51 protein-coding genes, 1 tRNA gene, 1 pseudogene and 1 riboswitch (1 of these 54 cut by a window edge) are annotated in these 56,026 nt (G+C 69.0%); of the genes and pseudogenes, 26 read left to right on the top strand and 27 right to left on the bottom strand.

The features are described from left to right. The 5 genes from AB0B28_RS05010 to AB0B28_RS04990 all read right to left on the bottom strand — a co-directional run. On the bottom strand, nt 1-209 hold the 5' end (the start) of the coding sequence (locus AB0B28_RS05010) for a LacI family DNA-binding transcriptional regulator (RefSeq protein WP_360116657.1). 868 nt of this gene lie to the left of the window's left edge; only the first 209 of its 1,077 coding nucleotides appear in the window; it begins with the start codon at nt 207-209; its stop codon lies off the left edge, out of view. Between the two features lie 31 nt (nt 210-240). Then, a complete protein-coding gene (locus tag AB0B28_RS05005) occupies nt 241-1,662 on the bottom strand; it encodes a GH1 family beta-glucosidase (RefSeq protein ID WP_360116654.1) in 1,422 nt (473 codons plus the stop codon). After that, complete coding sequence (locus AB0B28_RS05000; protein WP_360116651.1) at nt 1,662-2,588, bottom strand: carbohydrate ABC transporter permease; 927 nt, start codon at nt 2,586-2,588, stop codon at nt 1,662-1,664. The genes AB0B28_RS05005 and AB0B28_RS05000 overlap by 1 nt, the downstream gene beginning before the upstream one ends. Continuing rightward, nucleotides 2,585-3,526, bottom strand: coding sequence for a sugar ABC transporter permease (locus AB0B28_RS04995; RefSeq protein WP_360116648.1), 942 nt, complete (start codon nt 3,524-3,526; stop codon nt 2,585-2,587). Before AB0B28_RS04995 ends, AB0B28_RS05000 begins: the two co-directional genes overlap by 4 nt. Before the next feature lie 344 nt (nt 3,527-3,870). Continuing rightward, on the bottom strand, nt 3,871-5,208 hold the full coding sequence (locus AB0B28_RS04990; RefSeq protein WP_360116645.1) for an extracellular solute-binding protein: 1,338 nt from the start codon (nt 5,206-5,208) through the stop codon (nt 3,871-3,873). Between the two features lie 512 nt (nt 5,209-5,720). Here AB0B28_RS04990 and AB0B28_RS04985 point away from each other — a divergent pair. Further along, the gene (locus AB0B28_RS04985) at nt 5,721-8,333 is read left to right on the top strand and encodes a glycoside hydrolase family 48 protein (RefSeq protein WP_360116642.1); all 2,613 of its coding nucleotides are present in this window, start codon (nt 5,721-5,723) and stop codon (nt 8,331-8,333) included. 235 nt (nt 8,334-8,568) lie between these two features. Here AB0B28_RS04985 and AB0B28_RS04980 read toward each other — a convergent pair whose 3' ends face one another. Further along, the gene (locus tag AB0B28_RS04980; protein WP_360116639.1) at nt 8,569-9,105 is read right to left on the bottom strand and encodes a DUF1349 domain-containing protein; all 537 of its coding nucleotides are present in this window, start codon (nt 9,103-9,105) and stop codon (nt 8,569-8,571) included. 453 nt (nt 9,106-9,558) lie between these two features. On the opposite strand from AB0B28_RS04980, the gene AB0B28_RS04975 reads away from it, so the two are divergent. The 9 genes from AB0B28_RS04975 to AB0B28_RS04935 all read left to right on the top strand — a co-directional run bounded on the left by AB0B28_RS04975 (nt 9,559) and on the right by AB0B28_RS04935 (nt 20,402). Further along, the gene (locus tag AB0B28_RS04975; RefSeq protein ID WP_360116636.1) at nt 9,559-9,999 is read left to right on the top strand and encodes a hypothetical protein; all 441 of its coding nucleotides are present in this window, start codon (nt 9,559-9,561) and stop codon (nt 9,997-9,999) included. A gap of 202 nt (nt 10,000-10,201) precedes the next feature. Next, a complete protein-coding gene (gene dnaK, locus AB0B28_RS04970) occupies nt 10,202-12,037 on the top strand; it encodes a molecular chaperone DnaK (protein ID WP_360116633.1) in 1,836 nt (611 codons plus the stop codon). Beyond that, a complete protein-coding gene (grpE, locus tag AB0B28_RS04965) occupies nt 12,034-12,789 on the top strand; it encodes a nucleotide exchange factor GrpE (RefSeq protein WP_360116630.1) in 756 nt (251 codons plus the stop codon). The genes dnaK and grpE overlap by 4 nt, the downstream gene beginning before the upstream one ends. A 72-nt stretch (nt 12,790-12,861) precedes the next feature. Next, on the top strand, nt 12,862-14,007 hold the full coding sequence (dnaJ, locus tag AB0B28_RS04960; protein ID WP_360116627.1) for a molecular chaperone DnaJ: 1,146 nt from the start codon (nt 12,862-12,864) through the stop codon (nt 14,005-14,007). Nucleotides 14,008-14,062: 55 nt separating this feature from the next. Next, nucleotides 14,063-14,467: a helix-turn-helix transcriptional regulator gene (locus AB0B28_RS04955; RefSeq protein ID WP_360116624.1), complete on the top strand. Its 405-nt coding sequence runs from the start codon at nt 14,063-14,065 to the stop codon at nt 14,465-14,467. A 122-nt stretch (nt 14,468-14,589) separates the two neighbouring features. Continuing rightward, complete coding sequence (locus tag AB0B28_RS04950; RefSeq protein WP_360116621.1) at nt 14,590-15,957, top strand: hemolysin family protein; 1,368 nt, start codon at nt 14,590-14,592, stop codon at nt 15,955-15,957. Next, nucleotides 15,954-16,973 carry a hemolysin family protein gene (locus AB0B28_RS04945; RefSeq protein WP_360116618.1) on the top strand — a complete coding sequence of 340 codons (1,020 nt, stop codon included), beginning with the start codon at nt 15,954-15,956 and terminating at the stop codon, nt 16,971-16,973. The genes AB0B28_RS04950 and AB0B28_RS04945 overlap by 4 nt, the downstream gene beginning before the upstream one ends. Before the next feature lie 159 nt (nt 16,974-17,132). Beyond that, complete coding sequence (locus AB0B28_RS04940; protein ID WP_360116615.1) at nt 17,133-18,488, top strand: cell division protein DivIVA; 1,356 nt, start codon at nt 17,133-17,135, stop codon at nt 18,486-18,488. 297 nt (nt 18,489-18,785) lie between these two features. After that, nucleotides 18,786-20,402 (top strand): beta-N-acetylhexosaminidase, encoded by a 1,617-nt coding sequence (locus AB0B28_RS04935; RefSeq protein ID WP_360116613.1) that lies wholly within the window; start codon nt 18,786-18,788, stop codon nt 20,400-20,402. 149 nt (nt 20,403-20,551) lie between these two features. On the opposite strand, the gene AB0B28_RS04930 is transcribed toward AB0B28_RS04935, so the two are convergent. Continuing rightward, nucleotides 20,552-21,499: an NlpC/P60 family protein gene (locus tag AB0B28_RS04930; protein ID WP_360116610.1), complete on the bottom strand. Its 948-nt coding sequence runs from the start codon at nt 21,497-21,499 to the stop codon at nt 20,552-20,554. Nucleotides 21,500-21,507: 8 nt separating this feature from the next. Further along, nucleotides 21,508-21,660, bottom strand: a riboswitch (cyclic di-AMP (ydaO/yuaA leader). 243 nt (nt 21,661-21,903) lie between these two features. On the opposite strand from AB0B28_RS04930, the gene AB0B28_RS04925 reads away from it, so the two are divergent. From AB0B28_RS04925 to AB0B28_RS04910, 4 genes are all read left to right on the top strand, one after another. After that, nucleotides 21,904-22,290, top strand: coding sequence for a metal-sensitive transcriptional regulator (locus AB0B28_RS04925; RefSeq protein ID WP_360116607.1), 387 nt, complete (start codon nt 21,904-21,906; stop codon nt 22,288-22,290). A 12-nt stretch (nt 22,291-22,302) separates the two neighbouring features. After that, nucleotides 22,303-22,524 carry a heavy metal-associated domain-containing protein gene (locus AB0B28_RS04920; RefSeq protein ID WP_360116604.1) on the top strand — a complete coding sequence of 74 codons (222 nt, stop codon included), beginning with the start codon at nt 22,303-22,305 and terminating at the stop codon, nt 22,522-22,524. Nucleotides 22,525-22,609: 85 nt separating this feature from the next. Continuing rightward, on the top strand, nt 22,610-22,810 hold the full coding sequence (locus tag AB0B28_RS04915) for a hypothetical protein (protein WP_360116601.1): 201 nt from the start codon (nt 22,610-22,612) through the stop codon (nt 22,808-22,810). A 47-nt stretch (nt 22,811-22,857) separates the two neighbouring features. Next, nucleotides 22,858-23,085, top strand: coding sequence for a hypothetical protein (locus AB0B28_RS04910; protein ID WP_360116598.1), 228 nt, complete (start codon nt 22,858-22,860; stop codon nt 23,083-23,085). A gap of 296 nt (nt 23,086-23,381) precedes the next feature. On the opposite strand, the gene AB0B28_RS04905 is transcribed toward AB0B28_RS04910, so the two are convergent. From AB0B28_RS04905 to AB0B28_RS04875, 7 genes are all read right to left on the bottom strand, one after another. Beyond that, on the bottom strand, nt 23,382-24,923 hold the full coding sequence (locus AB0B28_RS04905) for a DUF222 domain-containing protein (protein WP_360116595.1): 1,542 nt from the start codon (nt 24,921-24,923) through the stop codon (nt 23,382-23,384). Nucleotides 24,924-24,973: 50 nt separating this feature from the next. Continuing rightward, on the bottom strand, nt 24,974-26,503 hold the full coding sequence (locus AB0B28_RS04900) for an ISAs1 family transposase (RefSeq protein WP_360116592.1): 1,530 nt from the start codon (nt 26,501-26,503) through the stop codon (nt 24,974-24,976). Between the two features lie 181 nt (nt 26,504-26,684). Further along, nucleotides 26,685-26,885, bottom strand: a complete 201-nt coding sequence (locus AB0B28_RS04895; RefSeq protein ID WP_360116589.1) for a hypothetical protein — start codon at nt 26,883-26,885, stop codon at nt 26,685-26,687. A 248-nt stretch (nt 26,886-27,133) separates the two neighbouring features. Beyond that, nucleotides 27,134-27,598: a hypothetical protein gene (locus AB0B28_RS04890; RefSeq protein WP_360116586.1), complete on the bottom strand. Its 465-nt coding sequence runs from the start codon at nt 27,596-27,598 to the stop codon at nt 27,134-27,136. Nucleotides 27,599-28,149: 551 nt separating this feature from the next. Continuing rightward, a complete protein-coding gene (locus AB0B28_RS04885; protein ID WP_360116583.1) occupies nt 28,150-29,040 on the bottom strand; it encodes a sugar ABC transporter permease in 891 nt (296 codons plus the stop codon). Further along, entirely contained in the window at nt 29,037-30,584 is a 1,548-nt protein-coding gene (locus AB0B28_RS04880) for an ABC transporter permease subunit (RefSeq protein WP_360116580.1), read from the bottom strand. Before AB0B28_RS04880 ends, AB0B28_RS04885 begins: the two co-directional genes overlap by 4 nt. A 36-nt stretch (nt 30,585-30,620) precedes the next feature. Beyond that, complete coding sequence (locus AB0B28_RS04875; RefSeq protein ID WP_360116577.1) at nt 30,621-31,856, bottom strand: maltose ABC transporter substrate-binding protein; 1,236 nt, start codon at nt 31,854-31,856, stop codon at nt 30,621-30,623. A gap of 151 nt (nt 31,857-32,007) precedes the next feature. On the opposite strand from AB0B28_RS04875, the gene AB0B28_RS04870 reads away from it, so the two are divergent. Both AB0B28_RS04870 and AB0B28_RS04865 read left to right on the top strand, forming a co-directional pair. Then, nucleotides 32,008-33,006 carry a LacI family DNA-binding transcriptional regulator gene (locus AB0B28_RS04870; protein WP_360116574.1) on the top strand — a complete coding sequence of 333 codons (999 nt, stop codon included), beginning with the start codon at nt 32,008-32,010 and terminating at the stop codon, nt 33,004-33,006. Nucleotides 33,007-33,021: 15 nt separating this feature from the next. Beyond that, nucleotides 33,022-34,575, top strand: coding sequence for a glycoside hydrolase family 13 protein (locus AB0B28_RS04865; protein WP_360116571.1), 1,554 nt, complete (start codon nt 33,022-33,024; stop codon nt 34,573-34,575). A gap of 56 nt (nt 34,576-34,631) precedes the next feature. On the opposite strand, the gene AB0B28_RS04860 is transcribed toward AB0B28_RS04865, so the two are convergent. Continuing rightward, entirely contained in the window at nt 34,632-35,192 is a 561-nt protein-coding gene (locus AB0B28_RS04860) for a Uma2 family endonuclease (protein ID WP_360116568.1), read from the bottom strand. 147 nt (nt 35,193-35,339) lie between these two features. Beyond that, on the bottom strand, nt 35,340-36,362 hold the full coding sequence (fbaA, locus tag AB0B28_RS04855; RefSeq protein ID WP_360116565.1) for a class II fructose-bisphosphate aldolase: 1,023 nt from the start codon (nt 36,360-36,362) through the stop codon (nt 35,340-35,342). Between the two features lie 185 nt (nt 36,363-36,547). On the opposite strand from fbaA, the gene AB0B28_RS04850 reads away from it, so the two are divergent. Next, the gene (locus tag AB0B28_RS04850; protein ID WP_360116562.1) at nt 36,548-36,757 is read left to right on the top strand and encodes a hypothetical protein; all 210 of its coding nucleotides are present in this window, start codon (nt 36,548-36,550) and stop codon (nt 36,755-36,757) included. A 46-nt stretch (nt 36,758-36,803) separates the two neighbouring features. On the opposite strand, the gene AB0B28_RS04845 is transcribed toward AB0B28_RS04850, so the two are convergent. Then, nucleotides 36,804-38,897, bottom strand: coding sequence for a S9 family peptidase (locus AB0B28_RS04845; RefSeq protein WP_360116559.1), 2,094 nt, complete (start codon nt 38,895-38,897; stop codon nt 36,804-36,806). Between the two features lie 150 nt (nt 38,898-39,047). On the opposite strand from AB0B28_RS04845, the gene AB0B28_RS04840 reads away from it, so the two are divergent. Further along, the gene (locus AB0B28_RS04840) at nt 39,048-39,890 is read left to right on the top strand and encodes an ATP-binding cassette domain-containing protein (protein ID WP_360116556.1); all 843 of its coding nucleotides are present in this window, start codon (nt 39,048-39,050) and stop codon (nt 39,888-39,890) included. Further along, entirely contained in the window at nt 39,887-41,773 is a 1,887-nt protein-coding gene (locus AB0B28_RS04835; RefSeq protein WP_360116553.1) for a YhgE/Pip domain-containing protein, read from the top strand. Before AB0B28_RS04840 ends, AB0B28_RS04835 begins: the two co-directional genes overlap by 4 nt. Nucleotide 41,774: 1 nt before the next feature. Here AB0B28_RS04835 and AB0B28_RS04830 read toward each other — a convergent pair whose 3' ends face one another. After that, on the bottom strand, nt 41,775-42,527 hold the full coding sequence (locus AB0B28_RS04830; RefSeq protein WP_360116550.1) for a TetR/AcrR family transcriptional regulator C-terminal domain-containing protein: 753 nt from the start codon (nt 42,525-42,527) through the stop codon (nt 41,775-41,777). 82 nt (nt 42,528-42,609) lie between these two features. Between AB0B28_RS04830 and AB0B28_RS04825 the strand changes: the two are divergent. Next, nucleotides 42,610-42,981: pseudogene (locus AB0B28_RS04825) on the top strand (VOC family protein); the annotation flags it as partial. Nucleotides 42,982-43,308: 327 nt separating this feature from the next. Here the strand turns inward: AB0B28_RS04825 and AB0B28_RS04820 are convergent. Next, nucleotides 43,309-44,556: a glycoside hydrolase family 27 protein gene (locus tag AB0B28_RS04820; protein WP_360116547.1), complete on the bottom strand. Its 1,248-nt coding sequence runs from the start codon at nt 44,554-44,556 to the stop codon at nt 43,309-43,311. Nucleotides 44,557-44,772: 216 nt separating this feature from the next. Here AB0B28_RS04820 and AB0B28_RS04815 point away from each other — a divergent pair. Then, nucleotides 44,773-44,846, top strand: a tRNA-Phe gene (locus AB0B28_RS04815). Between the two features lie 44 nt (nt 44,847-44,890). Here the strand turns inward: AB0B28_RS04815 and AB0B28_RS04810 are convergent. Beyond that, nucleotides 44,891-45,424 carry a M15 family metallopeptidase gene (locus AB0B28_RS04810; protein ID WP_360116544.1) on the bottom strand — a complete coding sequence of 178 codons (534 nt, stop codon included), beginning with the start codon at nt 45,422-45,424 and terminating at the stop codon, nt 44,891-44,893. Nucleotides 45,425-45,511: 87 nt separating this feature from the next. On the opposite strand from AB0B28_RS04810, the gene AB0B28_RS04805 reads away from it, so the two are divergent. Continuing rightward, the gene (locus AB0B28_RS04805) at nt 45,512-46,186 is read left to right on the top strand and encodes a response regulator transcription factor (RefSeq protein ID WP_360116541.1); all 675 of its coding nucleotides are present in this window, start codon (nt 45,512-45,514) and stop codon (nt 46,184-46,186) included. Then, a complete protein-coding gene (locus tag AB0B28_RS04800; RefSeq protein WP_360116538.1) occupies nt 46,179-47,300 on the top strand; it encodes a HAMP domain-containing sensor histidine kinase in 1,122 nt (373 codons plus the stop codon). Before AB0B28_RS04805 ends, AB0B28_RS04800 begins: the two co-directional genes overlap by 8 nt. On the opposite strand, the gene vanX is transcribed toward AB0B28_RS04800, so the two are convergent. Genes vanX through AB0B28_RS04785 form a run of 3 tightly spaced genes read right to left on the bottom strand, consistent with a single transcriptional unit; the run spans nt 47,297 to nt 49,891 of the window. After that, entirely contained in the window at nt 47,297-47,899 is a 603-nt protein-coding gene (gene vanX / locus AB0B28_RS04795; protein ID WP_360116535.1) for a D-Ala-D-Ala dipeptidase VanX, read from the bottom strand. The two genes, AB0B28_RS04800 and vanX, sit on opposite strands and share 4 nt — an antisense overlap. After that, the gene (gene vanA, locus AB0B28_RS04790; protein WP_360116532.1) at nt 47,896-48,936 is read right to left on the bottom strand and encodes a D-alanine--(R)-lactate ligase; all 1,041 of its coding nucleotides are present in this window, start codon (nt 48,934-48,936) and stop codon (nt 47,896-47,898) included. The genes vanX and vanA overlap by 4 nt, the downstream gene beginning before the upstream one ends. Further along, nucleotides 48,929-49,891 carry a D-isomer specific 2-hydroxyacid dehydrogenase family protein gene (locus tag AB0B28_RS04785; protein WP_360116529.1) on the bottom strand — a complete coding sequence of 321 codons (963 nt, stop codon included), beginning with the start codon at nt 49,889-49,891 and terminating at the stop codon, nt 48,929-48,931. The genes vanA and AB0B28_RS04785 overlap by 8 nt, the downstream gene beginning before the upstream one ends. Nucleotides 49,892-50,009: 118 nt before the next feature. Between AB0B28_RS04785 and murF the strand changes: the two genes are divergently transcribed. Then, the gene (murF, locus tag AB0B28_RS04780) at nt 50,010-51,350 is read left to right on the top strand and encodes a UDP-N-acetylmuramoyl-tripeptide--D-alanyl-D-alanine ligase (RefSeq protein ID WP_360116526.1); all 1,341 of its coding nucleotides are present in this window, start codon (nt 50,010-50,012) and stop codon (nt 51,348-51,350) included. A 110-nt stretch (nt 51,351-51,460) separates the two neighbouring features. Beyond that, on the top strand, nt 51,461-51,868 hold the full coding sequence (locus AB0B28_RS04775; RefSeq protein ID WP_360116523.1) for a hypothetical protein: 408 nt from the start codon (nt 51,461-51,463) through the stop codon (nt 51,866-51,868). 13 nt (nt 51,869-51,881) lie between these two features. Here the strand turns inward: AB0B28_RS04775 and AB0B28_RS04770 are convergent, their stop codons facing one another. From AB0B28_RS04770 to AB0B28_RS04755, 4 genes are read right to left on the bottom strand one after another with little or no spacing between them, the layout of a single operon-like run. After that, nucleotides 51,882-52,874 carry a MerR family transcriptional regulator gene (locus AB0B28_RS04770; RefSeq protein WP_360116520.1) on the bottom strand — a complete coding sequence of 331 codons (993 nt, stop codon included), beginning with the start codon at nt 52,872-52,874 and terminating at the stop codon, nt 51,882-51,884. Continuing rightward, the gene (locus tag AB0B28_RS04765; protein ID WP_360116517.1) at nt 52,874-53,509 is read right to left on the bottom strand and encodes a HEAT repeat domain-containing protein; all 636 of its coding nucleotides are present in this window, start codon (nt 53,507-53,509) and stop codon (nt 52,874-52,876) included. The genes AB0B28_RS04770 and AB0B28_RS04765 overlap by 1 nt, the downstream gene beginning before the upstream one ends. Nucleotides 53,510-53,556: 47 nt before the next feature. Then, a complete protein-coding gene (locus tag AB0B28_RS04760; protein WP_360116514.1) occupies nt 53,557-54,108 on the bottom strand; it encodes a DinB family protein in 552 nt (183 codons plus the stop codon). Nucleotides 54,109-54,162: 54 nt separating this feature from the next. Then, nucleotides 54,163-54,744: a DUF1707 domain-containing protein gene (locus AB0B28_RS04755; RefSeq protein WP_360116511.1), complete on the bottom strand. Its 582-nt coding sequence runs from the start codon at nt 54,742-54,744 to the stop codon at nt 54,163-54,165. Between the two features lie 157 nt (nt 54,745-54,901). Here AB0B28_RS04755 and AB0B28_RS04750 point away from each other — a divergent pair, with 157 nt between their 5' ends. Further along, complete coding sequence (locus AB0B28_RS04750; RefSeq protein WP_360116508.1) at nt 54,902-55,936, top strand: LacI family DNA-binding transcriptional regulator; 1,035 nt, start codon at nt 54,902-54,904, stop codon at nt 55,934-55,936. The last annotated feature ends 90 nt before the right edge of the window (nt 55,937-56,026 follow it).

Raw genomic sequence — 56,026 nt, 5'->3', positions numbered from 1 at the left:
ACGTACCCCAGCTCCTTGATCGCGGCCAGGACCGCCGCACGGGTGTCCTCGGCGACCTTCGGGGAGCCGTTGATGACGCGAGAGACCGTGCCCCGGCCGACGCCCGCGTGGCGCGCGACGGTGTCGAGCGTGGGGCGTCCGCCTGAGCGCCTGCGGCCCGCGCGCTCGGCGGCGCCGTCGCCCGCCGTCTCGGTTCGGGTCTCGGTCATCGTGCATCACCTCGGGCTTCGTCGCGTGGAACTATTCTGCCTCACGATTCGAACGCGCGCGTCGCACCAGGTCGCCGTACCAGAGCCCGGAGTCCTTGACGGTGCGCTCGCCGGTCTCGAAGTCGACGTACACCAGGCCGAAGCGCTTGGTGTAGCCCCAGGCCCACTCGAAGTTGTCGGCCAGCGACCAGGCGAAGTAGCCCACCAGCGGCACCCCGGCCGCGACCGCGTCGGCGCACGCGCCCAGGTGGCTCTGCACGTATTCGAGCCGGTCGAGGTCGTGGACCCGCCCGCCTTCGAGCTTGTCCTGGAACGCCGCCCCGTTCTCAGTCACGGCCACGGCGACCTCCGGGTAGTTCGCGTGCAGGCGCTTCAAGGTCTCGGTCAGGCCCTGCGGCTCGATCTCCCAGCCCATGTCGGTGACCGGCAGCCCGGCGGGCACGAACCCGATGTGCTCGTTGGCCGGCCAGGCCGAGCCCGCGCCGGTCGGGGCCGCCGACGCCGAGGTCGCGCCGCCGTTGCCGGTGACGTTGAAGCGGCTGTAGTAGTTCACCGAGAGCACCTCGACGGGCGCGTGGATCGTCTCCATGTCGCCTTCGAGCACGAACGAGAAGTCGGTGACGGCCTTGAAGTCTTCGACCACGTCCTCGGGGTAGGCCCCGCGCAGCGCCGCGTCGGTGAACCACCGGTTCTGGACGCCGTCGACGCGGCGGGCCGCGTCGAGGTCGCCGGGGTCGGCGCTGGCGGCGTGGACGGGGTAGAAGTTGAGCCCGATGCTCACGGTCGCCTCGGGGTCGGCGGCCTTGACCGCGCGCGCGGCCAGGCCGTGCCCGAGCATGAGGTGGTGGGCCGCGGCGATCGAGGAGGCCGGTTCGCGCCGCCCGGGCGCGTGCTCGCCCGAGGCGTAGCCCAGGAACGCCGAGCACCACGGTTCGTTGACGGTGATCCAATGCTTGACGCGGTCGCCGAGCGCCTCGTGCGCTATGCGCGCGAACTCGCCGAATCGCAGCGCGGTGGCCCGCTCGGGCCACCCGCCCGCGTCTTCGAGGGCCTGCGGGAGGTCCCAGTGGTAGAGGGTGATCCAGGGGGTGATGCCCTCGGCGAGCAGGGCGTCGACGAGGTCCGAGTAGTACTTCAGGCCCGCGTCGTTGACGCGGCCGTCGCCGTCGGGGCAGATCCGGGGCCACGACAGGGAGAACCGGTAGCTGTTGAGGCCGAGGGACTTGATCAGGGCCACGTCGCCGGCGATGTTGCGGTAGGAGTCGATCGCGGTGTCGCCGTTGGAGCCGTCGACCACCCGGCCCGGCTCGTTCACGAAACTGTCCCAGATCGACTTCCCGCGCCCGTCGGCGCCGGTCGAGCCCTCGACCTGGTAGGACGAGGTCGCCGCGCCCCATGCGAACGCGGCTGGGAATCGGGACGCCAGGGCGTCCCCTTCGTTTGGTGTGCTCATCACTTGCCGGAACCTTCCATGATGCCGTGGACGATCTGTCGCCCGAACACGACGAACAGGATCGCTATGGGAATGATCGAGATCAGGGTGCAGGTGAAGACCAGCGACATGTCCGCGGAGAACATGGCGGTCGAGGCCTGGCGGATCGCGAGCTGGATCGTGGGGTTCTGGTCGCTCAGCACCATGAACGGCCACAGGAACTCGTTCCAGTTCAGCATGAAGGTGAGCAGGCCGAGCACGACCATGGCCGGACGCAGCGCGGGCAGCACGATCCGCCACCAGATCCCGAAGGTGCTCGCGCCGTCGATGCGGGCGGCCTCGATGATCTCGTCGGGCACGGCCTGCTGGCAGTACTGGCGCATCAGGAAGATCCCGAACCCGTTGACCAGGAACGGCAGGATCACCGCTTGCAGGGTGTCGAGCCATTCGAGCTCGACCATGATCATGTACAGCGGCACGATGCCCAGCTGCTGGAGCGGCACCATCATGGAGAACAGGACGGTGCCCATGAGGATCTTGGAGCCGCGGAACTTCAGCTTGGCGAACGCGAACCCGCCGAGGGTCGAGATGAGCACGACCGAGAGCGTGACGGTCCCGGTGATGATGAACGAGTTGCGCAGCCCCAGCAGCAGGTCGGCTTCGGGGTGGGAGAACACGGCCCGGACGTGCTCGCCGAGGTTGCCGCCCGGCAGGAGCGCGGGCGGGAAGCCCGAGGCGTCGCTGGTGGTCCTGGAGGCGATGACGAGCATCCAGTACAGCGGGAACACCGACAACAGGGCCACGAAGCCGAGGCCGATGCGGGTCATCATGGTGGGCGCGAAGACCCCGTCGGTCTCGTGGCCCTTGTGCCGCTTCTTGCGAGGCGGCTTGGCTTTGGCGGCCTCAGGAGCCGGCGCGGTGGGGCGCGGGGCGGTGGCGGTGCTCATTTGTTCCCCTGGATGCGGTTGACGACGAGGAAGTTGATGGCCGCGACGACCCCGATGACCAGGAACAGCAGCCAGCCGGCGGCCGCGGCGATCCCGAAGTTGCCGTGGGTGCGCAGGATGTCGACCAGGACCATCGTGGTGGTCTGGAACTGGCCGTTCGAGCCGCCGCCGAGCTGCCCGGCGCCGGGCGCGAACATGAGCGGTTCGGCGAACAGCGTCATGCCGCCGACCGAGGAGACGAACACGGTGAAGATCAGGATGGGCTTGAGCTGGGGGACGGTGATCTTCCAGAACTGCTGGCGCGAGGAGGCGCCGTCGACGGTCGCGGCCTCGTAGAGGTTCTTGGGGATGGTCTGCATGGCGGCCAGGAAGATCAGCGCGTTGTAGCCCATCCAGCGCCAGTCCACCATGGACGAGATCGCGAACCAGGACTGGAGCCTGCCGCCCTGCCAGTTGACGCCTTCGAGGCCCATGAGCTCGAGCGCGCCGTTGACCATGCCGTACTCGTTGCCCCAGATGCGGGCGAAGATGACGCCGACGGCGATCACGGAGGTGACGATCGGCGCGAGGATGAGCATCCGCCACAGCAGCGGGCGCCTCAGGCGCTTGTTGAGCGCGTTGGCGACCATCAGGGCGCACACGATCTGCGGGACGGTGGCCATGACGAACATGCCGAGCGTGTTGACCACCGACCAGTTGAACCGGTCGTACGTGGTCAGCAGGAACGTGTAGTTGTCGAGGCCGACGAACGTGCGCTCGGGATTGCCGATCTTCCACTGGTGCATCGACGCGTACAGCGTGTAGCCCAAGGGGATGAGCCCGAAGACGGAGAAGAGGATGAAGTACGGGGACACGAGCGCGTAGGGCGCGGCCTTGACGTCGAATCGTGTCAACCGCTCGCGCCAGCTCAGTCGCGGTGCGGTGTTCTGGGTGGTCATGGGGCCTTCCTTGCGGGTAAGCGGCTCGCGAGCGCTGCCGGGACGGTGGCCGCCGGGCCGCCTGCGGGACTCGTGCGGACCGCCTGCGCCGAGGCTCCGGGTCCGCTGTGGACTTCGAGAGGGAGCCGGCCCGCCGCGGGTTGGGGCGCGGCGGGCCGACACGACGCGGCCGGAGGACCCGGGTCCTGGGGAGGTGCGCCGAACGAATGCCGGTGGTCGTTCGGCGCCGTGTCCTCACGGCGGCGCTGGATCCCGGCCCCGGTCCCCGGTCCGCAAGCACCGCTTGCGAACCGGGGACCGGCACTGCCGGATCGTCGGCCCGGGTCAGGCCCGGGCCGGTGGCGCTACAGGCCGGCGCCGGCCAGCTGGATCGCGTCCTCAGCGGCGGACTGGATGGCGCTGCGAGCGTCCTCCAGCGGCACCGAGCCGTCCACGATCCCGTTGATGGTCGTCTCGACCGCGCCCTTCACCGGCGGGTGGAAGTACGAGTACTCCAGGGCCTGGAAGGACTGGATCGAGGCGCTGAGGATCTGCCCGGTCGGGGCCCCGCTGAAGTACTCGCTGGAGGAGTCGGCGACGCGGGGGTCGGCCTGCGCGGCGGGCGAGGACGGGAAGTTGCCGACCGCCTCGAAGACCCGGATCTGCTGCTCGGGCTCGGTCAGCCAGGAGGCCAGCGCGGCGGCTTCCTCGGTGTGCTTGCCCGCGGCCGGGACTGCCAGGAACGAGCCGCCCCAGTTGCCGGCCACGCCGGGCGCGGCGGCCATGTCCCACTTGCCGGCGTTGTCCTCACCCGAGTTGGGCTCGATGACCGCGGTGGCCATCCAGCCCGGGCACGGGGTGACCGCGTAGCCGCCCTCGGCCATCGCGGCGAACCACTCCTCGCCCCAGGTCGGGAAGTTGCCGATCGCGCCCATCTCGGTGAGTTCGAGGACGAGGTCGAGCGATGCGGTCGCGGCCGCGGAGTCGAGGGTGAGGTTCCCGTCGTTGTCGACGTACATCTCGCCGTCGCCGGTGCCCGCGAACTGGCTCAAGAGCACGTTCTGGAGCTGGGTGCCGTTGTCGAGGAACGCGGTGCCGGTGTCGGCGTCGACGTACTGCTGGGCGAGGGCCTTGAAGCCGTCCCAGTCGGCCCAGGCCGCGGCGACCGAGTCGCGGTCGGCCGGGAGCCCGGCGGCCTCGAACAGGTCGGCGCGGTAGCACATGGCCATGCCGCCGATGTCGGTGCCCAGGCCCACGAGCTTGTCGTCGGGGGTGTGGCCGAGGTTCCAGGTGTTCTCGGTGTAGTCGGCCGAGCGGCTCTCGTACGCGCTCAGGTCGTACCACAGGTCGCCGTTCTGGAACAGCTGCGGCGTGGCCTGCTCGTCCATGGCCACGACGTCGCCGAAGCCCGATCCGGCGTCGAGCGCGGTCTCCAGGGCGGGGCGGTAGGCGTCGTCGAAGCCCACGCCGTCGCCTTCGAAGACCACGTCGATGTTCTCGTTCGCGGCCTCGTACTCGGCCTCGAAACCGGCCTGGACGTAGCCGAAGGTGTTGAACGTGGAGACGGTGAGGACGATCTTGCCGTCCTTGTTCAGGCCGTCGTCGCCGTCGTCACCGCCCGAGCAGGCGGAGGTGAGCGCGAGCGCTCCGGCGGCGGCGGCCGCGAGTGCCACCCTGCCGTGCTGTCGTTTGAGGAGATGCATCGTTGCCGGTTCCTTCCAGGCGCCTGGTCGGCGCCACGTGTGTGCAGAGGGGTTGCGAGGGATGGTGTTGGTGCGCAAGGGGGTTCGGATGCGGGCCGCCGTAAGTGCGCGGCGGCCCGCGGACTGAAACCGCCGAGGCGATCGCCCTTGGGAGCGATACCAGTAGCGTACGGGAGCGTGTTCCACGATGCAAGCCCGGATGTGAAGGTCGTTACTCGCTTGTTACCGCCCTCATCGGACGCTGGGAATCGAAGATCGCGGATCTATAACTATGACCTCGCGGGTACAAGCCGTTGAACTGGGAGAACGCCGCTAGCCCGCGATCCTTCCGCGTCGAAACGATTAAATTCAGAGTTGTCAATGTATTGACATTTCGGGACGCATCTTGGGAGCATGACTTGGGAGCGCTTCCGCTTCGTGGTCCGTTTCGTTCCACTCGTGCGATTCGGCAAGCGAGTACCCGGCATGAGCGCTCCCACGAAACCGGACATACCACTCTCAGGAGCAGCCAAATGGATCTCGACAATCTGGCCCCGCCGCGGCCCAGGCGCCGATGGCGCCGGACCGCGGCGGTGACGCTGCCGGTGGCCCTCGTGGGCACCTTCGCGGCGGTGGCCGCACCCCAGGCCTTCGCCGCGCAGTACTGCGGCGGGGTCGACTACAACGTCGTCTCGACCTGGGGCGGCGGCTTCCAGGCCAACGTCGTCCTCACCGGCGGCGACGCCGGACTGAGCGGCTGGGACATCGAATGGGACTTCCCCTCGGGCACCCAGGTCACCAGCGCGTGGAACGTGGACTGGAGCCAGAGCGGGGCCCGCTTCTCCGGCTCTGACGTGGGCTGGAACGGCTCGATCTCCTCGGGCCAGTCCCGGGAGGTCTTCGGCTTCATCGCTTCGGGCTCGGCCACCGCGCCGACCGGGATCACCGTCAACGGCGAGTCCTGCGACGGCTCCGAGGAGCCGGTCGAGGCCGCCCTCACCGTCTCGCGCGCGAACGTCGTGGTCGACGCGGGCGCCACCGCCTCGGTCGACGTCGGGTTCTCCTCGGCGATCGAATCGGCCACCACCGTCACCACCACCCGCACCTCGGGTTCGACCGACATCACCGTCTCGGCCGGTGACTCGCTCGCGTTCGCCGCCGGCGACTCGGCCGCCCGCCCGGTCGTCTTCAGCGCCGCCGAGGGCGCCGAGCCGGGCGCTTCGGCCACCTTCACGGTCGCCGCTCCCGGCTTCGACTCGCTCGACGTGGCCGTCACGGTCGCCGACCTGGGCGAGGTCACGCTGAACGAGGAGCGCTTCCTCACCCTGTACGACCAGCTCACCGGCTCCGACTCGCCGTATCTGCACGAGACGGGCGTCCCCTACCACTCGGTGGAGGAGCTCATCGTCGAGGCGCCGGACTACGGCCACGAGACCACGTCGGAGGCCTTGAGCTACCTGATGTGGCTCGAAGCGGCCTACGGCCAGGTCACCGGTGACTGGAGCGGGTACAACAACGCCTGGGACGTGACCGAGCAGTACGCGATCCCGGACCTGAACCCGACCAACTACGACCCGAGCTCCCCGGCCTCGTACGCCCCGGAGTCCGACTCGGTCACCGACTACCCGACGCAGATCGACTTCGACGCCCCGGTCGGCGTCGACCCGCTGGGGGCCGAGCTGCGCTCGACCTACGGCTCGAACCAGATCTACGGCATGCACTGGATCCTGGACGTGGACAACGCCTACGGCTTCGGCGAGTGCGGCGACGGGACCACCGAGCCCGCCTACATGAACACGTTCCAGCGCGGCTCGCAGGAGTCGACGTGGGAGACGGTCGCGCACCCCTCGTGCGAGACCTTCGACTTCGGCGGCCCGAACGGCTTCCTGGACCTGTTCGTGGGTGACGAGCAGTACTCGCAGCAGCAGCGGTACACCAACGCCCCCGACGCCGACGCGCGCGCCGTGCAGGTCGCGTGGATGGCGCAGCAGTGGGCCGAGGAGCAGGGCCAGGCGTCGGCGATCTCCGGGTCGCTCGACAACGCGTCCAAGATGGGCGACTTCCTGCGGTACGCGATGGCCGACAAGTACTTCAAGCAGATCGCCGGCGACTGCATCGGCATCGAGAACTGCGCCAACGGCACCGGCAAGGACTCGTTCCACTACCTCATGAGCTGGTACTACTCGTGGGGCGCGGGGATCAACGGCGACTGGTCGTACCGCATCGGCGGTTCCGGTGTCCACCAGGGCTACCAGAACGTCATGGCCGCCTACGCGCTCTCCGAGGGCGGCCTGGCGCCGGACTCGCCGACCGCGGCGGCCGACTGGGCGCAGAGCCTGGACGCGCAGCTGGACTTCCTGGAATGGCTCCAGGTCCCGGCCGGCGCGCAGGGCGCGGGCGCGATCGCGGGCGGCGCGACGAACAACTGGGGCGGCAACTACGGCACCCCGACGTCGTCGGCCGAGCACGAGGGCCTGTACTACGACGAGCAGCCCGTCTGGCACGACCCGCCGTCGAACCGCTGGTTCGGCTTCCAGGCCTGGGGCATGGACCGCACGGCCCAGCTCTGCCTGGAGACCGGCGACGCCCGTGCGTGCGACATCCTCGACGCCTGGGTCGACTGGGCGCTGTCCGAGAGCGAGATCACCGCGACCGGTTACAGCATCCCCGGTGACCTGGACTGGAGCGGCGAGCCCGGAGCGGGCCTGTCCGTCTCGGTGAGCTCGATGTCCGAGGACCCGGGTGTGGCGGGCGCGTTCGCGAAGATCCTGTCCTACCACGCGGCGGCCACCGGCGACACCGTCTCGCAAGAGGCGGCGTCGAACCTGCTGGACGTCCTGTGGGAGACCAACGACGGCATCGGCGTGACCCAGCCCGAGCAGCGCGCGGACTACTGCCGCTTCGGCGACGAGGTCTACATCCCGCAGGGCTGGACCGGCACCATGCCCAACGGCGACGTGTTGGAGAACGGGGTCACGTTCATCGAGACCCGGTCCTTCATGACCGAGTTCGACGGCTGGGACCAGGTCCAGGCCTACATCGACGGCGGTTGCACGGGCCCCGCGCCCGAGTTCAACTACCACCGGTACTGGCATCAGGTCGAGGTCGCCACGGCCTTCCAGACCTACGCGACGCTGTTCGAGTAGGAGCCTCCCGCGGCTCCCGGTCCGGCGCTTGATACGCCGGGAGGCGCGCGTCATGGAGAAAAGGCGCGGCCGGATGCTTTCGCATCCGGCCGCGCCGCTCGCGTTCTGGTGCCGCTCGTCGCTGAGCACACAGGTCGAATCCGCCCCGGCTGCGCCGGCCCACCGGCCTCGACCTCTATGCTCAGCGCTCTCCGGACCCCTTCGGCCGGGGCGCTGAACTTCCTTGCCGCACTTGCTACTCGACGTCGATGTCGAGGTCTTGCGCCGCGTCCCAGAAGGTCTCGGAGACCGGGTGGGGGCTGGCGATGCCCGCCAGAGCTGGCACGCCGCCGGGCAGATAGGTCGAGGCGATGGTGGTGTAGTCCAGGCCGTCCTCGGCGTGGGCGACGGACACGGTCCCGCCGGAGCGGATGAGCCGCAGCCAGATCTCGTCGGACTCGGTGTCGACAGGGGAGAGCGACCAGTCGGTGTGGCCGCGGGTGGTGACGGTGCTGACCAGGTGCTGCCCGCCGAGGTACTCGGCGCCGGTCTTGACCCAGTGGTCCTCGTCGACGCGGATGGTCAGCGAGGCTTCGGCGTGCTGGAGGCGGTGCTCGGGCCGGAACCGCATGGCGATCTCGCCGTCGCCGCGAAGCTCCAGCCCGTAGATGTAGACGTGGTCGCGCTGGGGGTCGGCCCCGGCGCTGCGGGTGAGGGTGGTCTTCGTTTCGAAGTAGGGCGTGATCAATCCACCGTCAACCGTCCATTGTACTTCTTCTGAAGGAGACTGCATGAACCAATGATGCCACACACGAAAAACGCGTCTTCTGACAAAACGGTCATCGTAACCCAAAGTTAATCGACTCTTCGGGTTAGTTACAAGGTTGAAACCCCAGCTCAACACCCTTCTGGTGCAAAGAGTGCGGTCTCGGTAACTCTGCTGTGAGAACGCAGCGCCAAACCTCAGGGGCCCCAGAAGTATTGCCCCTCAAGCCTTTACGGCCCAGTCTCCGAATCCCACGCTACCCCGCCCCCGCCATGACGAACAGTGGAAGCGCGCCTGAATTGCGGGCGAATCCTCGGCGACCGCCCGCCGCGCGTCGTCCACCCGTTCGATCGCGCGCGGTTTGGGCGGGTGTCGTCTAGGGTGCCCAGGGTGGGTGGCCGTGTCCTTCGGGGCGTTCGACCGTTAAACCGGAGGGAAGCGTACGGAGGGCACGGAAGTGAAGGCGAATGAGGAGATAGCGTGAGCATGCAGCATTCAGCGAGGCCGGCGTCGAATGACGTCGACGCGCCCGAAGGGGGGCGTGGGCTGCCGCGCCAGGATCGCAGTGCCCCGCCGCGCCGGTCGCGGCACACCGCCGACCCGGTCGCCGAGGCCGCCGCCGAGCAGGCCTCGATGGTCGTCCCCATCCCCGCCCGCGCCAGGCGCGCCCACCGCGAGGAGCCCTCCAAGCTGTTCTCCGTGGAGCAGCCCCCGCCGCTGGAGGCGCCCGCCGGGATCACCGAGATCACCGGGTGGGCCCTGGCCTCGGCGATGTGGCGCGACCACCTGCCCGAGCAGCTGCTCGGCATCGACTGCGCCTCGTGCAAGCAGGCCTGGCCGTGCGACACCTGGAAGATCGCCGACGACCTGCTCACCGAGTGCTGCGAGTTCGCGGGCGAAGTCCCCGCCGGAGTCCGCTAGGATCGGACAGAGTTGAGTCGACCCGACTCAACTTTAGTGTGGTTCGTCACAATCGCCGAGTTCTCCTTGACAGTCGGGAACACCCGACAGAACATTGAGTCTATCCGGCTCAACTTGGTTCGGGGTTCCCGCCCGGCCGCTTGAGGCAGAAAGTCATCTCCGCTATCTGGAGACCTCTGTTCGACTACGTCAGGAGATCAACATGGCACGTGCGGTCGGTATCGACCTCGGCACGACGAACTCCGTGGTCAGCGTCCTCGAAGGCGGGGAGGCCACGGTCATCACCAATGCCGAGGGGGCGAGGACCACCCCGTCCATCGTGGCCTTCGCCAAGAACGGCGAAGTGCTGGTCGGCGAAGTGGCCAAGCGCCAGGCGGTCACCAACCCCGACCGCACCATCCGTTCGGTCAAGCGCCACATGGGCACCGACTGGACCGTCGACATCGACGGCAAGTCGTACACCGCGCAGGAGATCAGCGCGCGCATCCTCATGAAGCTCAAGCGCGACGCCGAGGCCTACCTGGGCGAGAACGTGACCGACGCGGTCGTCACCGTCCCGGCCTACTTCTCCGACGCGCAGCGCACCGCCACGAAGGAGGCCGGTGAGATCGCCGGGCTCAACGTCCTGCGCGTCATCAACGAGCCCACCTCGGCCGCGCTGTCCTACGGCCTCGACAAGGGCGAGGAAGAGCAGACCATTCTGGTCTTCGACCTCGGCGGCGGCACCTTCGACGTGTCCCTGCTGGAGATCGCCGACGGCGTGATCCAGGTCAAGGCCACCTCGGGCGACAACCACCTCGGTGGTGACGACTGGGACGAGCGGGTCATCCAGCACCTGGTCAAGACCTTCAACGGCCAGTACGGCGTGGACCTGTCCAAGGACAAGATGGCCATGCAGCGCCTCAAGGAGGCCGCCGAGAAGGCCAAGATCGAGCTGTCGTCGGCGACCCAGACCTCGATCAACCTGCCCTACATCACCGCGGGCCCCGACGGCCCCCTGCACCTGGACGTGTCGCTCTCGCGCGCCGAGTTCGAGCAGATGACCTCCGACCTCCTCGACCGCTGCAAGAAGCCGTTCGAGCAGGCCGTCAAGGACGCCGGGATCAACGTCTCCGAGATCGACCACGTGCTGCTGGTGGGCGGCTCGACCCGCATGCCCGCCGTGTCCGACCTGGTCAAGCGCCTCATCGGGCGTGACGCGCACAAGGGCGTCAACCCTGACGAGGTCGTCGCGATCGGCGCCACCCTCCAGGCCGGAGTCCTCAAGGGCGAGGTCAAGGACGTGCTGCTCCTCGACGTCACCCCGCTGAGCCTGGGCATCGAGACCAAGGGCGGGATCTTCACCAAGCTCATCGAGCGCAACACCACGATCCCGACCAAGCGCTCCGAGGTCTTCACCACCGCTGACGACAACCAGCCCTCGGTGCTCATCCAGGTCTTCCAGGGCGAGCGGGAGATCGCGGCCTACAACAAGAAGCTCGGCACCTTCGAGCTCACCGGCCTGCCCCCGGCGCCCCGCGGCGTCCCGCAGGTCGAGGTCACCTTCGACATCGACGCCAACGGCATCGTGAACGTCTCGGCGAAGGACTCCGCCACCGGCAAGGCCCAGTCCATGACCATCTCGGGCGGCTCCAGCCTCGGCAAGGACGACATCCAGCGGATGATGTCCGAGGCCGAGGAGCACGCCGAGGAGGACCGGCAGCGCAAGGAGGAGGCCGAGACCCGCAACATGGGCGAGTCCCTGGTCTACCAGACCGAGAAGCTGCTCGCCGAGTCCGGCGACAAGGTCCCCGAGGAGCTCAAGGGCCGCATGAACGAGGCCACCGCCACCCTCAAGGGCGCTCTGGGCGGCAGCGACATCGAGGCCATCAAGAACGCCACCGAGGAGCTGTCCAAGGTCAGCCAGGAGGCCGGCCAGGCGATGTACGCGGCCGCGCAGTCCGATCAGGCCACCCCGCCGCCGGCCGGCGGCGAGGCCCCCGGCGCCGACGACGTCGTCGACGCCGAGATCGTCGACGAGGACAAGGACCAGAAGTGAGCGAGGGCGCGGGCCAAGAGGAGCAGCACCCGCCGGAGCCGGAAGGCTCGGGCGGGGACGGCGACGACGAGTTGACCGTCGACGACATCCTGGGCGCCGCTTCCGATGACGGCCAGGCCGCCGACGACGCGGTCACCGTCCTCCAGGCGACGCTCGAGGAGCGGACCCGAGACCTGCAACGCATCACCGCGGAGTTCCAGAACTACCGCAAGCGCGTCGAGCGCGACAAGGCCCGCTCCGGTGAGCTGGCCACGGCCGCGGTGCTGCAATCGCTGCTGCCGGTGCTCGACGACCTGGACCGCGCCCGCAGCCACGGGGACCTCAACGGCCCCTTCGGCTCGGTCGCGGAGCAGTTGCTCAACGCTTTGGCGAAGCACGGTCTGGAGTCCTTCGGCGAGAAGGGCGACCGGTTCGACCCGCAGATCCACGAGGCCGTGGCGCACATGCAGATGCCCGACGTGGACGGCCCGACCTGCATCGACGTGATGCGTTCGGGCTACCTCCTCGGCGAGAAGCTGCTGCGCCCGGCGCTGGTCGCGGTGGCCGAACCGCTCGACGAGCCGCCCGCCGCCGAGCCCGAGGCCGAACCCGAGGAGGCCCCCGAGGCCGAGCCGGTCGAAGCCGAGGCGCCGGAGGAGCCCGAAGCGGCCGACGAGCCCGAACCGGCCGAATCGGAGTCCACTGAGGACACCGCCGAGGCTGAAGACGAGCCCGAAGGCGACCAGGACAAGGGCAAGAAAAAGAAGAAGTAGCGCGTCGTGGGCCCGCCGCTGCGGCGGCGGGCCCCGGCGACCCCCGGCCCGATCGGTTCCGAAGGAGGCGCTGTGGCATCGCAAGAGTGGCTTGAGAAGGACTTCTACGCCGTGCTCGGCGTGCCTCAGGACTCGTCCAAGAAGGACATCGAGAAGGCCTACCGCAAGCTCGCCCGCGAGCTGCACCCCGACCACAACCCCGACCCCGACGCCGAGGAGCGCTTCAAGGGCGTCTCGGAGGCCTACTCGGTCCTCCACGACGACAAGTCCCGCTCCGAGTACGACCAGATCCAGCTGATGAAGTCCGGCCGAGGCGGATTCGGCGGCATGCACAGTGGCGGCATGCGGGGCGGCGCCCACGCGGCCCCCGGCGGCATCAACCTCGAAGACCTCTTCGGCGGATCCGGGGGCTCCGGCGGGTTCTCCGACCTGTTCGGCGACATCTTCTCCCGCGGCTCGGGCCGCCGCACCTCCGCGCAGCGCGGGGGCGACCTGCGCACCCATATCACCCTCGACTTCGCCGACGCGGTGCAGGGCACCACCACCGACATCCGCATGCGGGCCCCCGGCGAGTGCGAGACCTGCCACGGCTCGGGCGCCAAGCCCGGCACGGCACCCACCACCTGCCCCAAGTGCAACGGCCGCGGCCTGGTCACCGAGAACCAGGGCGCGTTCAGCTTCGCCCAGCCCTGCCCCGACTGCGAGGGCACCGGCACCGTGGTCACCGACCCGTGCCCCGACTGCGGCGGCACCGGCGCCACCACCAAGGAACGCGTCATCACCGTCCGGGTCCCGGCCGGGATCGGCGACGGCCAGTCGATCCGCCTGGCCGGTCGCGGATCGCCCGGCGAGAAGGGCGGCCCCGCGGGCGACCTGCTCGTGCGCGTCACCGTCCGCGCCCACCCGCTGTTCGCCCGCGACGGCGACAACGTCACCCTTCGCCTCCCCGTGTCCTTCCCCGAGGCCGCACTCGGCGCGAAGGTCAAGGTCCCCACCCTCGACGGCCCGGTGACCCTGCGCATCCCCGAAGGGACCCCGACCGGCCGCGTCCTGCGCGTCAAGGGCCGCGGCGTCCCCGGCAAGGGCGACCTGCTGGTCACCGTCGACGTCGAGGTCCCCGCCTCCCTCAGCGACGAGGCCAAAGCGGCCCTGGAGCAGTACGCCGCCGCCGCCCCGCCCGCCGACCGCGCCAGACTGGAACAGCTCACCGGCCAATGACGTTGCACGAGTGGAACGGCACCGGCCCACCCACGACCGAGCGAAGGAGGGAACCGTGACCCCCGACGACATCGACTTCGACGCCAAGATCCTCGCGATCTCCGCCGCCGCCGAGATGGCCGGCATGCACCCGCAGACCCTGCGCCAGTACGACCGGATCGGCCTGGTCGAACCGGCCCGCACCCCCGGGGGCGGGCGCCGCTACTCGGTGCGCGACGTCACCCGCCTGCGCGAGGTCCAGCGCCTGAGCCAGGACGAGGGCGTCAACCTCGCCGGGATCAAACGCATCATGGACCTCGAACGCGAAGTCCACGCCGTCAGGGCCGAGGCCGCCGCCCGCATCGAGGGCCTCGCCGAGGAGCTCCACCGCACCCGCGTCCAGCTCGCCGAGCTGCGCGCGATGGCCGGCCCGTTCGCCCGCTCGACCGACATCGTCCTATGGCGAGGCGAACAAGGATGACCGCTTGCCTTTCGCGCGCGCGCCGTTAAGATCGGGCCCATGCGACGAAAACGACGACGAACCCGAAGTCCGCAGCCCCGCTGCGGGCGCCTTGTATCGGAGCCTTCCGAAAGGCTTGAGCCGTGCTCATAGCCATCGGATTGTTCATCATCTTGGCGGTGACCGCAGCCACGGGCTTCTTCGTGGCGCTTGAATTCGCCTACACCGCCGTCGACCGGTCCAAACTGGAAGACCTCGCGGCCGGGCCCGATCCCAAACGGGCCGCCAGGGCCCGCCGGGCCCTCAAAATCTGCACGAGCCTCTCGTTCGCGCTCTCGGGCGCGCAGCTCGGCATCACCGTCACCGCCCTGTTCGTGGGCTTCTTCGCCGAGCCCTACCTCGGCCAGGGCCTCGCCGACCTCCTCGGCCTCGCCGGAGTCCCGGCCGCCGTGTCGGTCACCGTGGGCGTCACCATCGCGTTCCTGTTCGCGAACGTGGTCCAGATGATCCTCGGCGAGCTCGGCCCCAAGAACCTCGCGATCGCCCGCACCGAATGGCTCGCGCTCGCGCTGGCCGCGCCCACGAGCGCCTACCTGACGGTGTGCGGGCCGCTCATCCGCTTCTTCGACACCGCCTCGACACGGCTGCTGCGGCTCCTGGGCATCCACGCGGTCGAAGAGCTCGACAACAACGCCACCGCCGAGGACCTCCACCGCATCATCGACCTCTCGCGTGACGAGGGCTCGCTCGACGAGGAGCTCTCCGAGCTGCTCGACCGCGGCCTGGACTTCTCCGACACCGTCGCCGAGCAGGCGATGACCCCCCGCGTCAACGTGCACACCCTCCCCGCCGAGGCGACCGTGGACGAGGCGGTCGCCGCTCTGGCCGGCGGGCACTCCCGCTTCCCGGTCGTCGGCGACGACGTGGACGACCTGCGCGGCGTGGTCGGCATCGGCCAGATCATCGCCGTGCCCCGCACCGAGCGCGGCACGGTCCGACTCTCCGCGATCGCCGACCCCGCGCTGCTGGTCCCGGCCTCGCTGCCGCTGCCGACGCTCTTGGAGGAGATGCGCGGCAGCCACCGCCAGCTCGCGTGCGTGGTCGACGAGTTCGGCGGCTTCGCCGGGATCGTCACCCTCGAAGACCTCGCCGAGGAACTGGTGGGGGAGATCCGCGACGAGCAGGACCGCTTCGAGGCCGTCCCGGTCTCGCTCGCGGGCGGCGGCTGGCTCATCCCCGGCCGCTGGCGCGTGGACGAGGTCGCCGACGCCACGGGCGTGCAACTGCCCGAAGGCGAGCACTATGAGACCATCGCGGGCCTGGTCATGGCCGAGCTGGGCCGCGTGGCCCACCCAGGCGACGCCGTCGAGGTCGACACCGTCCCCGGTTTCGAGGACGAGGAGAGCGAGTCCAGCGCCGCCCCGCGCGTGCGCCTGGTGGTCGTCTCGTGCGCCCGCCATGTGCCCCAAGCGGTCGAGCTGCGGCCCCAGGTGAGCGAGGTCGAAGCGTGAGCACCGGTCCCGCACTCCTGATCTCCGTGCTTCTGCTGATCGCGAACGCGTTCTTCGTGGCCGCCGAGTTCGCGCTGGTCGCGTCCCGGCCCCACCGCCTCGAACAGGACGGCTCGCGCGCGGCCCGCGCCGCGTTGCGCGGCACCAAGAACCTCTCGATCATGCTCGCGGGCGCGCAGCTGGGCATCACCGCCTGCACCGTGGGCCTGGGCGCCCTGGCCGAACCGGCCCTGGCGCACGCGATCGAGGTCCCGCTCCAGGCGGTGGGCCTGGAGGCCGCCGCGCATCCGATCGCGTTCGCGATCGCGCTGATCATCGTGGTGTTCCTGCACATGGTCGTGGGCGAGATGATGCCCAAGTCCTGGGCCATCACCCACCCCGAGACCTCGGCGATGGCGCTGATCTGGCCGTTCACCGCCTACGTGTGGCTGACCAAGCCGATCCTGCTGGGCCTCAACCAGGGCGCGAACGCGATCTTGCGGATGTTCAACGTCGAGCCGGCCGACGAGAAGGCCCAGGCCCATTCGCCCGAGGAGCTGCGGTACCTGCTGCGCTCTTCGGCCGAGGCGGGCATGCTCGGCGAGCCGGAGCACCGGATGCTCACGCACGCCATCGAAGTGCAGCGCCGCGGGGTCGGCGAGGTCGCGATCCCGTGGGCCGAGGTCGTCACGATCGGGGCCGACGCCGACGCGGCCTGCGCCGAGGACCGCAGCCGCGCCACCGGCCGCTCGCGTCTGGTCGTGGTCGACGCCGAGGAGCGGCCCGTGGGCCTGGTCCACGTGCGCGAGGCCGTCCAGGCCGCACCGCGCGTGCCGGTGACCGACCTGGCCGCGGCTCCGCTGCTGGTCACCGAGGACACCACCGTGGCCGCCGCCGTCGCGCTCATGCGCCGCCAGCGGTCCCAGCTCGCGCTGGTCACCGGGGCGGACCGCGAGGTCACCGGCCTGGTCGCGATGGAGGACCTCCTCGAAGAGATCATGGGCGACTTCGAGGACGAGACCGACAGGGCTCTTTGAGGTAGCGCCACAACGAGTCAGGGCCCCGGCATCGCCGGGGCCCTGCCTCGTCCTGGACGAAATCGTCACGACACGCGGCCCGGGCGTGTTCGTCGCCGATTTCGGGCCCTTCAGGCGTGATCATGATTCATCAACCGTTTCCTGTGACTCTGGAAGACCATGTCGAAATTCTTCGAGGAAACCGGGCCCGAATTCGCCGTCTCGATGCGCGGCTACGACCGCAATCAGGTCGACGATTTCGCCTCCCGGCTGTACCAGAACATCAAAACCCACGAGCAGCACCGCGACGAGGCCCAGCGCACGCTGGATGCGGCCGAGCAGCAGTTGCGTCGCGCAGAGGAGCGCATCAGCGTCCTGGAACGCCATGTGGCCGACCGGGCCACGCAGATCGCCGAGGCCGAGCAGCCGACCCTGGCCGGGCTCGGATCGCGCGTCGAGAAGATCCTGCGGGCCGCCGAGCAGGACGCGGGCGTCCAGAAGGCCGACGCGAAGCGCCAGGCCGCCGCGATGCTCACCGAGGCCCGGGCCGAGGCCGAGTCGATGATGCGCACCGCCCAGGCCGAGGCCGCCGAGATCACCGCGACCACCGAGCAGGACGTGGCCGAGATCCGCACCCGCGCGGTGGGCGAGACCACTGAACTGCGTGAGAACACCCGCCGCAACCGCGATCTGGCCGTGGCCGACGCCCACCGGGAGGTCCAGACCGCGCAGAGCCAGGCCCGCTCCGACGTCGAGAAGACCCGTTCGCAGGCCGGTCGCGAGATCGCGGTCGAACGGGCCACCGCCGAACGCGAGGTCACCGAGCTGCGGGCGCTGGCCGCGCGCGAGGCCGACGAGCAGCGCGGCGCCGCCCAGCGCCTCCTCGCCGAGGCCGCCGAGCACCGCAAGCGGCGCACCCAGGAACTGGCTCTGGCCGAGGCCGACCGGCGCGAGCGGGCCCAGAAGGAGGAGGCCGACCGCCACCAGCAGGCCATCGCGACCGCGCAGCGGATCGTGTCCGAGGCCGAGGACCGGCTCGCGCTCGCCGAGGAGCGCGCGCGCTCGGCCGAGAACCGGGCCCTGGAGCGCCGCGAGGAGGCCGAGCAGCACGCCAAGGACGCCGTGCACCGGGCCGCCGAGCAGGTCAAGACCATCAGCGCCGAGGCCGAGAAGGAGTCCGCGCGCCTGCGGCGCAGCGCCGAGGAGCGCGCCGCCGAGCTGGTCCAGCCGCTGGCCGAGGAGGTCGCGGCCCTGACCCGTCAAAGGGACAGCGCCGGGTCGAACCTCACCGACCTGCGCCGCCAGCTGGGCCTGGTCTCCGGCGACGACGAGCCGACGCTGTCGCAGTCGTCCTCGCCCGCCCCGTCGATGTCGTTCAGCGGGCTCTTCGAGTCGGCCTCGTTCGAGTCCCCTTCATTCGAGTCGGCGTCGTTCGAGGCGGCGTCGCTGGAGTCGGACCCGCCCCCGGTGGTCATCAACAAGCAGCGCGAGCCCTCCGACTCCGACCGCACCCAGCAGTTGCCGGTGGTCCGGTAGGCCGAACCGAGCACCCAACCGAACAGCAGCGGGCCGCAGGGCCCGAGCCGCGCGCCGCGGTCAGCCGGGCGTCGGACGGAATCAGAGCCTTCTTGGAAATACAGGCAAACCGTTCGCCGCACTGGCCGACCGCGGCGCGGCCCTATATTATAAATAAACTGAACTATTTCGGTGGGAGCGGATTCCCCGCCCCCTTCGCACCCCGGTTCGGGCCGCCTCGGCGACTCGCGCCCCGGCACGTCGGCGAAGCCACGCCGACACCAACTCTGAACACACGATCACAGGAGCCCCCGCACCATGCAGCGCCGCATCTCGCTGATTCCGCAGCCGCAGCAGCTCACCGCCGAAGGCGGCGACCTCGACCTGAGCACCCTCAGCGCCATCGCCGCCGAGCCCGACCTGCGTTCGCTGGCCTGGCTCCTGTCCGACGGGCTCGCCCGCGGCACTGGCCTGCGCCTCCCGGTGGTCGACACCGCCGAGGGACCGGCGATCCGCTTCCGCCTCGAAGGCGAGCGCCCCGCCGACCTCACCACCGCCGCCGAGGCCTACCGGCTCAGCGTCACCCCCGAAGGCGTCGAGCTCACCGCCGCCCACCCGGCCGGAATCGCCCGCGGCATCGCCACGTTCCGCCAGCTCCTGCCCCCGGACGCGCTCCGCGAGGCCCCCGCCGCCGACCCGATCGTGCCGCTGGTCGAGATCGACGACGAACCGCGCCTGCGCTGGCGCGGCGTCATGCTCGACCTTTGCCGCCACTTCCAGCCCAAGGACTTCGTCCTCAAGATGATCGACCGGGCCTGGCTCCACCGGCTCAACGTCGTCCACCTGCACCTGACCGACGACCAAGGCTGGCGCTTCGACGTCCCCTCGCGTCCCAAGCTCGCCGAGATCGCCTCCTGGCGCGCCGAGACCAAGATCGGCCACGCCCGCGACACCGAGCAGGGCTACGAGCCGACCCCCCACGGCGGGCTCCTCTCCGTCCCCGACCTGCGCGAGATCGCCTCCTACGCTCGCGAGCGCCACATCCTCATCGTCCCCGAGGTCAACCTCCCCGGGCACGCCCGCGCGGTCCTCGCGGCCTACCCCGAGCTCGGCGCGGGCCAGAACCTCCCCGTCTGCCCCACGTTCGGAGTCTTCGAAGAGGTCCTGGAGCCGACCCAGGAGTCCCTGGACTTCGCGCTGGAGGCCTACACGGCCATCGCCGAGGTCTTCGAGGGCCCGTACATCCACATCGGCGGCGACGAGGTCCCGATGACCCAATGGGAATCCTCCCCGGTCGCCCGCGAGCTCATGGAGCGCGAGGGCATCGAGGACGTGCGCGGCGTCCAGGCCTGGTTCACCAAGGCCTTCTGCGCCCACCTGGAGGGCATGGGCAAGAACGTCATCGCCTGGGACGAGGTCCTCGACGGTGGCGCCCCGCCCGAGGCCGTCGTCCAGGTATGGCGCAACGAGGCCTACGTCAAGAAGGCCATCGCCGCGGGCCACCAGGTGATCGCCTCGCCCGAGCCGTACTGCTACTACGACCACTACGAGGGCGACGGCCCCGAAGAGCGCCTGCGCATCCACGGCCACACCTCGGTCGACAAGGTCGCAGGCTGGGACCCGGTGCCCCCCGGGATCGACGCGGACAAGGTCCTCGGCGTGCAGTGCCAGCTGTGGTCGGAGTACCTGCCCACCCCCGAGGACGTCGAATACGCCGCCTTCCCGCGCCTCTCGGTCCTCGCCGAGGTCGGCTGGACCAACCTCGACGTGCGCGAGGCCAACCCGGTCACCGACCGCTTGAGCGACCACCTCGTCCGCCTGCACGCCATGGGCATCGGCTACCGCCCGCTCGAGGGCCCCAAGCCCTGGCAGCAGGGCGGGACCGGCCGCCGCAAGCGCTTCGACCACCAGTTCGTCGAACACGCCGCCGAATAGGGACGACACGAGGAAGGCCCGTGCTTTCGCACGGGCCTTCCTCTTTGCCTGTGGTCCCCGGCGACGGCGCCGGCGGCGCGCTGCGGGTCAGCAGCTGGGTCAGCGAAACGGGAAGCCGACTCCGTCACCGGGGAGTCTGCGGCCGCTCGCTACGGCCTGCCGTAACCGTCGATCGAGCCGTAGTACATGTCCGCGATCTTCACGACCGTGGTCGAGTTCGGGGCGTGGATGATCTGATCGTTGCCGATGTAGATCCCCACGTGGCTCAAGCCGTGGTAGAAGACCAGGTCGCCTTCCTTGAGCTCGTCGCGGGAGATGCGCGCCGTCTCGTTCCACTGCGACGCCGCGTTGTGCGAGAGCGAGACCCCCGCCGCGGCCCACGCGGCCTGCGTCAGGCCCGAGCAGTCCCACGAGTCCGGACCGGACCCGCCCCACTGGTACGGGTCGCCCAACTGGTCATAGGCGAACTGCACCACCGTCGACGAACCGGAGTAGTCGCCCCAGTCCTCGCGCGTCGGCTGCGGGTTCTCCTCGGCGTACGCCTCGTCGAACTCCTCTTCGAGCGCGGCGATCTCGTCCTCGATCGTCTCCTGCTTCGCCTCGATCTCGCCGAGGATCTCGTCGGCGCTGGCCTTGAGCGCTTCAAGCTCGGCCATGCGGGTCTCCAGCTCGGCGACCTGCGCGAGGGAGTCCTGGAGGAGGAGGTTCTCGGCGTCGGTGAGGTTCGAGAGGTACATGAGGCGGTCGGCGAAGTCGGACGGGTCGCCCGAGAGCACCGAGTTGACCATCGTCATGTTGCCGCCGGTGTACGCGGTGGCGGCGATGTCGCCCATGCGCTCGTTGGCTTCGAGGGCGGCCGCTTCGAGTTCGGGGAGCTGGAGCTGGATCTCGGCGATCAGCTCGTTGGCGTCCTCGAGTTCCTCGTTCTTGAGGTTGTACTCCTCGATGATGACTTCGAGCGCTTCGTGGCGCTCGTCGAGTTCGGCTTGGATCTCGTCGCTGGTCTGCGCGGAGGCCTGGGAGGCGGTGAGCGCGGCGGCGGTGGCGGGTAGCAGTGCGACGGCCGCGAAGGCGGCCGCGATGCGCCTGGTACGCATCAAGGATGCGCTCCTTCCTTTGGGCGCCTACCGGGTTAGCTGTCGGGTTCGGACGGAAGGAAGGGTCGTCCTACGCGCGCTGAGGCGCGATTCACCCCCGTCGACCAAGCCTGGTCGACTGCTGGTTCCCCGGTTCGGGCGCCTCCCGGCGGCCCGCGGAACGCGGCCTCGCTGGGACGCCGCACCGATTCGGCGTGCCGCGCGGCGGATGCGGGGTGCACCCGAGGGTCCGACGCGACGGCTTCACGTTAGAGGTCTACAAGGGCGGAGACAAGGGCGGGGGGAGAATTTCTCGCACAGTGGCGCGACAATGGCACGGAATATTACGGGCCGCAGTACATGACTGACGAGCAGTTGTCGGTATACCCCCTTAGGGTATACAGTGACGGGCGGAGGGAAGCGATATGGCGACCGAGACGAACACCGGGACCGAGGCCGAGACGGCGCACGCACAGGCGCAGTCTGGTGATGCGCAGTCTGGTGATGCGCAGCACGGGGACGGCCAGCACTACTGGTACCACAGCGACAAGGCGGCGCTCACGCGTCGCTTGAAGCGCATCGAAGGCCAGGTGAGGGGTATCCAGCGGATGGTCGAGGACGACGAGTACTGCATCGACATCCTCACCCAGATCTCGGCTTCCACCAAAGGCCTCCAGGCCGTGGCGCTCAATCTTCTCCAAGGGCACCTCGCCCACTGTGTCGCCGAAGCGCAGACCTCGGGCGACGCGGCCGCCGCCGAAGCCAAGGTCAAAGAGGCCGCGGATGCCGTAGCGCGCCTGCTGCGCACCTGATCCCGAACTCAGATGGAGACTCACATGGAAACTGTCTACGTCGTCAAGGGCATGACCTGCGGACACTGCGCAGGAGCGGTCACCGAGGAGATCTCGGCGCTCCCGGGCGTCGCGAAGGTTGACGTCGCCCTGGACACCGGCAAAGTCACGGTGACGAGCGAAGCCGCCCTCGAGGAGACCGCCGTCCGTGAAGCGGTCGACGAGGCCGGCTACGAACTCGTCGGCACCGCCTGAGACCCCGGCCCTGCACCCCCGTTCACCGGGTGTTCAGGGCCTCACCCTTGTCCTGGTCTTGGTCAACTGACGTACCATCGATCCCATGTCAGTCTCCGACGACGACCGCTCGGTCGAACTCGACGAGGACTTCGCGATCCTCCCCGACCAGACCTCCGACGACACCGACCGAGGCTGGGGCGAACAAACCCCCCGAACCACCCCCGCGAAAGCAAAGGGCAAGACCCGCACCCTCTCGGCAAGGGACCGAGAACTCTTGGCAGACCGCCCCCCGCACTGGAGCTGACCGCTTCACTGCGCCGAGCCAGTAGCCAGGCGGCGCGATAATCCCCCATGGATGCTCAAGACTGGCTCATGCTCGTCACCGTGCTGGTAGCCCTCGCCGTCCCCTACATGACCTTCCGCCTCACCGTCCGCCTCGAACACCACCGCTGGCTCCGCGAACGACGCCAGGAGGCGTACACCGAATGGCTGCTTTCCAAACGCAGCAAGGACGTCAAGTCCGATGCACAGTTCTTGATTCCCCAAGGCTTGCAGTTCGACAAGAGCGACCAGGAGTAGCAGTTCGGGTCAGACTGAGCCCGGGTTAGTGCGGCGGCGACAACGGGGTGAGTGGATGGGTGGGTGGGTTGTGCGGCTTTCCGCGGCGAGTGGGCGCGGGTCTTTGGCGGCGACAACGAGGTGAGTGATTGGGCGGGCGGGGTTTTCGGGCTTCCTGGTTTAGGGATGGTTGCTGTTCGGGCGGCGGCGACAACGAGGCGTGTTGTTGGGTGGGGCGGGGAATGCGGCTGTCTGGCGGGGATTGGGCCCGGGTTTTGGGGCGTGGCTGGTTTTGGGCATGCTGGTGCCCCAGGCTGTTAGGCCTGTTGTTTGGTGGTGGGGGTGGCGAAGCGTTCGCGACATCGCGCCTTCGCTTTCTTGATGGCAGCGTGTGCTCGTTCCCTTGAGACCGCTTCGGCTCTGGCATCGAGATCGGGTTTCATGGTCTGCGGCCATTCCGATCGGTAGAGGCCGGTCGGGAACACATCCCAATCCGAGTCTTGGTTCTCCGCGTCGATGTCTTGATCCGAGCGCCAGTCCTCACAGCCACACTCGGTCGCGCCTTGCTTGGCGGCGGTGCCGGTGTCGTGGTCGTGGTGGGTGATGATCGCCTTGCCGGGGCCGGTTTTCTCGACAGTCCAGCCTTGGGTGTGGATCCGCCCGTGATGGAAGCGGCACAGGAGGATGAGGTTGTCGGCGGTCGTTTCGCCGCCGTCGGCCCAGTGGGTGATGTGGTGGGCTTCGGTCCAAGCGATCGGCCGGTTGCATCCGTACCAAGCGCAACCCTGGGGCTGTTCGAGTTCCAGCTTCCTGCGCAACGCAACATTGGGGAGGCGGGCGGCCCTGCCGAGTTCGATCGCTTCACCAGTCTGGTAGTTGAACACGCTCGGGATGATGCTGGCTTCACAAGCGAGGCGGCGAGCCTGAGCGACCGAGACCGGCTTCCCTTCGAGGGTCGGGACCCGGTCAGTGTCCTTGCCCTGCAACGTCTCGATGTCCACGGCGAGGTCGAGGGTCGCGGTGTGACCATGCCGAGTGGTGGCCTCGGGGCTGGTCCCGTAGCCCGCCAAGAGCTGATGCAGCGCTTCGGCATCCCGGTTCGCCTTCGCAGGCAAGACGCCTTCACTGTCCTGCTCTTCTTGGCGCGGGGGCAGGCAGGCGGTCTTCAAATACTTGTCGAGCAACCGCCCGGTCTCATCAGCGAGTTCGCCGGAGAGCGACCACATGCCGTTGCCCTGTTCGGTCAGTTCGATCCATTGCAGGGACTGCTCCCCAAGGGTTTCGAGCAGCTCGGTCTCTTCAGCCAGATGCGCGGCCAGTTCATCGAGATGGCGTTGCAGGTCTTTGAACGGAGCATGGGCGCAGTACTCGGCGATGAGGTGTTCGGGCGTGGCGCAGGAAACCTTGGGGTCGAAGGGGGAGACCACCGGTGCCCGGAACGGGGTGCGGGCGAACAAGCGCATGGCAGGAGTGCGGTCGAGTTGCCTTACCGCATAAGCGACCTGATCAATCCGAGCCGCCCCCGTGGTGGCAGCAGCAGCGAGGGTCTGGAACTTGCGCGACAGGCGAGCGATCGCTGCGATGTCGGCAGCGACCCGGGTGTGGAAGTCGAACTTCGCACACAACCAATCCCGCAGCCCTGAGTACCCGTCGACATCCCGGTGGATCTTCCACGCCTGCGCCTCCATCACCGCTGCGAGCACACGGGCATGGAAATCATTGATGGCAGTCGCGGCTTCGTCGAGGAGCGTGTGGATGGCAGTGGACTTCTCCGTGCGAGTCGGAGTCGCGGTATCGGTTGCCATCGGAAACACCTCCTCAAACAAGATCGTGGTTTTCGCTTCCTTGTACTGGTTCAATGATAGAACCACCCAGACACACTGTCATCACCCACAAGGGGAAAGACTACTCATATTCCCAGGTCACAACCCCCGCCGCGCCACCAACCCAACCCCACCACGAAAACCAACCCCGGCTCCCCGCCCACCCTTTTGTCGCCGCCGCCTGAACCCCAACCCCAACGAACCCGGCCACGAAAAGCCACCCCAGGCCGCCGCCCGACTCGTTGTCGCCGCCAAAAGACCCGGGCCCACCCGCCGCAGAAAGCCGAGCGCCAACCAGGACCGGCCCCACACCTCGTTGTCGCCGCCGCTCTAACTCCGGGCCCAACGGGCCCGGCCACGCAGACCAACCCCGTGCGCGGGCGGGATCTCAGGGGCAGTGCACGGCTTTCATGAGGTAAGCACGCTTGGAGCTCTTGTTTGTCGTGGGTGATGCCGAGGATTTCTAGTGGTGTGGTGTAGGGATGGTTGCTGAGGTGGTCGTTCCAGGCGGTGACGTCGTTGCTGTCCTTGGCCTTCGCGGTGTCTAGGCGTTTGAGGATCGCGATTGCGGCACCGTGGAGGCTGGCGAGGTTCGCGGCCAGGTTCCCTGCGGGCGTGGTCGATCGGTCCTGGCCGAAGGCCACCTCCCGCGTCCCATGCGCCGGCTCGATGCCCCAATGGCCGCGGATGGCCTCGGCGAACTCGGCCGGTTGCAAGGCGCGCGTGTTGCGGCTGGTCAGGTAGAACATGACATGATGGTTCACTTCGCCGGTGGCCTCGTCGCGGGTCCAGTGGCGGGTCCGGGCGATTTGGGTCAGGCCCGGGAAGTCCAGACGCACCGCCCCGCCAGCGGCGAGGACCTTCACTGTCCGCATCTGCGATCGCTCATGGCCCCGTTCGCGGGAGGTGTGCGCGTTGTCGACCTCGTTCCACGGCAAGTGCTTGGCCAGGGTATGCAGCAGTGGCCGGTTTCCCTTGAGCGAGAGGCAGTAGTCGGCCCCGGCATCGAGCACCGCCTGGGCGGTGCCCTCGTTGCAGTGCAAGGCATCCGCGCTGACCAATGCCCCCTCGACGTCCAGGCCCTCGCACAAAGCCCGAAGCGCGGCGATCTCCTCGCCCTCATCAGTCATGGTCTGGCCGCCGAGACCGCCCCGGTCGGCCAAGGCGCCCACCACGATCAGCTTCGACCCGTCCCCGGTGCCGCGCCCGGCACCCACCGGGCGCTTCCCGTCGGACCGGACCTGCCGCACCAGGTCGGTCGCCTCGCCTTCGGCCACCGGGACGATCCGGGAAGCGAAACGGGCCAGTTCAACAGGATCGAGCCCGGACAGCACCTCGACCAGGCGGTTGTACGAAGGCAGCGACCACCACGAGACGCCCCCGACCTCGATGCCGATCCCACCCAGCGCACGCACCACCACCTCCGGCGCCTCCCCGGCCCACCTGGCCCACTCCAACGGTGTGTTCCTCCCACACAACAGCCCCGCCAAAGCGACCGCGACGAACACCGACAGCGGATAGCACCGGCCCCGCATCCCACGCGGATCGGTCAACTCCGCAGCGCACTCCTCGAACCGCGCGACACCACAAACTTCCGCCAGATCCTTGCCAGACAACGGCTTCCCCCTTCGAACCCGGACACGTTCGAAGCACTCAACGAAGAAACCCGACCCCAAGACACGGCCCCACCAACCGAAACCCATTCGAGAAGCGATGCTGAGCCGCGCTCAAGATATCGTCGTCGCAGGAGAATTGCCCTCGTGAACGACATTGGGGGCCCGCCCACCGGGCGGCTCCTCACTCGCCGATATCGGCCATGTCCCGCAGCCACGGCTCCTTCTTGGTCCAGAACACGAGGTCGCCGCTCTCATACGGGTCCCAGCCTTCGAGGACTTCCCGCAGCCTGCCCCGAATCGCCGGGTCCTCCTGCGAATACCCCACCGCAGCCGCCGCCACGCCCGCCAGGCTCACCGTCCCGACCCACTTGCTCCGCCGCATCGAAGCATCCGCGGCCCACCGCAACAGATCCTCGACGACCCCGGCCTCCCCGGCGGCCCGCCGCCCAAGCTCCGAAATGCACCGAGCTCGATACACCACAGACCGCCCCGGCGACTCCACAACCGCCCGCAACTCCGCAGTGGACATCGGAGAAAACGTCTCATCATATTCGAACAACACTCGGACCCCTCGCTTTCAATGTCAACGATATAGCCGGTCCTGCGACGCGGCTTGTTCCTGGCCACCGGTCACAGTCCCGACGGGAAATCCCAGTCACCGAAGATTTCATTGGTGACCTCCCGCGGGAGGAGATCCTCTCCGAGGTCCAGGTTGCCTTTGATCTCCCGCAGTCGAGTGTCGCGCAGTTCCACGAGTTGGTCGGCGAGGTCGTCCCTCCCCATCGCGCGCGCTCCGTCGATCTCCAGGTTGTACGAACGCTCTTCCGACGCTGCGAGGAACCTGCGGTCATATGCCGCCCGCGTTCCGGGCCAGCCTGCCGCCTCGTTGTCCCGCATGTGGCTCATCTCGTGGCGCAGCGCCCAGATAGACGCATCCGGGTCGAGGATGATCTGCCCTGGGTCCCCCGGACCCCCAGGGTTGTAGGCGATGCCGCCTGGCCGAGACCGGATCTCGACGCCCTTATCCTCGGCCTCCTGGATCAGCCGCTGCCACTCCTCCGGGTGGGTTTCGCGTCCAGGTCCCAGGTCTCGCATCGGATCGCCATCCGAGTGGAAGCGGCCTGGCGTGCGGGTGGGTCTGGTGGGGGTGCTCGGGGAAGCGGGACCCGAAGAAGCGCCGGATCGGCGAGGCGAACTTTTCGGGAGGGATCCGCCGTGTTTAGCGGTGGTCACGGGGGTAGTGGCCTTTCGCAGGAACGACTGGAGACGATCTCGACCTAGTCGGAATTGGGCCGAGACTTCACCGATCGAGTCTATCGAATCGTTCCTGCGTCAGGGGTTCGCCAATTAGTCGCTTGGTGGGCAGGCCTGGGCGATCGCATTTGCGTCTGCTTGGGAGAAGTAGGCCACCATCTGGTGGAAGTGGGCGTTGCCCGCTATGTGGCAGGGGTACAGCCCGGTTTGGACGAGCATTGGGATTGAGATGTGGCCTCGGCTTTTGAAGTCGTCGAGGATGTCCTTGTGGCCCGGTTGCTTGCTGGGGGTCTTTCCCACCGTCTGAAGGGCCCGGGACGCCAGGAGGGAGGCTCCCTGCGTGCCGGGCCCGGTCACCCCCGTGAGAGCGGGGGCTACGCGACGTGGACGGATCAGCCCTTCACGGCACCGCCGGTCAGGCCTGAGACGATGTACCGCTGGAGGCTCATGAACACCCCCACCGTCAACACCGAGGTCAACAGCGTCCCCGCCGCGAAGATCCCGAAATAGCTCGCTGGCGAGTTCTCGGCCGTCAGCGTCTTGAGTCCGACCGCGAGCGTCATTTCCGGCCGGTCGGTCAGGAACAGTGACGCGAGGATGAAGTCGTTCATCGTCCCCACGAACGCCAGGATCCCCGAGATCGCGATGATCGGCGTCGCCAGCGGCAGGATCATCCCGAAGAAGATCTGCGCGTGCGAGGCGCCGTCGATCGTGGCCGCCTCGTCGAGCTCCTTGGGGATCGTGTCGAAGAACCCCTTCATCAGCCACGTCGAGACGCCGAGCGCCCCGCCCATGTACACCAGCATCAGCCCGAGCTTCGTGTTCAGGCCCGCCACCGGGTAGAACTCGCCGATCGTCCCGAAGATCAGGTACAGCGCCACCACCGCGAGGAACGCGGGGAACATCTGGATCAGCAGCAGGAACAGCAGCATCGGCCGCCGCCCCTTGAACCGGAACCGGCTGAACGCGTAAGCGGCCAGCGACGAGATCAGGATCGAGATGAACGCCGCCGGGACCGCGATCACCAGCGAGTTCATGAACCAGCTCGCGAACGGCACGTTGTCGTCGGTGAACAGCTTCTCGAAGTTGTTCAGGCTGAACCCGGTCGGCAGCAGACTCGTCGAGGACAGCGTCCCGTTCGGGTTGAACGCCGCCGAGATCACGTACACGATCGGGATCAGCCCGAACACCAGCACCGTGAGCGCCACGACGTGCCGCCAGCCGAACTCGGTGGCCCACTTCGCGAACGGGTGCCGCCCCTTGCGCTTCTCGCCGACGGTCATGAGTACACGTCCTCTTGGTTGCGGGTGAAGCGGAACATGACCGCCGAGATCGTGGCCACGATGAGGAAGATGAACACGCTGATCGCCGAAGCGAAGCCGTAGTCGGCGCTGGAGGCCCCGAAGGCCTGCCGGAACGCGTACGTGATCAAGAGGTCGGTCCCGCCGACGGCGTCCCCGGCCTTGAACGGGTTGCCGCCCGAGAGCAGCTCGATCGCGTTGAAGTTGTTGAAGTTGAACGCGAACGACGAGATCAGCAGCGGCGTAAGAGCGATGAGCAGCAACGGCAGCGTGATCTTGCGGAAGGCCGTCACGCCGGTCGCGCCGTCGATCTTGGCCGCCTCCAGCGAGTCCGAGGGCAGCGCCTGGAGCGCGCCGAGCGAGATCAGGAACATGTAAGGCCAGCCCAGCCACGTGTTGGCGATGAGGACCATCGCGCGGGCCGACCAGGTGCCGCCGTACCAGTTCACGTTGAGGTTGAACAGGTCGTTGATCAGCCCGAAGTCGCGGTTGAACATCTGCGCCCACACCAGCAGCATCGCGAACGAGGGCATCGCGTACGGCAGGATCATCAGGGCCCGGTAGACCTTGGTGCCCCGCATCGACGGCTTGTTGAGCGCCATCGCGGTGCCCAGGCCGATCGCGAACGTGAACAGGACCGACCCGGCCGCGAACATGATGTTCCAGGCGAACACGCCGAGGAACGGCCCGCGGATCTTGGGGTCGGTGATCACGTCGAGGTAGTTGTCGGCCCCGATGCCCACGCGCCACCCGACCAGCGCGGCCTTGCCGTCGTCGGTGACGAACGTGCCGGTCTCGTCGTCGGCGTGCCAGACGGTGCCGGTGGCCGAGTCGGTGATGCAGTCGCAGGCCTCGTCGTAGGAGCGCGTCGAGATGCCCTCGAACGCCGAGAGGCCCTGGACCTTGATGCCGGAGTCTTCGCCGGTCGGGACCGCGAGCTCGGCCAGTTCGCCTTGGCGCTCGTTCAGGTCGGCGAGCGTCCACACCGTGTAGTCGGGGGCGGCGGTGATGCGGCCGGCCTCGTCGAGGGTCGCGCCTTCGAGTTCGACCAGGCCCTCTTCGGTGCCGGCCCAGGTGGAACGGTCCTCGGTGTTCGTCAGGAGCAGGGTGAGCTCGCCGGAGGCGGACTCGCCGACGGCCAGGAGGTAGGTCGATCCGCCGGGGGTCTGCTGGACGCCCGCGGCGATGATCGCCTCGGTCGCGGTCTCCTTGTCGACGCGGTGCCCGTCCCCGTAGTTGGAGAAGGAGGTGCCGACGGTCAGGAAGACCGGGAGGATCTGGAAGGCGATGAGCAGCAGGGTGCCGGGGATGAGGTATTTGAGCTGGACGGCCCGGCGCTGGAGGTAGACGTAGAAGACGATGGCGACTACGGCCGCCTCCAGCGCCAGGCCCCACCAGGCCCCGGCTGCGATGAGCGGCAACGCCGCCCAGACGGCCAGCGCGGCGACCACCGCGAGTACGCCGATCTTGATGATCAGGCCCGCGGCGGTCGTTGGTCCGGCCGTCCGGGAACGTTGGTCGAGCACTGTGCGTTCCTTCGCTCGTCGGGTGTGGAGCGGGGGTTATCCGGCGACGGCGTCGCGGATGGACTGCGCGGCGGTCGCGGCGGCGTCGGCGCCGGTGGAGACGCCGTCGACGGCGTCGGCCTGGGCGCGGCCGAAGGGCTCCCAGACGGCGTTCATGGCCGGGATGTTCGGCATCGGGACGGCGTTCTCGCCGGCGGCGGCGAAGCCCTGGACGTCGGTGTTGCCTTCGGAGAAGGTCTCGGCGGCGGCGGTGAGCGCCGGGAGGCGCCCGCCGGCTTCGGCGAGCTTGACCTGGAGGTCCTCGGTGAGGACGTAGTTGGTGACGAACTCCTGGGCGAACACGGCGTTCCCGGCGGTGTTGGACACGTAGAAGCCCTGGACGCCGAGGAACGGCGAGGCCGGGTTCTGGCCTTCGAAGCCGGGGATGGCGGTGACCTCGTAGTTCAGGCCCGCGCCTTGGACGTCGGTGAGGGCCCAGGGGCCGGAGATCATGAACGCGGTCTTGCCGTCGACGAAGAACGGGATGGTGTTCGAGGAGTCGATGGTGGTCTTGAGGATGCCGTCGGCCCCGAGTTCGGCGAACTTCTCGAACGCGGCGACGCCGCCGGGCGAGTCGACGCCGACGTCGTTGGGGTCGAGGGTGCCGGTGCCGTCGTCCTTGAACAGGTACCCGCCCATGGAGGAGAACAGCGGGTAGGCGCTGTAGGCGTTGCCGTCGACGCCGACTTCCATGGTGAGGACCTCGTCGGTGCCGGCGGCCTGGCCTGCGGTGATGAGTTCTTCGAAGGTGGCGGGGGCCTCGGGCGCGAGGTCGGTGTTGCGGATGAGCGCGATGTTCTCCATGGCGTAGGGGACGCCGTAGAGGTTGCCGTCGACGGTGAAGGCCTTGACGGAGGCTTCGGCGAGCGCGGCCTTCTGGTTCTCGTTGAGGGTGATCGGCGCGATGACGCCGTCGGCGGCGAATTGGCCGGACCAGTCGTGCGCGCCCACGACGATGTCGGGGCCCTGTCCCTGCTCGGCGGCGGTGAGGAAGTCTTCGCGGAGGGTCTCGACGTGCTCTTCGACGATGACCTTGACGCCCACGGAGTTCTCGAAGTCCTTGACGAACTCCTTGAGCACGGGCGTGCGGGTCTCGTCGGCCCAGATCACGAGCTCGCCGGAGAACGATTCGGTGGACTCCTCGTTCTTCGGGTCCTCGTCCGAACCGCAGGCGGCTGCGGCGCCGAGCGCGGCGGCCGAGACGGCGGTGATACCCAGGGTCCTTCTACGCATGACTTCTCTCCTCATTGAGGGGCCCCGGGGCGGGGGCCGCTGGTCCGGGGACTCGCGTCCCGACTCCCTCGGATATTAGCAAGATGTTTCAGAAGTGGGAAAGCCTTGCAATCAAACTGTTGCCAAGTTTCAGATAGGCTAGTCTGTCATCATGCGGCTTCGACTCTCTGACATCGCCCGGCAGGCCGGGGTCAGTGAGGCAACGGTGTCCCGGGTGCTCAACGACAAGCCCGGCGTCGGTCAGCAGACCCGACAGTCCGTCCTCACTGCTCTCGACGTGCTCGGTTATGAACGCCCCCAAGCTCTCCGCAAGCACGCTATCGGCCTCATCGGCCTGGTCGTGCCCGAACTGGAGAACCCGATCTTCCCCCTGTACGCGCAGACCATCTCCAACGTACTGGCCGGTTCGGGGTACACGCCGGTGCTGTGCACCCAGACGCCCGGTGGCGTGTCGGAGGACGAGTTCGTGGAGATGCTCCGCGAGAGAGCGGTCGCCGGGATCATCTTCGTTTCAGGCTTGCACGCCGACACCGCCGCCAGCACCGAGCGCTACCAGGAACTGAAAGACAAGCGACTTCCCGTCGCGTTCGTGACCGGGCACCCCGAAGGCGTCGAAGCCGCCTCGTTCTCGTGCGACGACACCGTGGCCGCGCGGATCGCCGTCGAGCACCTCGCCGGGCTCGGGCACACCCGGATCGGCCTGGTCTCCGGGCCCGACCGGTACTGGCCGGTGCGCCGCAAGATCTCCGGCTACCGGGCCGCCATGCAGGGCGTCGGCCCCGAACTGATCGAGTTGACGCTGTTCGGCGAGCAGGGCGGCCACGCCGCCGCCTCGCGCCTGATCGACCGCGGCGCGACGGCCGTCGTGTGCGGCTCGGACATGATGGCGCTGGGCGCGATCCGCGCAGGCCAGGAGCGCGGCCTGGACGTCCCCTCCGAGTTCTCCGTCGTCGGCTACGACGACTCCCCTCTCATCGCCCACACCAACCCCCCGCTCACGACCGTGCGGCAGCCGGTGCGCGACATCGCCACCGCCGCCGCCCGGGCGCTGCTCGACGAGATCGCCGGGCAGCCCACGCCGTCGTCGGAATACCTGTTCCGACCTGAACTCGTCGTACGCGGTTCCACCGGTGCGGCGCCCCGAGACTGAGAAGGGAACTCACCGATGAGTCAACAATGGTGGCGCGACGCGGTCATCTACCAGGTGTACCCGCGCTCCTTCGCCGACGCGAACGGCGACGGCATGGGCGACCTGGAGGGCATCCGCTCCCGCATCCCCTACCTGGCCGAACTCGGCGTCGACGCCATCTGGCTCTCGCCGTTCTTCGCCTCGCCCCAGAACGACGCGGGCTACGACGTCTCCGACTACCGCGCGATCGAGCCGCGTTTCGGGAACCTCGACGACTTCGACCGGATGCTCGCCGACGCCCACGCCGCGGGCATCCGCCTCATCGCCGACATCGTCCCCAACCACACCTCCTCGGAGCACGCCTGGTTCAAGGCCGCGATCGCCTCGGCCCCGGGCTCGCCCGAGCGCGAGCGCTACCACTTCCGCGACGTCGACCCCGCGAAGCCCGATGTGCCCCCGAACAACTGGCAGTCGATCTTCGGTGGCCCGGCCTGGTCCAAGACCGACGACGGCCGGCAGTGGTACCTGCACCTGTTCGATGCGACCCAACCGGACCTGAACTGGGAGAACCCCGAGGTCCACGAGGAGTTCAAGTCGATCCTCAGGTTCTGGCTCGACCGGGGCGTGGACGGGTTCCGCATCGACGTCGCGCACGGCATGGTCAAGGCCAAGGGCCTGCCCGACACCGGCGGCGACGGCACGATCGAGATGATCGGCACCACGCAGGCCCCGTTCTTCGACCAGGACGGCGTGCACGACATCTACCGCACGTGGCGCCCGATCATCGAGGAGTACGACGGCGACCGGATCTTCGTGGCCGAGGCGTGGACCGACTCGGCCGAGCGCCGCTCGCTGTACCTGCGCTCCGACGAGCTCCACCAGGCGTTCAACTTCGACCTGGTGCTCGCCCCGTTCAAGGCCGTGGACTTCCGCAAGGCCATCGACGACGAGATCGCCAACAACGCGGGCGTCGGCGCCCCGTGCACGTGGGTCCTGTCCAACCACGACGTGCAGCGCCACGTCACCCGCTACGGCGACGGCGAGACCGGCCTGGCCCGCGCCAAGGCCGCGACGCAACTCTTGCTGTCGCTCCCGGGCGTCGTCTACGTCTACCAGGGCGAGGAACTGGGCCTGAACGAAGTGCTCGACCTGCCCGCCGAGGTCCGCGAGGACCCCACGTTCTTCCGCACCAACGGCGAACAGATCGGCCGAGACGGCTGCCGCGTCCCGCTCCCGTGGACGCGTGAGGGCTCCTCGCTCGGGTTCGGTGCGAACGGCGCCTGGCTCCCCCAGCCCGCCGAATGGACCGACCTCTCGGTCGAGGCCGAAGACGGTGTCGAGGGCTCCACCCTGGAGTTCTACCGCAAGGCGATCGCCCTGCGCCGCCAGCACAAGGCGACGGGCCTGACCTGGCTCGAAGAGCCGGGCGACAACGCCTTCGCCTTCGACAACGGCGTGGTGGTTGTGGTGACCAACTTCAGCGACGAACCCGTCCCGGTCGACCGCTACGGCACCGAAGTCGTCCTCGCCAGCGCCGACCTCGCAGGCGGCAACCTCCCGGCCAACGCCACGGTCTGGTTCGCCAAGTAACACAAGCAAGTAAGGGGCGGCGGGCCTTTGGCCCGCCGCCCCTTACTTTCGTTTGGCTAACGCGCTTTGATCTCGACGTCGATCTTGACCGGCTCGTCCATGACCAGTCGCCCCTCGTGCTCGCTGACCAGCTGGTACTTCCCGTCGACCAGTTTGTACAGATGCATGATCGGCACGAAACCCTCGCCTTCGGACACCCGAAGGTAGTACGGGATACGACCGAGCGCGTAGATCGCCGGTTTCAGCTCTTGGTCGCGAGTCTCCGACTCCGGCGATTCGACCTCGACGGCCAGTCCGACGTCTTCAGGGTAGAACCACTTGGTCGCCGGGGTGTACTCCATGCTGGGCTTGACCAGCAGCAGGTCCGGTTCTGGGCGGTTCTTGCGGTTGATCCGAACGGTCATCTCCTGCTCGATCTGCCACTGCGGTTCGGCGACGGATTCGAGAGCATTGGCGAGTCTGCGGATGATGAGATGGTGCCAAGTACGTTGGGGGCTCATCATGAGTTCGAGGGCTCCGTAAATGAGTTCGACGTGATCTGGAAGGTCGTACATGTCCAGATCGTCGGACTCCCAACCGGAGTCTCGCGGCGGCGGTGGCAGCAGGACGTCAAGCATCAGGCCTCCAAACAAAGCCGAGGAACACATACGAGGATACCCAGACAACGAGCGGTTCCGGAAGCCGAAACGGTCTCCCTCGATAGAGTGACCAGCAGCGCAGAGGGGCCCGGCCGCTCAGCGGCCGGGCCCCTCTTCTTGCTTGAGCTACTTGATCTTGTTGCCCGCGCTGCGGAGTTGCTGGCAGGCTTCGACGATGCGGGCGGCCATGCCGGCTTCGGCGAGTTTGCCGTAGGCGCGGGGGTCGTAGGCCTTCTTGTTGCCCACTTCGCCCTCGACCTTGAGCACGCCGTCGTAGTTCTTGAAGATGTGGTCGACGATCGGACGCGTGAACGCGTACTGGGTGTCGGTGTCGATGTTCATCTTGATGACGCCGTAGTCGACCGCGTCGGAAATCTCCTGCGCGGTCGAACCCGAACCGCCGTGGAAGACCAGGTCGAACGGCTTGTCCTTACCGGTCTCCTTGCCGATCTCGTCCTGGATGTCCTTGAGGATCTCCGGACGCAGGTGCACGTTGCCCGGCTTGTACACCCCGTGCACGTTGCCGAAGGTCAACGCGGTCATGTAACGGCCGTTCTCACCCGAACCGAGGGCCGCGACGGTGGCGCGGGCGTCCTCGACCGTGGTGTACAGCTGCTCGTTGATCTCGGCCTCGACGCCGTCCTCTTCGCCGCCGACGACGCCGATCTCGACTTCGAGGACGACCTTCGCCTTGGAGGTGCGGGCCAGGAGCTCCTGGGCGATCTCCAGGTTTTCGGCCAGCGGCACGGCCGAGCCGTCCCACATGTGCGACTGGAACAGCGGCTCCTCGCCACGGGCGACGCGCTCTTCGGAGATGGCCAGCAGGGGCCGCACGAAGCCGTCGAGGTGGTTCTTCGGGCAGTGGTCGGTGTGGAGGGCGACCTTGACCGGGTAGTTCTTGGCGATCTCGTGCGCGGCGGCGGCCAGCGCGGCGGCGCCGGTGACCTTGTCCTTGACGGTGGGGCCCGAGAGGTACTCGGCGCCACCGGTGGAGACCTGCACGATGCCGTCGGACTCGGCCTCGGCGAACGCGGCCAACGCGGCGTTGAGCGACTGGGTCGAGGTCACGTTGATGGCCGGGTAGGCGAAGGAGCCGGCCTTCGCCCGGTCGAGCATCTCGTTGTATTCCTCGGGTGTTGCGATAGGCATGCTGCCTGCTCCTTAGTCAAGTCGTTGCTTGCTCCCCGACCGGGGGCGGGACCCAGACGCCGCTGTCTATGGCCTCGATGTGTTGCGCCCGGGTGAAGTGTCACCGACGGACGTGTGAAGTCAGGTCTCAGGCTACCTGGTGGTTCACTCGCCGCACCGCCTCGGGCGCGTCTACCGTGGGTTATATGAACTTTCACCAGGAATGGGCGGGCGAGGACGACCTGCTCTCCGAGTTCGACCTCGCCGGCTCCGCGGAGCCGGCGAGGGACGAGGACCCGGAGACGCCGGTCGCCGACCCCGAAGGCGCCGTACCGGACGAGGCCGACCCGCAGGACGCGGCCGAGCAGCGCATCGAGGTCCCCCTCGACGAGGAGGACGAACCCGAGGGCGCATAGCGAAAGGCCCGGCCCCGCGTCAGCGGGGCCGGGCCTTCGGGTTCGATCACGACCGATCGGCCACGCCCAACGTGTCGAGCACCCAAGCGAGGTTGAACGCCTCTTCCTCCCACGCCCCGTACCGGCCCGAGCGCCCGCCGTGCCCGGCCTCCATCTCGGTCTTGAGCAGCACGTCCGAATCCGGGCTCTCGAAGCGGAGCTTCGCGACCCACTTGGCCGGCTCGTGGAAGCCCACCCGGATGTCGTTCAGGCTGGTCACCGCCAGGATCGACGGGTAACGCACACCGGTGACGTTCTCGTAGGGCGAGTACGACTTCATGTACGCGTACACCTCGGCCGACTCCAGCGGGTTCCCCCACTCCTCCCACTCCCCGGCCGTCAGCGGCATCGTGGGGTCGAGGATCGTGCTCAGCGCGTCCACGAACGGCACCTCCGCGAGGATCCCCGCGAACCGTTCGGGCGCGAGGTTGGCGACCGCGCCCATGAGCAGGCCCCCGGCCGAGCCGCCGCGGGCGATGATCCGGTCCCCTGCGGCCCAGCCGGCCTCGGCGAGGCGGTCGGCGCTGGCGGTGAAGTCGGTGAAGGTGTTCTTCTTGTGCAGGAGTTTGCCCTGCTCGTACCACTGGCGTCCCATTTCGCCGCCGCCGCGTACGTGGGCGATGGCGAAGACGACGCCGCGGTCGAGGAGGCTCAGGCGCGGGATGGAGAAGTACGGGTCGATCGAGGCCTCGTAGGACCCGTACCCGTACAGCAGGCACGGCGCGGTGCCGTCGGGTTCGATGCCGGCTTTGGCGACGATCGAGATCGGGACCCGGGTGCCGTCGGCGGCGGTGGCCCATTCGCGGTACTGGACGTAGCCGGCGGGGTCGAAGTCGCCGAGGACGGGGGTCCGCTTGCGCAGCAGGAGGTTCTGGGCGTCGATGTCGTAGTCGTAGACCGAGGCGGGTGTGACCAGTGAGGTGTAGGTCAATCGCAGGTGCCGCGACTGGTAGTCGGGGTTGGCGCCCAGGCCCACGGTGTAGATCGGCTCGTCGAAGTCGATCTCGTCGAGCCTGCCTTCGTGGTCGAGGATCGCGACCTGGGAGAGCCCGGCGCGGCGCAGGGAGACCACGACGTGGTCTTCGAAGGCGTCGGCAGATTCGAGGCGGACCTGCGCGTCGTGGGGGATGACCTCGTGAAACTGGGTGGTGTCGTCGACCGGTGTCCAGCCGAGGGTGAAGTTCTCGGCGTGCTTGTTGTGCAGGACCCAGAAGCGGTCGCCCTGGTGGTCGATCTCGGCTTCGACACCTTGTTCGCGCCCTGACCCGAAGACGGTGAACTCGCCGGTGGGGTCGGTCGCGTCGAGGTAGCGGTACTCGGTGGTGGTGGAGGAGCCGATGCCGATGATGAGGTACCGCTCGGACCGGGTCAGGGAGATGCCGACGCGGAACTTGACGTCGTCCTCTTGGTAGACCAGGGCGTCCTGGTCGGGTTTGCCGAGGAGGTGGCGCCAGATCTGGAAGGGCCGCCAGGCGTCGTCGATCTTGGTGTAGAAGAACGCCGAGCCGTCGGCCGACCACGCGCCGCCGTAGAGGACGCCTTCGACCTCGTAGGGGAAGTCCTCGCCGGTGCGCAGGTCCTTGAACTTGAGGGTGAAGGTCTCGTTGCCGGTGTAGTTGACGCCGTAGGCGAGGAGGTTCCCGTCGGGGGAGATGTCGTAGACGCCCAGGAGGAAGAAGTCGTGCCCATCGGCGAGTTCGTTGTCGTCGATGACGACCTGTTCGCCTTCGACGGGGACGCCGGGTTCGATGCTCGGCGGGGTGTCGCCGGTCGCGGCGAGGCGGCAGCGGATGGGGTAGTCCTTGCCTTCCTCGGTGCGGCCGTAGTACCACCAGTCGTCCTTGCGGTAGGGGACCGAGAGGTCGGTCTCCTGGGTGCGGTCCTTGATCTCGGCGTAGATCGTCTTGCGCAGCTCGGCGAGGTGCCCGGTGCGCGCTTCGGTGTAGGCGTTCTCGGCGTTGAGGTAGTCGAGGACCTCGGGGGCCTTCTCCTCGTTGCGGTCGTTGAGCCAGGCGTACGGGTCGTTGACGGTGTCGCCGTGGTGGGTGCGCGCGTGATCGCGGCGGGGAGCCGCTGGTTTCGCAGGTTGCGTTTCCGACATGCCTCAACTGTAAGGGCCCGGCGCGGGACGCGCCGGTCACAGCGCGCCCGCCCGCGACCGACCCTAAGTTACTCGTGAGTAATATCGGCGCGGTCAGCAACCCGCGAAAACGCCCGAACCGGGGCGCATCGGCCTGTGAGGATAGTCCTTATGAGCGACAGGAGTGACGACACCGGGCCAGAGCCCGAAACGTCCGAAGCGGACGGCGCCGAACCCCACTGGCCCGACCCGCCGGGCGAGACGGCGCCGCTCGTCGAACCCGACGCGACCCGCGTCCTCCCCGCCGCCGACGCCCCGCACCCGGACCCCGACCGCCCCAACGGCACCGGGCCCTTCCTCACCGCCCACGGCCTGACCGCCGCCGGCCGCCAAGGGCCGATCTTCACCGACGTCACGCTCGCCGCGGGCCTGGGCCAAGTCGTCGCCCTGTGCGGCGACGGCGGCGACGGGCGCTCCTCGCTCCTCCTCGCCCTCGCCGGGCGCTTCGCCTACGACACCGGCACGCTCACCGTCGACGGCCAGACCAAACCCGGCCAGATCCGCCGCCGCTTCACCGTCGCCCAGGCCGGACCGCCGGTCCGCTTCGACCCGTACCACACCGTCGCCGCCTGCATCAAAGAGACGACCACCGTCTCGGCCGGGGCCGCCACCCGCGCCAACATCCACGCCTGGCTCGACCGCCTCGCCGTCGACGTCGACTCAGGCGACACCTACGGGTTCCTCCCCCGCATCGAACAGATCCGCTTCGCGATCGCCTGCGCCGCCGCCTGCCGCACCCCCGGCATCGTCGTCGACGACACCGACACCGGACTCGACCACTGCGGCTCCGAACGCGTCTTCGAAGCCCTCCGCACCGTCGCCGACGCCGGCCAGCTCGTCATCGCCGCCTGCACCCGCTCCAGCCCGCCCGCCGACCACGTCATCGATCTCAGGGACGCGGACCACGGCCGCCCGCACCGCCGCGAAGACACCCGAAACGGAGGCCACCAGTGAACCGGATCCGCCAGACCGCCCTGAGCCCCTTCAAACTCGCCGCCGCCGAGTTCAGCCGCTTCCGCGGCCACCCCATCCGCACCCTCGCGCTCGTCGCCATCGTGCTCATCCCGCTCGTCTACGGCGGCCTCTACCTCTGGTTCGCGTGGGACCCCTACGGGAAACTCGACCAGATGCCCGTCGCCGTCGTCAACGAGGACACCGGCGCCTCGGTCGAGGTCAACGGCGAGACCACCGACATCAACGGCGGCGACCAACTCGTCGAACAGCTCAAGACCAACCGCATCTTCGACTGGCAGTTCGTCCCCGCAGACACCGCCCGCACCGGCCTCGAAGACGGCGACTACTACATGGTCATCACCGTCCCCGACGACTTCTCCACGCAGCTCGCCAGCCTCTCGGGCACCAGCCCCGAACAAGCCACCGTCCACTTCGACCTCAACGACGCCAACGGCTACGTCGCCGGCATCATGGCCTCCACCGTCGAAGCCGAACTGCGCAACCAGATCAACACCGCCGTCTACGTCACCTTCGCCACCACCATCTTCGGCGACCTCACCGAACTCAACCAAGGCCTCACCGAAGCCGCCGACGGCGCGAACCAACTCGCCGACGGCATCGACACCGCCCAGACCGGCGCCACCGACCTCCAGAACGGACTCGGCGACCTCACCACCGGCGCCCAACAGGTCGCCGACGGCGCGAGCCAAGTCAGCGCGGGCGTCGACCAGGCCGTCGGCGTCGCCCAACCCGTCATCGAGAACCTCGCCGCCAACTGGGCCCAGATCCAGACCGGCGCCGACGCCGCCGCCGACCTCGCGAACCGCGCCGACGGCGACCTCGACGGCGTCTACGCCGCCCTCTGCGACGACCCCGACATCGACGCCGGAGCCGACGCCTGCGCCCGCCTCCAGACCTTCATCACCGACGCCGACGAAGTCAACAACGACATCCAAAGCGCCAACAGCGCCGTCCAGAGCACCTCCACCGACACCCTCGACCAAGCCTCAGCCGACCTCACCGAACTCCAGACCGGCGCCGGCGACGTCGCCAGCGGCGCCCAACAAGTCGCCGACGCCGCCTCCACCGCCCAAACCGGCGCAGGCGACCTCGCCGACGGCCTCACCGAACTCCACGACGGCGCCACCACCCTCGCCACCAAACTCGCCGACGCCGCCGAATCCGTCCCCAGCACCAACCCCGCCGACGACGCCGACAACGCCGAGGCCTACGGCAGCCCCGTCACCATCACCGAGAAGAACCTCAACCCCGCCGAAACCTACGGCCGGGGCCTCGCCCCGTTCTTCATCGCCATCGCACTCTGGGTCTTCGGCCTCATGGCCTACCTCGTGCTCTCCACCGTCAACCAACGCGCCCTCGCCGGACCCCTCCGCGCCGTCCCCGTCGCCCTCGGCGGCTGGTTCCCCGGCGCCGCCCTCGGCGTGCTCTCCGCACTCGTCCTCTACCTCGCCGTCCAACTCGGACTCGGCCTCGACCCCAAGAACGCCCTCGCCACCGTCGGACTCTCCATCCTGGCGATCCTCACGTTCTCGGCCACCGCGCACCTGTTCAAACTCGCGTTCGGCACCGCCGGCAGTCTCATCCTCGTCGTGCTTCTCATGCTCCAACTCACCAGCGCGGGAGGCCTCTACCCCGTCGAGACCACACCGGGGTTCTTCCAGGCACTGCACCCGCTGCTGCCCATGAGCCACGTCGTGGACGCACTGCGCGTCACCATCAGCGGCGGCGAAACCGCCCACGTCACCAGAGCCGTGATCGTCCTCCTCGCCTACCTGGCGGGCGCGATCGCACTCTCCTCGCTCGTGGTCGCCACCCGCCGCAGATGGAAGGCCGACAGCCTCAACGAACCGCTCCAGGTCTGAATCAGGCCTCCTCGACCAGCGCGGCCAAGCCGTCCAGCGTGCGCTCCAGACCGAACCCGAACGCCTGCTCGGGGTCGTACGCACTCGCGTGCGCCTCACCCGCCGCCTCCCCGACCCGCACCGCGGTCGGATACCGATCCACGTCGAGCACCTTCGCCAGCAGCGGCCCGTTGACCTCCCACCACTCGCCGTCGCTCATCGCGCTGGCGGCGCGCTCGGCCTCGGACTGGGCGGCGTCCTGCGCGGCGGTGCGCACGAAGCCGAGGAGGTAGGCGAGGGCGTCGTCGGTGTCGACGTCGCTGAGGCCGAGCCCTTCGAAGGCGCGCAGCTCGCGCTCGTACTTGCCGATCTGCCCAGGCCCGAGCGGCGGCCTGCTCGGCGAGGCCGCGGCGGCCCAGGGGTGGGCGCGGTAGAGGGCGTAGTTGTCGCGGGCGAGGGCGGCGAGGCGCTCGCGCCAGGGCAGGCCTTCGGTCGCGGTGTGCTCCATGCTCCCGAAGAGCGCGTCGAGCATGAGGGCCACGAGCTCGGCCTTGCCGGGCACGTAGGTGTAGAGGGTCATGGGCGCCTTGCCGAGGCTCTGGGCGAGGCGGCGCACGGTGAGCGCCTCCAACCCTTCGGCGTCGGCGAGCTCGATCGCGGCGGCGACGACCTCGTCCACGGTCAGCCCCTTGCGGGGCCCGCGGGCGTTCTCGGGGGCGGCCCTCCAGAGGAGTTCGAGCAGGTTCGGCTTCGGCGTATCAGTGGCGGCACTCACGGGAGACATCGTAGCGCAAAAGGTTGTACGCCGTACGATGTACATTGTACAATATACAACGTACGAAGAAAAGGAGCTGTTCATGCACATCACCTCGTCCGCCGTATCGCTCAACGTCGCCGACCCCGCCGCCTCGGCCGAGTTCCTCAAGCGCCACTACGGCTTCACCGAGGACATGGCCGCCGACGGCTTCGTCTCCCTCTCGCGCCCGGATGCCGGCTTCAACGTCATCTACCTGCGCACGGGCCTGGAGACCTTCAAACCCGACAGCGCCAAGGGCCACGCCGACGGCCTGCTCTTGGCTTTCGTCGTCGACGACATCGACGCCGAATACGCCCGCGTCCAAGCCGAAGGAGTCACGATCACCACCCCGATCGAAACCGAGGAATGGGGCGAGCGCTACTTCCAGACCGCCGACCCCAACGGCGTGGTGATCCAACTCGTCCAGTGGATCACCACCGAGTTATCCACAGGCCACGGGAAGTTATCCACAGGCGAAAACTTTCTTCTTGAGTGTCTTGACTTCTTGTGTAAAGCTTGCCCCAGTTTTGGTGTAGGTGAGGCGGTTGGAAGAGGGACCGCGCGCGGACCGCCGTAAGACTCGGACGCGGGGTTGGCTCCCGCGTCCGGGCACCTGCACCAGACGCCGCGGAGGCAGCGGCCGCCGGACCAGCCAAGTCCGGCGGCCGCAGCCACAATCACGAAAGGCGAACCGAAGCCGCCGAGTTCGAGCCCGGCATCGGCGTCGGAATCCCACCAGGCCCGGGCTTTTCGGCTTTCGTCACGACAGGCGGAACAGGGCCGACGCGTGGGGGGCCAGCTTCACTCGGAGTTCTTCTCCCGGTTCGATGTCTTCCCGGGCCCAGCAGTCTCGGATTCCGGCGGGGCGGGTCGTACCGAGGGTTTCCCAGGGGAGGCGGATCTCGGCCATGTCCGGGCCCCGGTTGAAGACCGCCGCGAAGGCGCCGTCCTCGGAGGCCCAGGCCAAGTGCTTGCCCTCCCGCCAGACCTCGCGGGCGCCCGCTTCGTGGCATTGGGCCGCGAGGACCTCGGGGTTCGTCAGCAGTTCGATCGTTTCAGCGCTGGAGCCGGGGAGGTCGGCGCCGACCATGAGCGGGGAGCGGGCGATGCACCACAGGGTCAGCATCGTCCGCTGCTCGTCGGGAGTCAGGAGGGTCTCGCGGGGTTCGCCGACCTCGGCTCGGATGCCCATGCGGCCCAAGGGGAGCATGTCGGCGTCGGGCCAGTGGCCGGGGCCGCTGTGGGGCGACCAGTCGCGGAGCAGGTCGAACTGGGCGAACACGTCGCGCCAGCGGTCCCACAGGTCGGCCGAGATGCGCCACAGGTGCGCGTGGGCCCGCAAATGCTCGGCGTGGGCGGTGGAGAGGTTCATGCCCGGGGACAGGCTCAGCACCATGTCGCGCCCCGAGCGGGCGATCGCGTGCGAGAACGCCTCGATCTCGTCCTCCCAGTAGGGCGCGGTCATGTCGTCGGCCTTGACGTAGTCCACGCCCCAGGCCGCGAACTGGGCGGCCAGCGCGTCGTAGTAGGCCTGGCCGCCGGGGTGGGAGTGGTCGATGCCCCAGTTGTCGTCGACCCAGGAGGCGATGCGCTCGCGGTCGGGGATCTGCGCGGCCGAGTACTCGCTGCCCTTGATGGGGGTGTCGGCGGCGACGGCGCGGCGGGGGACGCCGCGGAGGATGTGGACGCCGAACTTGAGGCCGAGGGAGTGGACGTAGGCCGCGAGGGGCGCGAAGCCCGCGCCGCCGGCCGCGGAGGGGAAGCGGTTCGGGGCCGGCTGGGGGAGGCCGTATTCGTCGAGGACCAGGTCGGCGCCGGAGTTGTAGCCGCCGGGGCGGGCGGCCGGGTCGTACCACTGGATGTCGACGACGATGTATTCCCACCCGAGGCCGGCCATGTGCTCGGCGATGAACGCCGCGTTCGCGCGGGTTTCGGCCTCGGTCACCGAGGTCCCGTAGACGTCCCAGGAATTCCAGCCCATCGGGGGCGTTGCAGCGAGTCGGGTCACAGAAACCTCCTCGGGGGTCGAGTGTCCTGTACGCTACCCGCGCCTGCCGACGGGGGCGACCTCCCCTGCGGGAGCGGTTGCGTCCCTTGGGGTCGGTTCGGTTCCGGGTGCCGCGCGGGCCGCAGCGGCGGGCGTCACGTTCGCCGCAATACCGCATCGAGGTGGGGGCCGGTGGTGCTGTACAGTGTTGACGGCGATGCAGGCAGCTGCGTCCCCGGCCAGGTAGCTCAGTTGGTACGAGCGATCGCCTGAAAAGCGATAGGTCGCCGGTTCGACCCCGGCCCTGGCCACCGGAAAGAAACCCACCTTCGCGAGAAGGTGGGTTTTTCTCGTTCTAGGCGGGGCGGTTCGACGCGGGGTCTATCGGGGCTCCGTGGCGGGGGTCGTGGGAGGGGTCGGGGTACATCGGCGGGGGGCCGTGGGTGATCGCTTCGGGGCGCAGTTCGTAGTGCCAGGGTTCGTTGGCGTAGATCTGGCAGAGGCCGTAGGCGGCGCCGTGACGGGCGAGCCAGGTGCGGGCTTCGGCGGGGCCGAGGTCGATGGCCTGGCCCTGGACGTGGGCGGAGGTGTCGGGCGTGGAGACCCAGCGGGCGGCCTCGGCGGCCGAGCCGTGGTGGGCGATGCCTTCGCGGAGGAGTTCGGCCTGGTAGGCCGGTGAGCGCCAGCCGCCGTTGACGCGGAAGGCGACGCCTTCGGCCGCGGCGTCGGCTGCGGCTTTGCGCAGGGCCGCGAGGAGGCCCGGGTCGAGGTTGGCGACGGCCGGGACCTCGTCGAAGACGGTGGTCCCCTCGGGGACGGCGCCGTGGGCCTCGCCGAGCGCGCGGCGGGCGGGCGGGAGCGTGGAGTGGCGGGTCGCGTTGTGTGACATGGGTTCAGTGAAGGCGGCGGGGCGTTATGGCCGCGTATCCGCTTTTCGATACACGGGCGATACGTTCACTCTCGTAGCATCGGTCGCATGCGTGTGCTGATCGTGGAGGACGAGCCGTTCATGGCCGAGGCGGTGCGCGACGGGCTGCGGCTGGAGGCGATCGCGGCCGACATCGCGGGGGACGGCCACCGGGCGCTGGAGCTGTTGAGCGTGAACTCGTACGACATCGCGGTGCTCGACCGCGACATCCCCGGGCCTTCGGGCGACGAGATCGCCCAGCACATCGTGGCCTCGGGTTCGGGCATGCCGATCCTGATCCTGACGGCCGCCGATCGCTTGGACGACAAGGCGTCCGGGTTCGAGCTGGGGGCCGACGACTACTTGACGAAGCCGTTCGCGATGCGGGAGTTGGTGCTGCGGTTGCGGGCGCTGGATCGCAGGCGGGCGCACAGCCGGCCGCCGGTGCGCGAGATCGGGGAGTTGCGGTTGGATCCGTTCCGCCGGGAGGTGTTCCGCGGGGGCCGGTATGTGGCGTTGACGCGCAAGCAGTTCGCGGTCCTGGAGGTGCTCGTGGCCGCGGACGGCGGGGTGGTGAGTGCGGAGGCGCTGCTGGAGCAGGCGTGGGACGCGAACGCCGACCCGTTCACCAATGCCGTGCGGATCACGGTGTCCGCGTTGCGAAAGCGCTTGGGCGAGCCGTGGGTGATCGCCACGGTCCCGGGGGTCGGCTACCGCATCGACACCGAGGGCACGCATGGCTAGGCCGCCGGGGTTGAGCGTGCGCCTCAAGCTCACGCTCAGCTACGCGGGGTTCCTCATGGTCGCGGGTGTGCTGCTGCTGGGGGCGGTGTGGCGGTTCCTGCTGCACTACATCCCCGAGGAGGGCGCGAACGCGATCGCGGGCCGGTGCCCGGAGTCCTTCGACGACTCCTGCGGGTGGCAGTTCATGCCCGGCCGCGACGACCTGGTGCGCGCGTTCGGGCCCAAAGCGGCGATCCTCTTGGCGTTCCTGCTGCTGTTCGGGCTGGTCGGGGGCTGGTTTCTGGCCGGGCGGATGCTCGCGCCGCTCAACCGGATCACCGCCGCGACGCGCCTGGCCGCGGGCGGGTCGCTCACGCACCGGGTCCGCTTGCGCGGCAAGCAGGACGAGTTCCGCGAGCTCGCCGACGCGTTCGACGCGATGCTCGCGAGACTGGAGGCCCACGTGGCCGAGCAGCGGCGGTTCGCCGCGAACGCGTCGCATGAGCTGCGTACTCCGTTGGCGATCACGCAGGCGATGCTCGACGTGGCCCGGAACGACCCGAGGTACGGTCGCGACCAGCTGGTGGAGCGCCTGTACGCGGTGAACGCCCGGGCCGTGGAGTTGACCGAGGCGCTGCTGCTGCTCAGCCGGGCCGACGGGGGCTCGTTCACGCGCGAGACCGTGGACCTCTCGCTGCTGGCCGAGGAGGCCGCCGAGACGCTGGTCCCGCTCGCCGAGGAGCGCGGGGTCGCGGTGGAGACCTCCGGGACGATGGCCGCCGCGGCCGGATCGCGGGCATTGTTGTTGCAGCTCATCACGAACCTGGTGCACAACGCGATCGTCCACAATCTCCCTTCGCGGGGCGTGGTGCGGGTCGCGACGTGGTATCACAACGGGCTGGTGGCGCTCGCGGTGGAGAACACCGGGCCGCGCGTGGATCCCGATCAGGTCGCGACCTTGTTGGAGCCGTTCAAACGCGGGGCCGAGCGCACGCGTTCGCTGCACGGCGGGCAGGGCCTGGGGCTCGCGATCGTCCACAGTATCGTCCGTGCCCACGACGGGGTGCTCACGTTGACGCCGTTGACGACCGGGGGCCTGCGGGTCACGGTGCAGCTGCGCGCCGCCGTGCCCTAGACCGGGAAGTCGAAGTACGTGTCCGGGTACGGCTCGTCCGCGAGCGTGTAGTGCCACCATTCGCGTTCGTACGCCACGAAACCGCATGATTCCATGATGGACCTCAGCAGCTCCCGGTTGCGGGCCGCGAGCGGCTCGATCCCTTCGGCCCCGTGGTGGGAGACGGCGTCCATGAGGTCGTGGTCGCCGCCCATCGGGAGCGGTCCGCCCCCGCCGTCGCAGAGCGTCAAGTCTACTGTGGAGCCTCGGCTGTGTCCGGAGCGGGCGATCACGTAGCCCTTGTCGAACATCTCCGAGCGCTCCAGGTTCGGGTAGTGCCGGGCCTTCATGCGGCCGTCCTCGGGCAGGCGCGACCAGGCCAGGAAAGCGTCGACCGCGCGCTGCGGCCGGTACCCGTCCCACACCAGCAGGCCCAGCCCGAGCGACTCGGCCTTCCCTTGGGCCTTCTCCAGGGCCGCGCACAGTGCCTTCGTGCCCGCCACGCGGGCGGTGACGTAGCCGTCGACCGGGCCGCCGGTGAAATTGTCCGCACTCGCGTACTTCGCGTCCCAGCGCAGGCCCGGGACCAGCTCGTCCACGAAGGCGAAGTCGTCGTTCATCGGCGCTTTCCCGTCATTGCCAGCGATACCGCCATGTCGATCACGTCGGCCAGGGCGTACCCGGCCGCCGCCATCATCCTCGGGTAACGACTGTACGAGGTCAGGCCCGGGAGCGTGTTGATCTCGTTGAGGATCACCTCGCCGGTCTCGGTCAGGAACAGGTCGACGCGGGCCAGGCCCCGGCAGCCCATCGCCCGGTACACGGCCTTCGCGGTCTCCTTGACCAGTTCGCGGTCCGCCTCGGGGATGTCGGCGGGGACGATCGCGACCGAGTTGTCGGAGCCGGTCTCAGGCTCGGCCTCCTGATGGATGCGGAAGAACCCGTGGGAGAGGGCGATCCGGTCGACCTCGCCGGTGAGCAGGTCGTCCTCGTTGCCGATGATCGCGCACCCGATCTCGCGGGCCTGGACGGCGGCCTCGACGAGGACCTTCCCGTCGTACTGGCGCGCCTCGGCCACCGCCGCCACGAGTTCCTCCTCATTGGACACTTTGGTGACGCCGAACGAGGAGCCCGAACGCGCCGGCTTCACGAACACCGGGTAGGAGAACCGGTCGGCTTCCACCGGCTCACCGTCCATGAAGGTCCAGAAGTCCGGGGTCGCGATTCCCGCGCTTCGCGCCACCAGGTACGCCAGGGACTTGTCCATGCACAGCGCCGAACTGGGAATGTCGCAGCCCGCGTAGGGGATCCCGGAGAGTTCGAGCAGGCCCTGGATCGCGCCGTCCTCGCCGAGCTTGCCGTGCAGCACCGGCAGGACCACGTCGAGGCGGATCGTCTCCAAGCGGCCCCCGTCCGGCACCAGCAGGCCGTGCACCTCGGCGTCGGGCGAGAGCACGACCGGGCGCGAGCCGCGCTCGGCCCAGTCGGCGTGCGGGCCGTCGCACAGCCGCCACGCCCCGGACTCGGTGATCCCGATCCAATACGGCTCGTACTTGTCCAGGTCGAGGCTGAACGCGACCTCGCGCGCCGACTTGACGGACACGGGGTGCTCCTCGGAGCGCCCGCCGAAGAGGATGCCGATGCTCGTCTTACCCATGCTGGGTCCTTCCTTCGAATGCCAGGCAGTTGGCGAGGGAGTTCGCCACGGTGTCGCTCAAGGCGTGGTCGGTGTAATAGGCGGTGTGCGGGCTGATGATCACGTTCGGCAACTGCTGCAACCGAAGCAGCGGCTTGCCTTCGATCGGGTCGGCGCGGCGGTCGGCGTAGAAGACCCCCTCCTCGCCTTCGAGGACGTCCAGGGCCGCCCCGCCCAGGCGACCGCTCTCCAGGGCCGGGACCAGCGCCTCGGTGTTGATCAAAGCGCCGCGCCCGGTGTTGACGACATACGCGCCCGGCTTCATCTGGTCGATCCGGTGCCGGTCGAGCAGGTGGTGCGTGCCCGCGTTGAGCGGCGTGTGGAGCGAGACGATGTCGCTGCGGCGCAGCAGCGCCTCCAGGGGCACGTACTCGACTGCGGCCCGCTCGCTGCGGTCATAGGCCAAGACCTCGGACCCGAAGCCCCGCAACCGGCCTGCGACCGCCGCGCCGATCCGCCCGGTCCCGACCACCCCGACGGTCAGGTCGCGCAGCTCCCGGCCGCGCACCTCGTGCAGCCGGTAGTCGTGCGACTCGGATCGCAGGACCGTCGACTTCGCGTGCCGCACCGCCATGAGCATGAGCATGAGCGTGTAGTCGGCCACCGAGTCCGGGGAATAGTCCACATTGCCCACCGTGACGCCGATGCTCGCGGCGTAGGCGACGTTGATGTGGTTGCACCCCACGCTCCGAGTCGACACGTACGCCACGCCCGCCGCCTTCAAGGCCCGCAGCACCGCGTTCGAGACCCGCGTCTTGTGGCCGATGCTCACGCACCGGTTCCCTTGGGCCAGTGAAGCGTTCGCCTCGGACACGGGTTCGGCCACGATGGTCGGCCGCACCCCCAGCGGCGGCGCGAGCTCGCCGAACAGCGCGGCCTCGTCCTCACCGCACCCGAAGATCGTTATTCCGTGCATCGTGCCAGTGAAGACCGGGGCGTGTTGCCGGAGCGTATGCGTTTTTCCATACGCTCCGGCAACATCGCCCGGCCTTGGCTGACCCCATGGACTGCAACCACACCGCCGCAGGCGCGTCATGATCCCGCTCAGCATCTCCGACATCGCCGCCATCGTGGACGGCACGGCCAAAGGCGACGACGTGACCGTGACCGCCCCCGCCGTCCTCGACGGCCGCCAGGCCGAACCCGGCGGGCTCTTCGTGGCCTTCCCCGGCGAGCAGGTCGACGGCCACGACTTCGCGGAACAGGCCGGAGCCTCCGGAGCGGTCGCCGTGCTCGGCTCGCGGCCCACCGCACTGCCCACGGTCGTCGCCCGCGACGCCGAGGCCGCGTTGCAGGCGCTCGCCGCGCACGTCCTCGACCTGATCCGCGACGACGTGCGCGTCGTGGGCGTGACCGGCTCGCAAGGCAAGACCGGCACCAAGGACCTCATCGCGGCCGTGCTCGCCAGTGCGGCCCCCACGGTCGCGACCGCCGGGTCGCGGAACAACGAACTGGGCGTGCCGATCACGATGCTGCGCGCCGACGCGACCACGCGGTTCCTGGCCTTGGAGATGGGCGCCCGGCGGGTGGGCGACATCGCGGCGCTGGCGCGTCTGGCCGCCCCAGATGTGGGCGTGGTGCTCAATGTGGGGCAGGCGCATATGAGCTATTTCGGGACGCGGGAGGCTATCGCGGCCGCGAAAGGCGAACTGGTGCAAGGACTCGCGCCGGGCGGGACGGCGGTGCTCAACGCCGACGACCCGCGGGTGGCGGCGATGCGGGACCTCACCGACGGGCCGGTGCTGACCTACGGGTTGGACGAGAGCGCCGATGTGCGGGTGGTCAACGTGACCTTGGACCGGTTGAGCCGGCCCAGTTTCACACTGCGGACCGCCGACGCCGAGATCCGGCTGTCGCTGCCGCATGTGGGGGCCCATCTCGCGGGAAACGCGGCGGCCGCCGCGGCGGTGGGCCTGGCCGTCGGGGTGCCGCTCGAAGTGGCCGCGAGGGCGCTGTCGCGGGCGTCGTTGTCGAAGTGGCGCATGGAGCTTCGCGATCTGGCGTGCGGGGCGACGCTGGTGGACGATTCGTACAACGCCAATCCGGATTCGGGCCGGGCGGCGTTGGATTCGTTGGCGGCCATCGCAGGTGAGCGTCGCATCGCGGTGCTCGGGGAGATGGCCGAGCTCGGTGACGATGCGGCCCAGGAGCATCGGGTGATGGGCGCGTATGCGGCCCGGCGGGCGGACGTGGTGGTCGCGGTCGGTGCTGGGGCGCGTCCGATCGCCGAGGGCGCGGGGGCGAAGGCCGTGGTCGTGGATTCGAACGCGGCGGCGGCGCAGTGGCTCGGCGAGCGGCTTCGCGGCGGGGACGTGGTGCTGGTGAAGGGTTCGCGCGAGGCGGGACTGGACGCGATCGCTTCGGCGCTGGAGTGATTCGTGACCGTTTGGGCGCCTTGGGGTCCGGTGGGAAGGGTGGGTCGGGTCTGTACGGATGAGGTGTGCGGGGCCGTTCAGTCAGGAGGGAACGGGCGTAGAACTGGAGGATGCACAGTCCTGAGCCTTCCCGCCTGAACCCGGCCGACCTGCCGCTGCTGCGCGAACTCGTCGCGACGTTCGACCAGGCGGGACCGTTCACGTTGGCGCAGTCGGGTTTCGCCGTGGCCGAGGACTGGTCGGGCCAGGAGTTCGCGTTCGCGGTGAAGCGCCTCGCCGACGCCGGGCACGTCGAGGTGCGCTACCGCGCGGGCGGCTTCGTCCACTCGGTCGAGGGGATCGCAGCCGAAGCGCGCCAAGCGATCTCGGACGCGGGAACCGCGGAGTCGCTCGACGCACTGGACGAGCGCCTGCACGCCTTGTTCGAAGAGGCCGCCCACGCGTTGGAAGCCGAACCGGACCACCCGAAGGCCGCGCACTGGCGGGCACTGTTCGAGGCCGACGAGCGGACCAGCTGAAAGGCCCTGCTGCTCAACGGTTCTCGATGATCGCCGCCAGCGCTTGTGCTGTTCGGGCTATCGTTTCGTTTTCGTCGTCCTTGAAGTGTTCGAGCACGTCGAGTGCGATGTCCGGTGGCATTTCGGCCGCCGCCTGCACCAGTCTTGACCGCACTTCGATGTCTACTGTGGTGTTCATTGCCGCGATCAGTGCTGCTCGGATTCGTTCGCCGCTTTTTTCGTCCTGTGCGATCTGGGCGAGGCGTTCTGCCGCGTCGACATCATTGGTGCCTTCGGTGACCATGCGCATCAGCATCGGCACCGCTTCGGTCTTTCCCCTCGCCCCCAAGGCGAGTGCCGTGTGCCTGCGGACCGCATCGTCTGCGTCGTCCAGTGCTGCGGTGAGCAGGTCGGTCGATGCCTCGTCGTCGATCTTGGCCAAGGCGAGCACCGCGCTGCGGCGCACCTTTGCGTCCTTTGAGGCCAACGCCGGTGCGAGCTTCGCCGCTCCCTGGCCGGATCTGGCCAGGGCCCAGCGCAGGGCTCCGGCGACGTTGAGATCGGATTCGGTCAGGGCCGCTTCGGCCAAGGTGTCGGCCGGGAGTTCGGCCTCGGGGGCGAGGATCGCCTGCTGTCTTCTTGCGGCGCTTGGGGAGGCGAGGCCGTGGAGGAGTTCGGTGATGCGCAGGACCGCTTCCCACCCGGTCGGGGCCGAGGCGTCGACCGCGCGGAGGCGTTTGAGCAGTTCCTTCTCGCGCCGTAGGCGTTCCTCGGCGTCGGCGATGAGGTCGGCGATGAGCGTCGCGGGGGCGAATGCGGGGTCGTCGAGCGCTTCGCCGACTTGGCGGAGCGAGAGCCCGAGGGTGCGCAGGCTCTCGACGTGGAAGATCCGCTGGATGTCGGCGTCGGTGTACTCGCGGTAGCCGGTGGAGGTGCGGCCGGTCGGGCGCACCAGGCCCAGGCTGTCGTAGTGCCTGAGCATTCTGGTGCTGACCCCCGACCGACGCGCGACCTCCCCGATACGCATCAGGCCGCTGCTCCGCCGAGCGCCCACACGCGTTTCGCGTCGGCGATCGCCGAGGTGAAGTCCGCGTCCGGGTCCTCGATGATCAGCAGTGTCGCCGCGGCGTGCGGGGCGGTCTCAGGGTTGTCCTTCGCCGCTTCGAGTACCGGGACGGCGGCCGCGTCGAGGGCCGCGAGGGCCCGGCTGAGGCTGCGCTGGGTCTCCATGTCGCCCTTCCCGAGCTGCGTGGCGAGCTCTGCCGCGAGTGCGGTCTCCTGGTCTTCGGGGACGAGCGCGACGGCCGCGCGCCAGGCGGCGCGGGCGACTTCGCGGTCCTCGTCGCGCAGGAGTTCGACGGTGATCGCGGGCCACGCGCTGGCCTCGCCGATCTTGGAGAGGGTGTGCAGGGCCTGGCTGCGGGCCTGCGGCCGGGGCGACCGCAGTTCGGGCAGCAGTGCGGGGACCGTGATCTCCTTCGGCAGCCGGGTGAGCGCCCAGGTGAGCATGTCCCTGACGTAGAAGTCCGGTTCGGTCGCGCACCGCTCGATGAGCGAGTCGATCGCGTCGGGGTCGGGGTCGGTGCCGACGGCGAGCGCGGCCTTGAGCCGCACCGATGCGTCGCGGGCGTGCAGGGCGCCGATGGCGTGCGCCTGGGTCATGGGGACCACCTCCGACACCCAGTCAAGACCTTGACACAGTGTCAATGTCAAGTCTTGGTCGACGCCGGGGTTTCGCCGAAGTTCTGGCGGTAGAGGTCCCTGATGACGCCGATCTCGGCGCCGTGGTGCGCGGTCTCGTCGAGCGCGTGCAGGCCGAGCTTGAGGTAGGTCTCGGCCCCGAAGTGGCCGCCGAGGTCGCCCATCGGGCGCATCAGGCCCGCGTCGCCGAGCCCGGTGAACCGGGTCCGCAGCCGCGCCCAGTCGGCGGTGAGCGCCTGGACTCCGGCGTCGGGCGTGCCCGGCCAGGCGAGCGGGTCGGGGTCGGGCGCTTCGCCCTCGAAGAACCGCAGGTAGCCGCGCAGGCAGTCGGCCCCGATGTGCCACATGCGCCACGCGATCGTGGTGAACGGGGCCGGATCGGGGTCGTCGGGGCCCAGCGGGTCGGCGCGGAATGCGCCCGCGACCGGGCGCACCGTCATGCACCCCTCGACCGGCTCCCACAGGTACTCCTCGACCCCGAGCCCGGCCGAGCGGGCCACCAGGCGGTCCACCACCTCGTCGAACGTCCGGACCAGGTCTTCGGTGATCGGATCGGTCATGCGGCCTCCCATCGCTCAGCGGCCTCGATCATCGCATCCGGCACCGACAATCGCTTACCAGCGCCACCACAGGAAGCGCCGCTCGTAGCGGATCACGGCGCGGGCGAACACGGTGCGGCCGGTCAAGTGGAGGGTCGGGCCGCCTCCGTTGCCGGTGCTGATCTTGACGCCGCCGCCGTTGAGGCGCACGCCCTCGTCCACCGCGGTCGCGTTCCTCGGGAGGATCACGAGCAGCGGCGCGTATTCGAGTTCCAAGTGGAGGTCGACGTCGTCGGTGGTGAAGCGGGCGTGGCGGAAGTCGAGGCGGACCCGGCCGTATTTGGGTTTCACCTCGATCCGCGAGGGCACCGTCCACACGCCTTTGCGTTCGGCTTTGGTGTACGTCGGGTCCAGCACCAGTTCGTCGGCGACGGGTCCCTTGGGGCGCTTGGGGATCGCGACGGCGCGGTCGTCGTCGGGGAGGTCGGCGAGGAGCCGTTCGACATCGGCGTACGTCTTCGCCTCGTACGCCTCGCGCGAGCGTTCCTCGAACTCGTGGAGGCCGAGCCGGCCCTGCTCGGTCGCGGCGTGGAGGCGGGCGATCACGGCTTCGCGCTCGGCGTTGGAGATGCGGATGTTCGGATCTGGCGTGGACATGGCGAAAGACTCTCTCTTCGTTCCCGAACCGTAAGTCCAACACACCGCCCCTTCTGGGCCCGAACCGGTTCTCGGCCGAGGGGGTACCGTGCTCCCGGCGGGCCACCGGTCGCTCACGGTTCGCATAGGATTGGCGCACGACGCACAGGAGGCGGGCATGTCGACATCCCGGGGGGCGCGGCAGCCGACGGTCAAGGAGGTCGCGAGCCTCGCGGGCGTGAGCCCCATGACCGTGTCGCGCACGCTCGCGGGCGGCACCAACGTGCGCCCCGACGTGCAAGAACGCGTCATGGCCGCCGTCCGCGAACTGGGCTACTACCGCAACGAGAACGCCCGGAGCCTGCGCCCGGGCCAGCCCAGCGGCCTCATCGGCGTCGCGATCACCAACCTCGCCAACCCCTACTACGGCCAGTTCGCGCTCGGCGTCGAAGAGGTCGCCGCCGAACACGGCCGCAGGATCCTCCTGGGCAACACCGGTGAGGACGACGCGAGGGAGCGCCAGCTCGTCTCGGACTTCATCGGCCGCCAGGTCGACGGCCTGATCCTGGTCCCCACCTCGGGCGACGCCGCGCACCTGCGGCCCGAGCGGCTCGGCGAGGTCCCGCTGGTGCTCGCCTCGCGGCGCGTCCCCGGCCTCGACGCCGACACCGTGCTCCTCGACGACGTGGGCGGCTCCCACCGCGGCACCGTCTCGCTCCTGGACGCCGGGCACACCCGGATCGGTTTCCTCGGCAACCGCAGCTCGGTGTTCACCGGCGAGCGGCGCTACCGCGGCTACGAGCGGGCCATGACCGAACGCGGCCTCGACGTCGACCCGGTGATCGTGGCCCGCGACCAGCAGGACGTGGCCGCCGCGAGCGTCGCGGCCCGCGCCATGCTCGACCTGGCCGACCCGCCGACGGCGATCTTCAGCGCCAACAACCGCAACACGATCGGTGCGCTCCGCGAGATCGGGCGGCGCATCCGGGATGGCGCGCCCGGGCCGCGCCCGGCGATCGTCAGCTTCGACGACTTCGAACTCTCCGAGCTCATGCCCGTCCCGGTCACCGTGATCGACCACGACGCCCGCCACCTCGGACGCGAGGCCGCCTCGCTCTTGTTCTCGCGGATGGACGACGCCGAGGCCGCGGGCGGGCCGCGCACGGTCGAACTGCCCGTCTCCATCGAGTACCCCTGGAAAACAGGCCGCTGAACGGCCCAGCCGCTGCCGCCCTCGCCGAACCTCCGCCCGCCTCGCACCGCCGCCGTCTCGGTCGCTGCGTATCGCGGCCCTCGCCGAATG

The sequence above is a fragment of the Glycomyces sp. NPDC046736 genome (assembly GCF_040645615.1).
Taxonomy (GTDB): Bacteria; Actinomycetota; Actinomycetes; order Mycobacteriales; family Micromonosporaceae; genus Glycomyces.
This window is presented reverse-complemented; position numbering and strand designations above follow the sequence as displayed.

Bases quoted from the DNA above. Each gene is read 5' to 3' on its own strand.
- AB0B28_RS05005 (WP_360116654.1), bottom strand. From the start codon at position 1,662: ATGAGCACACCAAACGAAGGGGACGCCCTGGCGTCCCGATTCCCAGCC.
- AB0B28_RS05000 (WP_360116651.1), bottom strand. From the start codon at position 2,588: ATGAGCACCGCCACCGCCCCGCGCCCCACCGCGCCGGCTCCTGAGGCC.
- AB0B28_RS04995 (WP_360116648.1), bottom strand. From the start codon at position 3,526: ATGACCACCCAGAACACCGCACCGCGACTGAGCTGGCGCGAGCGGTTG.
- AB0B28_RS04990 (WP_360116645.1), bottom strand. From the start codon at position 5,208: ATGCATCTCCTCAAACGACAGCACGGCAGGGTGGCACTCGCGGCCGCC.
- AB0B28_RS04985 (WP_360116642.1), top strand. From the start codon at position 5,721: ATGGATCTCGACAATCTGGCCCCGCCGCGGCCCAGGCGCCGATGGCGC.
- AB0B28_RS04980 (WP_360116639.1), bottom strand. From the start codon at position 9,105: ATGCAGTCTCCTTCAGAAGAAGTACAATGGACGGTTGACGGTGGATTG.
- dnaK (WP_360116633.1), top strand. From the start codon at position 10,202: ATGGCACGTGCGGTCGGTATCGACCTCGGCACGACGAACTCCGTGGTC.
- AB0B28_RS04940 (WP_360116615.1), top strand. From the start codon at position 17,133: ATGTCGAAATTCTTCGAGGAAACCGGGCCCGAATTCGCCGTCTCGATG.
- AB0B28_RS04935 (WP_360116613.1), top strand. From the start codon at position 18,786: ATGCAGCGCCGCATCTCGCTGATTCCGCAGCCGCAGCAGCTCACCGCC.
- AB0B28_RS04930 (WP_360116610.1), bottom strand. From the start codon at position 21,499: ATGCGTACCAGGCGCATCGCGGCCGCCTTCGCGGCCGTCGCACTGCTA.
- AB0B28_RS04925 (WP_360116607.1), top strand. From the start codon at position 21,904: ATGGCGACCGAGACGAACACCGGGACCGAGGCCGAGACGGCGCACGCA.
- AB0B28_RS04920 (WP_360116604.1), top strand. From the start codon at position 22,303: ATGGAGACTCACATGGAAACTGTCTACGTCGTCAAGGGCATGACCTGC.
- AB0B28_RS04915 (WP_360116601.1), top strand. From the start codon at position 22,610: ATGTCAGTCTCCGACGACGACCGCTCGGTCGAACTCGACGAGGACTTC.
- AB0B28_RS04910 (WP_360116598.1), top strand. From the start codon at position 22,858: ATGGATGCTCAAGACTGGCTCATGCTCGTCACCGTGCTGGTAGCCCTC.
- AB0B28_RS04895 (WP_360116589.1), bottom strand. From the start codon at position 26,885: ATGCGGCGGAGCAAGTGGGTCGGGACGGTGAGCCTGGCGGGCGTGGCG.
- AB0B28_RS04890 (WP_360116586.1), bottom strand. From the start codon at position 27,598: ATGCGAGACCTGGGACCTGGACGCGAAACCCACCCGGAGGAGTGGCAG.
- AB0B28_RS04885 (WP_360116583.1), bottom strand. From the start codon at position 29,040: ATGACCGTCGGCGAGAAGCGCAAGGGGCGGCACCCGTTCGCGAAGTGG.
- AB0B28_RS04875 (WP_360116577.1), bottom strand. From the start codon at position 31,856: ATGCGTAGAAGGACCCTGGGTATCACCGCCGTCTCGGCCGCCGCGCTC.
- AB0B28_RS04870 (WP_360116574.1), top strand. From the start codon at position 32,008: ATGCGGCTTCGACTCTCTGACATCGCCCGGCAGGCCGGGGTCAGTGAG.
- AB0B28_RS04865 (WP_360116571.1), top strand. From the start codon at position 33,022: ATGAGTCAACAATGGTGGCGCGACGCGGTCATCTACCAGGTGTACCCG.
- AB0B28_RS04860 (WP_360116568.1), bottom strand. From the start codon at position 35,192: ATGCTTGACGTCCTGCTGCCACCGCCGCCGCGAGACTCCGGTTGGGAG.
- fbaA (WP_360116565.1), bottom strand. From the start codon at position 36,362: ATGCCTATCGCAACACCCGAGGAATACAACGAGATGCTCGACCGGGCG.
- AB0B28_RS04850 (WP_360116562.1), top strand. From the start codon at position 36,548: ATGAACTTTCACCAGGAATGGGCGGGCGAGGACGACCTGCTCTCCGAG.
- AB0B28_RS04845 (WP_360116559.1), bottom strand. From the start codon at position 38,897: ATGTCGGAAACGCAACCTGCGAAACCAGCGGCTCCCCGCCGCGATCAC.
- AB0B28_RS04840 (WP_360116556.1), top strand. From the start codon at position 39,048: ATGAGCGACAGGAGTGACGACACCGGGCCAGAGCCCGAAACGTCCGAA.
- AB0B28_RS04810 (WP_360116544.1), bottom strand. From the start codon at position 45,424: ATGTCACACAACGCGACCCGCCACTCCACGCTCCCGCCCGCCCGCCGC.
- AB0B28_RS04805 (WP_360116541.1), top strand. From the start codon at position 45,512: ATGCGTGTGCTGATCGTGGAGGACGAGCCGTTCATGGCCGAGGCGGTG.
- AB0B28_RS04800 (WP_360116538.1), top strand. From the start codon at position 46,179: ATGGCTAGGCCGCCGGGGTTGAGCGTGCGCCTCAAGCTCACGCTCAGC.
- vanX (WP_360116535.1), bottom strand. From the start codon at position 47,899: ATGAACGACGACTTCGCCTTCGTGGACGAGCTGGTCCCGGGCCTGCGC.
- vanA (WP_360116532.1), bottom strand. From the start codon at position 48,936: ATGGGTAAGACGAGCATCGGCATCCTCTTCGGCGGGCGCTCCGAGGAG.
- AB0B28_RS04785 (WP_360116529.1), bottom strand. From the start codon at position 49,891: ATGCACGGAATAACGATCTTCGGGTGCGGTGAGGACGAGGCCGCGCTG.
- murF (WP_360116526.1), top strand. From the start codon at position 50,010: ATGATCCCGCTCAGCATCTCCGACATCGCCGCCATCGTGGACGGCACG.
- AB0B28_RS04775 (WP_360116523.1), top strand. From the start codon at position 51,461: ATGCACAGTCCTGAGCCTTCCCGCCTGAACCCGGCCGACCTGCCGCTG.
- AB0B28_RS04770 (WP_360116520.1), bottom strand. From the start codon at position 52,874: ATGCGTATCGGGGAGGTCGCGCGTCGGTCGGGGGTCAGCACCAGAATG.
- AB0B28_RS04765 (WP_360116517.1), bottom strand. From the start codon at position 53,509: ATGACCCAGGCGCACGCCATCGGCGCCCTGCACGCCCGCGACGCATCG.
- AB0B28_RS04760 (WP_360116514.1), bottom strand. From the start codon at position 54,108: ATGACCGATCCGATCACCGAAGACCTGGTCCGGACGTTCGACGAGGTG.
- AB0B28_RS04755 (WP_360116511.1), bottom strand. From the start codon at position 54,744: ATGTCCACGCCAGATCCGAACATCCGCATCTCCAACGCCGAGCGCGAA.
- AB0B28_RS04750 (WP_360116508.1), top strand. From the start codon at position 54,902: ATGTCGACATCCCGGGGGGCGCGGCAGCCGACGGTCAAGGAGGTCGCG.